Source organism: Caulobacter sp. GW821-FHT11A05, from assembly GCF_058809015.1.
In genome coordinates, this window is sequence record NZ_JBXASF010000007.1 from 112191 (window position 1) to 166143 (window position 53953).

At 69.1% G+C, this 53953-nt stretch carries 54 protein-coding genes and 1 riboswitch (2 of these 55 only partly in view); of the genes, 36 read left to right on the top strand and 18 right to left on the bottom strand.

Annotation, left to right across the window (positions count from 1 at the left end; all coding sequences use genetic code 11):
* Together AC1RSK_RS11880 and AC1RSK_RS11885 are read right to left on the bottom strand one after the other, a co-directional pair.
* A protein-coding gene (locus AC1RSK_RS11880; RefSeq protein ID WP_492907749.1) for a methylmalonyl-CoA mutase family protein crosses the window boundary here: on the bottom strand, window positions 1-22 show its 5' portion. 1967 nt of this gene lie to the left of the window's left edge; only the first 22 of its 1989 coding nucleotides appear in the window; it begins with the start codon at window positions 20-22; its stop codon lies off the left edge, out of view.
* Window positions 23-363: 341 nt separating this feature from the next.
* Window positions 364-1089, bottom strand: a complete 726-nt coding sequence (locus AC1RSK_RS11885) for an enoyl-CoA hydratase/isomerase family protein (protein ID WP_492907750.1) — start codon at window positions 1087-1089, stop codon at window positions 364-366.
* Window positions 1090-1376: 287 nt separating this feature from the next.
* On the opposite strand from AC1RSK_RS11885, the gene ccrA reads away from it, so the two are divergent.
* The gene (gene ccrA, locus AC1RSK_RS11890) at window positions 1377-2651 is read left to right on the top strand and encodes a crotonyl-CoA carboxylase/reductase (RefSeq protein WP_492907751.1); all 1275 of its coding nucleotides are present in this window, start codon (window positions 1377-1379) and stop codon (window positions 2649-2651) included.
* Window positions 2652-2829: 178 nt separating this feature from the next.
* On the opposite strand, the gene AC1RSK_RS11895 is transcribed toward ccrA, so the two are convergent.
* Window positions 2830-4011, bottom strand: coding sequence for an MFS transporter (locus AC1RSK_RS11895; RefSeq protein WP_492907752.1), 1182 nt, complete (start codon window positions 4009-4011; stop codon window positions 2830-2832).
* A 153-nt stretch (window positions 4012-4164) separates the two neighbouring features.
* On the opposite strand from AC1RSK_RS11895, the gene lepB reads away from it, so the two are divergent.
* On the top strand, window positions 4165-4923 hold the full coding sequence (lepB, locus tag AC1RSK_RS11900) for a signal peptidase I (RefSeq protein WP_492907753.1): 759 nt from the start codon (window positions 4165-4167) through the stop codon (window positions 4921-4923).
* A 472-nt stretch (window positions 4924-5395) separates the two neighbouring features.
* Here the strand turns inward: lepB and AC1RSK_RS11905 are convergent, their stop codons facing one another.
* Together AC1RSK_RS11905 and AC1RSK_RS11910 are read right to left on the bottom strand one after the other, a co-directional pair.
* Complete coding sequence (locus AC1RSK_RS11905) at window positions 5396-5857, bottom strand: EF-hand domain-containing protein (RefSeq protein WP_492907754.1); 462 nt, start codon at window positions 5855-5857, stop codon at window positions 5396-5398.
* Between the two features lie 67 nt (window positions 5858-5924).
* A complete protein-coding gene (locus AC1RSK_RS11910) occupies window positions 5925-6887 on the bottom strand; it encodes an NAD-dependent epimerase/dehydratase family protein (protein ID WP_492907755.1) in 963 nt (320 codons plus the stop codon).
* A gap of 122 nt (window positions 6888-7009) precedes the next feature.
* Here AC1RSK_RS11910 and obgE point away from each other — a divergent pair, with 122 nt between their 5' ends.
* From obgE to AC1RSK_RS11930, 4 genes are read left to right on the top strand one after another with little or no spacing between them, the layout of a single operon-like run.
* Complete coding sequence (obgE, locus tag AC1RSK_RS11915) at window positions 7010-8068, top strand: GTPase ObgE (RefSeq protein WP_492907756.1); 1059 nt, start codon at window positions 7010-7012, stop codon at window positions 8066-8068.
* Window positions 8069-8100: 32 nt separating this feature from the next.
* Entirely contained in the window at window positions 8101-8583 is a 483-nt protein-coding gene (locus AC1RSK_RS11920) for a hypothetical protein (protein WP_492907757.1), read from the top strand.
* 6 nt (window positions 8584-8589) lie between these two features.
* Entirely contained in the window at window positions 8590-9699 is a 1110-nt protein-coding gene (gene proB, locus AC1RSK_RS11925) for a glutamate 5-kinase (protein ID WP_492907758.1), read from the top strand.
* A 56-nt stretch (window positions 9700-9755) separates the two neighbouring features.
* Window positions 9756-10025 carry a hypothetical protein gene (locus AC1RSK_RS11930; RefSeq protein ID WP_492907759.1) on the top strand — a complete coding sequence of 90 codons (270 nt, stop codon included), beginning with the start codon at window positions 9756-9758 and terminating at the stop codon, window positions 10023-10025.
* A 7-nt stretch (window positions 10026-10032) separates the two neighbouring features.
* Here the strand turns inward: AC1RSK_RS11930 and AC1RSK_RS11935 are convergent, their stop codons facing one another.
* Window positions 10033-11961 carry a monovalent cation:proton antiporter-2 (CPA2) family protein gene (locus tag AC1RSK_RS11935; RefSeq protein WP_492907760.1) on the bottom strand — a complete coding sequence of 643 codons (1929 nt, stop codon included), beginning with the start codon at window positions 11959-11961 and terminating at the stop codon, window positions 10033-10035.
* Complete coding sequence (locus AC1RSK_RS11940) at window positions 11958-12524, bottom strand: NAD(P)H-dependent oxidoreductase (protein WP_492907761.1); 567 nt, start codon at window positions 12522-12524, stop codon at window positions 11958-11960. The genes AC1RSK_RS11935 and AC1RSK_RS11940 overlap by 4 nt, the downstream gene beginning before the upstream one ends.
* A gap of 99 nt (window positions 12525-12623) precedes the next feature.
* Between AC1RSK_RS11940 and AC1RSK_RS11945 the strand changes: the two genes are divergently transcribed.
* The 3 genes from AC1RSK_RS11945 to AC1RSK_RS11955 all read left to right on the top strand — a co-directional run bounded on the left by AC1RSK_RS11945 (window position 12624) and on the right by AC1RSK_RS11955 (window position 14858).
* Window positions 12624-13334, top strand: coding sequence for a CoA transferase subunit A (locus AC1RSK_RS11945; protein WP_492907762.1), 711 nt, complete (start codon window positions 12624-12626; stop codon window positions 13332-13334).
* Window positions 13334-13969 carry a 3-oxoacid CoA-transferase subunit B gene (locus AC1RSK_RS11950; RefSeq protein WP_492907763.1) on the top strand — a complete coding sequence of 212 codons (636 nt, stop codon included), beginning with the start codon at window positions 13334-13336 and terminating at the stop codon, window positions 13967-13969. Before AC1RSK_RS11945 ends, AC1RSK_RS11950 begins: the two co-directional genes overlap by 1 nt.
* Before the next feature lie 106 nt (window positions 13970-14075).
* Window positions 14076-14858, top strand: a complete 783-nt coding sequence (locus tag AC1RSK_RS11955) for an SDR family NAD(P)-dependent oxidoreductase (protein WP_492907764.1) — start codon at window positions 14076-14078, stop codon at window positions 14856-14858.
* A gap of 4 nt (window positions 14859-14862) precedes the next feature.
* Here the strand turns inward: AC1RSK_RS11955 and AC1RSK_RS11960 are convergent, their stop codons facing one another.
* The gene (locus tag AC1RSK_RS11960; protein WP_492907765.1) at window positions 14863-15477 is read right to left on the bottom strand and encodes a hypothetical protein; all 615 of its coding nucleotides are present in this window, start codon (window positions 15475-15477) and stop codon (window positions 14863-14865) included.
* Window positions 15474-16421: an XdhC family protein gene (locus tag AC1RSK_RS11965; RefSeq protein WP_492907766.1), complete on the bottom strand. Its 948-nt coding sequence runs from the start codon at window positions 16419-16421 to the stop codon at window positions 15474-15476. The genes AC1RSK_RS11960 and AC1RSK_RS11965 overlap by 4 nt, the downstream gene beginning before the upstream one ends.
* 87 nt (window positions 16422-16508) lie before the next feature.
* On the opposite strand from AC1RSK_RS11965, the gene AC1RSK_RS11970 reads away from it, so the two are divergent.
* Genes AC1RSK_RS11970 through AC1RSK_RS11980 form a run of 3 tightly spaced genes read left to right on the top strand, consistent with a single transcriptional unit; the run spans window position 16509 to window position 19189 of the window.
* A complete protein-coding gene (locus tag AC1RSK_RS11970) occupies window positions 16509-17561 on the top strand; it encodes a PLP-dependent aminotransferase family protein (protein WP_492907767.1) in 1053 nt (350 codons plus the stop codon).
* Window positions 17558-18436 (top strand): bifunctional regulator KidO, encoded by an 879-nt coding sequence (locus AC1RSK_RS11975; protein WP_492907768.1) that lies wholly within the window; start codon window positions 17558-17560, stop codon window positions 18434-18436. Before AC1RSK_RS11970 ends, AC1RSK_RS11975 begins: the two co-directional genes overlap by 4 nt.
* Before the next feature lie 48 nt (window positions 18437-18484).
* Window positions 18485-19189, top strand: coding sequence for a glycosyltransferase family protein (locus AC1RSK_RS11980; RefSeq protein ID WP_492907769.1), 705 nt, complete (start codon window positions 18485-18487; stop codon window positions 19187-19189).
* A gap of 218 nt (window positions 19190-19407) precedes the next feature.
* Here AC1RSK_RS11980 and AC1RSK_RS11985 read toward each other — a convergent pair whose 3' ends face one another.
* On the bottom strand, window positions 19408-21231 hold the full coding sequence (locus AC1RSK_RS11985) for a TonB-dependent receptor plug domain-containing protein (RefSeq protein WP_492907770.1): 1824 nt from the start codon (window positions 21229-21231) through the stop codon (window positions 19408-19410).
* 130 nt (window positions 21232-21361) lie between these two features.
* Window positions 21362-21564, bottom strand: a riboswitch (cobalamin riboswitch).
* A 118-nt stretch (window positions 21565-21682) separates the two neighbouring features.
* A complete protein-coding gene (locus tag AC1RSK_RS11990) occupies window positions 21683-22441 on the bottom strand; it encodes a LytTR family DNA-binding domain-containing protein (RefSeq protein ID WP_492907771.1) in 759 nt (252 codons plus the stop codon).
* Window positions 22442-22570: 129 nt separating this feature from the next.
* On the opposite strand from AC1RSK_RS11990, the gene AC1RSK_RS11995 reads away from it, so the two are divergent.
* The 3 genes from AC1RSK_RS11995 to AC1RSK_RS12005 all read left to right on the top strand — a co-directional run bounded on the left by AC1RSK_RS11995 (window position 22571) and on the right by AC1RSK_RS12005 (window position 25397).
* Window positions 22571-23020, top strand: coding sequence for a DUF2141 domain-containing protein (locus AC1RSK_RS11995; RefSeq protein WP_492907772.1), 450 nt, complete (start codon window positions 22571-22573; stop codon window positions 23018-23020).
* Window positions 23021-23204: 184 nt separating this feature from the next.
* Window positions 23205-24656, top strand: a complete 1452-nt coding sequence (locus tag AC1RSK_RS12000; RefSeq protein ID WP_492907773.1) for a carotenoid oxygenase family protein — start codon at window positions 23205-23207, stop codon at window positions 24654-24656.
* A 57-nt stretch (window positions 24657-24713) separates the two neighbouring features.
* A complete protein-coding gene (locus tag AC1RSK_RS12005) occupies window positions 24714-25397 on the top strand; it encodes a TetR/AcrR family transcriptional regulator (protein WP_492907774.1) in 684 nt (227 codons plus the stop codon).
* On the opposite strand, the gene AC1RSK_RS12010 is transcribed toward AC1RSK_RS12005, so the two are convergent.
* Window positions 25398-25778 (bottom strand): hypothetical protein, encoded by a 381-nt coding sequence (locus tag AC1RSK_RS12010; protein ID WP_492907775.1) that lies wholly within the window; start codon window positions 25776-25778, stop codon window positions 25398-25400.
* Between the two features lie 309 nt (window positions 25779-26087).
* On the opposite strand from AC1RSK_RS12010, the gene AC1RSK_RS12015 reads away from it, so the two are divergent.
* From AC1RSK_RS12015 to AC1RSK_RS12050, 8 genes are all read left to right on the top strand, one after another.
* Window positions 26088-28358, top strand: coding sequence for a TonB-dependent receptor (locus tag AC1RSK_RS12015; protein WP_492907777.1), 2271 nt, complete (start codon window positions 26088-26090; stop codon window positions 28356-28358).
* Between the two features lie 90 nt (window positions 28359-28448).
* The gene (locus AC1RSK_RS12020) at window positions 28449-29750 is read left to right on the top strand and encodes a spinster family MFS transporter (protein ID WP_492907778.1); all 1302 of its coding nucleotides are present in this window, start codon (window positions 28449-28451) and stop codon (window positions 29748-29750) included.
* A 204-nt stretch (window positions 29751-29954) separates the two neighbouring features.
* Window positions 29955-31148 carry an ADP-forming succinate--CoA ligase subunit beta gene (gene sucC / locus AC1RSK_RS12025; RefSeq protein ID WP_492907779.1) on the top strand — a complete coding sequence of 398 codons (1194 nt, stop codon included), beginning with the start codon at window positions 29955-29957 and terminating at the stop codon, window positions 31146-31148.
* Window positions 31149-31196: 48 nt separating this feature from the next.
* Complete coding sequence (sucD, locus tag AC1RSK_RS12030; protein WP_492907780.1) at window positions 31197-32081, top strand: succinate--CoA ligase subunit alpha; 885 nt, start codon at window positions 31197-31199, stop codon at window positions 32079-32081.
* A gap of 255 nt (window positions 32082-32336) precedes the next feature.
* Entirely contained in the window at window positions 32337-35300 is a 2964-nt protein-coding gene (locus AC1RSK_RS12035; protein WP_492907781.1) for a 2-oxoglutarate dehydrogenase E1 component, read from the top strand.
* Between the two features lie 51 nt (window positions 35301-35351).
* Window positions 35352-36578 (top strand): 2-oxoglutarate dehydrogenase complex dihydrolipoyllysine-residue succinyltransferase, encoded by a 1227-nt coding sequence (gene odhB, locus AC1RSK_RS12040; RefSeq protein WP_492907782.1) that lies wholly within the window; start codon window positions 35352-35354, stop codon window positions 36576-36578.
* Window positions 36579-36603: 25 nt separating this feature from the next.
* Complete coding sequence (locus tag AC1RSK_RS12045) at window positions 36604-37248, top strand: hypothetical protein (protein ID WP_492907783.1); 645 nt, start codon at window positions 36604-36606, stop codon at window positions 37246-37248.
* 117 nt (window positions 37249-37365) lie between these two features.
* Window positions 37366-38004, top strand: coding sequence for a sigma-70 family RNA polymerase sigma factor (locus tag AC1RSK_RS12050; RefSeq protein WP_492907784.1), 639 nt, complete (start codon window positions 37366-37368; stop codon window positions 38002-38004).
* Here the strand turns inward: AC1RSK_RS12050 and AC1RSK_RS12055 are convergent.
* Window positions 37979-38629, bottom strand: coding sequence for a Crp/Fnr family transcriptional regulator (locus AC1RSK_RS12055; protein ID WP_492907785.1), 651 nt, complete (start codon window positions 38627-38629; stop codon window positions 37979-37981). The two genes, AC1RSK_RS12050 and AC1RSK_RS12055, sit on opposite strands and share 26 nt — an antisense overlap.
* A gap of 231 nt (window positions 38630-38860) precedes the next feature.
* Between AC1RSK_RS12055 and AC1RSK_RS12060 the strand changes: the two genes are divergently transcribed.
* The 7 genes from AC1RSK_RS12060 (at window position 38861) to AC1RSK_RS12090 (ending at window position 43654) form a co-directional block, all read left to right on the top strand.
* Entirely contained in the window at window positions 38861-39049 is a 189-nt protein-coding gene (locus AC1RSK_RS12060) for a hypothetical protein (RefSeq protein ID WP_492907786.1), read from the top strand.
* 69 nt (window positions 39050-39118) lie between these two features.
* The gene (locus tag AC1RSK_RS12065) at window positions 39119-39787 is read left to right on the top strand and encodes a hypothetical protein (RefSeq protein ID WP_492907787.1); all 669 of its coding nucleotides are present in this window, start codon (window positions 39119-39121) and stop codon (window positions 39785-39787) included.
* Window position 39788: 1 nt separating this feature from the next.
* Window positions 39789-40328, top strand: a complete 540-nt coding sequence (locus AC1RSK_RS12070) for a hypothetical protein (protein WP_492907788.1) — start codon at window positions 39789-39791, stop codon at window positions 40326-40328.
* Between the two features lie 13 nt (window positions 40329-40341).
* Window positions 40342-40794, top strand: a complete 453-nt coding sequence (locus AC1RSK_RS12075; protein WP_492907789.1) for a hypothetical protein — start codon at window positions 40342-40344, stop codon at window positions 40792-40794.
* Window positions 40791-41219 (top strand): hypothetical protein, encoded by a 429-nt coding sequence (locus AC1RSK_RS12080; protein ID WP_492907790.1) that lies wholly within the window; start codon window positions 40791-40793, stop codon window positions 41217-41219. Before AC1RSK_RS12075 ends, AC1RSK_RS12080 begins: the two co-directional genes overlap by 4 nt.
* 81 nt (window positions 41220-41300) lie before the next feature.
* Window positions 41301-42698 (top strand): dihydrolipoyl dehydrogenase, encoded by a 1398-nt coding sequence (gene lpdA, locus AC1RSK_RS12085; protein WP_492907791.1) that lies wholly within the window; start codon window positions 41301-41303, stop codon window positions 42696-42698.
* Between the two features lie 35 nt (window positions 42699-42733).
* Window positions 42734-43654 carry an alpha/beta hydrolase gene (locus tag AC1RSK_RS12090; RefSeq protein WP_492907792.1) on the top strand — a complete coding sequence of 307 codons (921 nt, stop codon included), beginning with the start codon at window positions 42734-42736 and terminating at the stop codon, window positions 43652-43654.
* A 134-nt stretch (window positions 43655-43788) separates the two neighbouring features.
* Here the strand turns inward: AC1RSK_RS12090 and AC1RSK_RS12095 are convergent, their stop codons facing one another.
* The 4 genes from AC1RSK_RS12095 to phnC all read right to left on the bottom strand — a co-directional run bounded on the left by AC1RSK_RS12095 (window position 43789) and on the right by phnC (window position 47509).
* Complete coding sequence (locus AC1RSK_RS12095; RefSeq protein ID WP_492907793.1) at window positions 43789-44826, bottom strand: substrate-binding domain-containing protein; 1038 nt, start codon at window positions 44824-44826, stop codon at window positions 43789-43791.
* Window positions 44827-44906: 80 nt separating this feature from the next.
* Window positions 44907-45707: a phosphonate ABC transporter, permease protein PhnE gene (gene phnE / locus AC1RSK_RS12100; RefSeq protein ID WP_492907794.1), complete on the bottom strand. Its 801-nt coding sequence runs from the start codon at window positions 45705-45707 to the stop codon at window positions 44907-44909.
* Window positions 45708-45716: 9 nt separating this feature from the next.
* On the bottom strand, window positions 45717-46718 hold the full coding sequence (gene phnD / locus AC1RSK_RS12105) for a phosphate/phosphite/phosphonate ABC transporter substrate-binding protein (protein ID WP_492907795.1): 1002 nt from the start codon (window positions 46716-46718) through the stop codon (window positions 45717-45719).
* Window positions 46715-47509 carry a phosphonate ABC transporter ATP-binding protein gene (gene phnC, locus AC1RSK_RS12110; RefSeq protein WP_492907796.1) on the bottom strand — a complete coding sequence of 265 codons (795 nt, stop codon included), beginning with the start codon at window positions 47507-47509 and terminating at the stop codon, window positions 46715-46717. Before phnC ends, phnD begins: the two co-directional genes overlap by 4 nt.
* 271 nt (window positions 47510-47780) lie before the next feature.
* On the opposite strand from phnC, the gene AC1RSK_RS12115 reads away from it, so the two are divergent.
* The 5 genes from AC1RSK_RS12115 (at window position 47781) to AC1RSK_RS12135 (ending at window position 52337) form a co-directional block, all read left to right on the top strand.
* Complete coding sequence (locus AC1RSK_RS12115) at window positions 47781-49031, top strand: type III PLP-dependent enzyme (protein ID WP_492907797.1); 1251 nt, start codon at window positions 47781-47783, stop codon at window positions 49029-49031.
* 102 nt (window positions 49032-49133) lie between these two features.
* Window positions 49134-50180, top strand: coding sequence for a 1,9-bis(guanidino)-5-aza-nonane synthase (locus AC1RSK_RS12120; RefSeq protein WP_492907798.1), 1047 nt, complete (start codon window positions 49134-49136; stop codon window positions 50178-50180).
* 102 nt (window positions 50181-50282) lie between these two features.
* Complete coding sequence (locus tag AC1RSK_RS12125; RefSeq protein ID WP_492907799.1) at window positions 50283-50873, top strand: hypothetical protein; 591 nt, start codon at window positions 50283-50285, stop codon at window positions 50871-50873.
* Window positions 50874-50919: 46 nt separating this feature from the next.
* Complete coding sequence (locus AC1RSK_RS12130; protein ID WP_492907800.1) at window positions 50920-51402, top strand: transcriptional repressor; 483 nt, start codon at window positions 50920-50922, stop codon at window positions 51400-51402.
* Window positions 51402-52337, top strand: coding sequence for a thioesterase family protein (locus AC1RSK_RS12135; protein ID WP_492907801.1), 936 nt, complete (start codon window positions 51402-51404; stop codon window positions 52335-52337). Before AC1RSK_RS12130 ends, AC1RSK_RS12135 begins: the two co-directional genes overlap by 1 nt.
* 156 nt (window positions 52338-52493) lie before the next feature.
* Here the strand turns inward: AC1RSK_RS12135 and AC1RSK_RS12140 are convergent, their stop codons facing one another.
* Window positions 52494-53402: an alpha/beta fold hydrolase gene (locus AC1RSK_RS12140; protein ID WP_492907802.1), complete on the bottom strand. Its 909-nt coding sequence runs from the start codon at window positions 53400-53402 to the stop codon at window positions 52494-52496.
* 97 nt (window positions 53403-53499) lie between these two features.
* Here AC1RSK_RS12140 and AC1RSK_RS12145 point away from each other — a divergent pair, with 97 nt between their 5' ends.
* A protein-coding gene (locus tag AC1RSK_RS12145; RefSeq protein WP_492907803.1) for a crotonase/enoyl-CoA hydratase family protein crosses the window boundary here: on the top strand, window positions 53500-53953 show its 5' portion. Its footprint extends 422 nt past the window's final position; 454 of the gene's 876 nt are visible here — the first part of the coding sequence; it begins with the start codon at window positions 53500-53502; its stop codon lies off the right edge, out of view.

Consider the following 53953-nt stretch of genomic DNA (forward strand, 5'->3'; position numbering starts at 1 on the left):
GCTGGAAGGGGGTGTCGGTCATCGGCGGCAATGATGGGCCTCTCCGTGTTGCAGCGCAATATTGGCGCCGTCTGTGGGGACTGGTTGTCCGCGTCCCTCGCCTTCCCAGGCCCAGACGCCAGCCTGTCCCGGACAACCTGTCCCCGACGGGCCACCGGCGTGAGCGCTTGACACCCACGGCCACGGCCAACCAATGTTCTCTGATTGTTCCAACGTGGAACCTAGCCATGCCCCGCGTCGCTCGAAAGGGCCGGGAGGATCTGGGGTGAGGCTGGGCCGGTGGCCTGTCGGGGACAGGTTGTCCGGGACGAGGCGGCGCCTGGGTCTTTGAGGGCGGGGATGCGGACAACCAGTCCCCGGCGTCTAGCGCCTCGTGAAGGTCGGCGTTTGTTTGCGCGAGAAGGCCGCCAGGGCCGACTGGTGGTCCTCGCTGTGGAACAGGGCGGCCAGTTCGGCCCGTTCGTCGAAGGGGCGGCCGACGACGCGTTTGACGGCTTCGACCGACAGGGGCGCGCGGGAGGCGATGCGGTCGGCCAGAGTCAGGGCGTCCTTGACCACCGCCCGGTGCAGGCCGGTGACCAGGCCTCGGATCAGGGCGGTCTCGGCGTCGACCGGCGCGCCGCTCAGCAGCATGGCCTTGGCCGGGCCTTCGCCGATCAGGCGCGGCAGGCGCTTGACCGACGCCATCAGGCCGACGTTGACGCCGGAGGCGGTGAACAGGGCGTCGGGACTGGCGAGGCGGATGTCGCAGCTGAGGGCCAGTTCGAGGCCGCCGCCCAGGCAGAAGCCGTTGATGGCGGCGATGACCGGGACCCGGGCCGCCTCGACGCGGGCCATCAGGCCGTTGAAATGGTGCACCGCCTCCAGGCCGGCGGGACCGCGCCCGGCCGCCTCGATCAGGTCGTCGCCGGCGCAGAAGGCCTGGCCCCGGCCGGTCAGGACGATGCAGCGCACCGCAAGGTCGGCGTCGGCCCCGTCCAGCGCCGCCGCCAGCTCGGCCCGGGCCGCCATGCTGAGCGCATTGACCGGTGGCTGGTCCATCTCCAGCAGGACGACGGCGGGCGAGGGGCGGGAGATGTGCAGGACCATGGGCGCCATCCATGCGGCCCCATCGCGGGTCTGTAAATCCGGCCTCGCCCCACCCGCGATGCTGCGCCGCACAAGAATCTGCTTGCCAGTGCCGTGGACCTGTCACACGATCCTGCCCCGGTGATGCCGCAAACGACGCCCGCGTGGGCAAATCCTTGCGCGCAGACGCCGGTCTGACGGGACGAGCGGCCCTCCCGCAAGGGGAGGCGCCACAACGTCCCGCGGGCGCGCCTGGAACGGGCGTGGGGACTGCCGCATTGCAACACTGAACGCCGCGAGAGCCGCCGATGACCACCGAGACCCTCGAGAAGACCGCGCTCAAGGACCTGTACGAGATCGGCGAGATCCCGCCGCTCGGCCATGTGCCCGCGAAGATGTATGCCTGGACCGTCCGCAAGGAGCGGCACGGCCGCCCGGCCACGGCCATGCAGGTCGAGGTGGTCGACACCTGGGAGGTCGGCGAGGACGAGGTGCTGGTCCTGGTGATGGCCGCCGGGGTCAATTACAACGGCGTCTGGGCGGCGCTGGGCGAGCCGATGAGCGTGCTCGACGTCCACAAGCTGGCCTATCACGTCGCCGGGTCGGACGCCTCGGGCGTGGTCTGGAAGGTCGGCGCCAAGGTGCGGCGCTGGAAGGTCGGCGACGAGGTCGTCATCCACTGTAACCAGGACGACGGCGACGACGAGGAATGCAACGGCGGCGACCCGATGTTCTCGGCCAGCCAGCGCATCTGGGGCTATGAGACGCCGGACGGCAGCTTCGCCCAGTTCTGCCGGGTGCAGTCGCGCCAGCTGATGCCGCGGCCCAAGCACCTGACCTGGGAAGAGGCCGCCTGCTACACCCTGACCCTGGCCACCGCCTACCGCATGCTGTTCGGCCACAAGCCGCATGAGCTGAAGCCCGGCCAGAACGTGCTGGTCTGGGGCGCGTCGGGGGGCCTGGGCGTCTTCGCCGTGCAGCTGGCCGCGGTGACCGGGGCCAACGCCATCGGCGTCGTCTCCAGCGAGGACAAGGTCGACTACGTCCTGAGCCAGGGCGCCAAGGCGGTGCTGAACCGCAACGACTTCAACTGCTGGGGCCAGCTGCCGACGGTCAACGGGCCGGAGTTCGGCGACTACATGAAGGAGTGCCGCAAGTTCGGCAAAGCCATTTGGCAGATCACCGGCAATCGCGACGTCGACATGGTCTTCGAACACCCCGGCGAGGCGACTTTCCCGGTCTCGGTCTTCCTGGTGAAGCGCGGCGGCATGGTGGCCATCTGCGCCGGCACCAGCGGCTACAACCTGACCATGGACGCCCGCTTCCTGTGGATGCGCCAGAAGCGGGTGCAGGGCAGCCACTTCGCCAACCTGATGCAGGCCGCGGCGGCCAACCAGCTGGTCATCGACCGGCGCATCGACCCCTGCCTGTCGGAGGTCTTCCCCTGGGACGACATCCCGGCGGCGCACGAGAAGATGCTCGACAACAAGCACCTGCCCGGGAACATGGGCGTGCTGGTCTGCGCCCAGAAGCCGGGGTTGCGGACGTTTGAAGAGGTGCAGGAGCTGAGCGGGACGCTTTAGGGCGAGCGCCCTCCCTCCCCTTTATGGGGAGGGACAGCGAGGCTTTAGCCTCGCAGGGTGGGGTGCGAAAATCATAGGGCGCCAACCTTCAAGGATTGGCGCGCTGCCTCCGACTTCCCCACCCGTCACGCTACGCGTGACACCCTCCCCATAAAGGGGAGGGAGCGCGCGACAGCGGTCAAGCCTTCTTCCCCCACACCGTCAGCGCCAATGCCGCCAAGCCGCCGACGGCGACGATGGGTACGGTCGACATCACCACGTCGCCGCTGGTCGCGCCCAGGCTGAGCAGGGTTCCGCCGACCAGCGGTCCGAACACCGAGCCGAGGCGGCCGGCCGAGACCGCCGCGCCGACTCCAACGCCGCGCACCTTCTCGCCATAGTGCTGCGGGGCCAGGGCGTAGAGGCCGAACTGGCCGGCCATGATCAGGAAGCCGGCCCCGAAGCCGAACAGCGCCAGTCCCGACACCCCCGTCAGGCCGGCCATGGCGAACAGCGTCACCATCAGCAGGGTGAAGATGCCCAGGAACGGCCGCCTGGCCCCCATCCGGTCGATGGCCCAGCCGGCGAACAGGCCGCCCAGCGCCCCGCCGACGTTGAACAGGATCATGACGCCGCCGATGTCCGGCCCCGCCACGCCGCGATGGCTGAGCAGGCTCGGCAGCCAGTTGAGGAGCAGGTGCAGCACCAGGCCGATGGCCGCGAAGCTGATCCACAGGCTGGCCGTGGTCGCCAGCCGCTCACGGCCGAACAGGGCATGCAGGGAATCGCCGGTCAGCACGTCGTCGGCCGACTTGGCCTTGGTTTCCGGCAGGAACAGGGCCAGCAGCACCGCCAGGGCGAGCGGCGCGCCGCCACCGACCAGGAAGATCAGCCGCCAGTCGGCCTGGGCGGCGTCGCTCCGCGCCAGCAGGCTGACCAGCGCGCCGCCCAGCGGCATGCCGGCGGTGACCAGGCCGACGGTCAGGGCCTTGCGGCGCTCCCCGGCCAGTTCCGAAGACATGGCCAGCAGCATCGGCATGGCGCCGCCGAGGCCGAGGCCGCACAGGAAGCGGATGACCAGCAGCACGTCCAGGTTCGGGACCCAGGCGGTGGCCAGGCTGAACAGGCCGTAGATGACCACCGAGGCCAGCAGCACCGGCTTTCGCCCCAGCCGGTCGGCGAACGGCCCGGCCATCAGGGCGCCGACGAACAGGCCCAGCGGACTGGCGCTGAACGCCGCCCCGGCCTCGCCGGGCGACAGGCCGAGGTCGGGAAGCATCTTCGGCGCCGCCACCCCCATGGAGGCGATATCGAAGCCCTCCAGCATGGCGGCCAGCAGGCACAGGCCGATGGCGATCCAGGGCGCGGGTGATTTGGTCATGAAGGTCTCCCCGCCGGAGACTGGCACAATCGCGGGCAGGAACAAGGTGGGCCGCGACGGTGTCCGGACAGGATTTGACGGCCGTCCGGACGCCTCTCCGCTCGCCTTCGATCGGCGCGGCGGCTCTGCTGGCCGCCTCATCCCGGAGCCCCCATGACCGACGCCGCCGAAGACCCCAAGCCCACCCTGCTGGCCGAAGCCCTCGACATCCTGCGCACCGTCGCCATCGCCCTCGGCCTGGCGCTGGTGTTCCGCATTGTCGCCTGGCAGCCCTACACCATCCCCTCCTCGTCGATGGAGCCGGGGCTGGTGACCGGCGACTACATCGTGGTGTCGAAGTTCGCCTACGGCTGGAGCCGGGCCTCCATCCCCTTCGCGCCGCCGCTGTTCGAGGGGCGGGTGCTGGGCAGCGGGCCGAAGCGCGGCGAGGTGGTGGTGTTCCGCGACAGCCGGGACGCCGGCAAGACGCTGATCAAGCGGGTCGTCGGCCTGCCCGGCGACCGGGTGCGGGTCACCGGCGGGGTGGTGTCGGTGAACGGCGTGGCCATCCCGCGTGAGGGAAAAGGGCCGGCGGTCGACAAGGACGATCCGGACGTCCATCCGCTGCGCTTCGACGAGCGGCTGCCGGACGGGCGGACCTACGCCACCTTCGATCGCGGCGACGGGCCGGGGGACCACACCGAGGTCTATGTCGTGCCGGCCGGGAGCTATTTCATGATGGGCGACAACCGCGACAACTCGCTGGACAGCCGCTGGCCGACGCAGGCGGGCGGGGTCGGCTTCGTGGCGGCGCAGGACATCGTCGGGCGGGCGGACCGGGTGCTGATCTCGTGGAATCCGGGCGCCGGGCTGTTGAAGCCCTGGACCTGGCTGGACCTGCAATGGGACCGGTTCTTCAAGCCGATCCGCTGATCGCCCAACCCTAGACTGTCATCCTCCGGCGCCCGCAGGGCGACCGGGGGACCCAACTGTCCGCGTGAAAATTGCCGGGAGTCTTTCAAGAGCCGGCATGGGTCCCCCGGTCCGCTGCGCGGCCGGAGGATGACATATTGGGTGGGGTCAGACCTGAGCCTCAAACAATATGTCTAGACATATTCATCTTGGAGGAAGCGGGGACACTTTGAATTGCCGCAAGCGCCGGCGGCAACGCCCGCTTCGACGGTGAACGGCAATTCAATGTGTCCCCTCTGCCCGGCGGCGTAGGCATCCAGACCTCACCAACCTGTCAACATTCCCCGCCCCGGCGCCGACGCCCTGTCAACGCCGGCGCCAACCTTCACAGCGCCGACCGCAACCGAATTATCACACTAAATCAGCGACTTGCCGCTATCGACCATCTTCCCAGGCGTGGAGCGTGGTATAGTCGTTGACCGCTTCGACAACGTCAGGCCTCAGCCCCCCGGTGAAACTCCGCTGGGCTCAGCACGCCGTCGTGGTTGGCGTCGCAACTGTCGAAGGCCCGGCGTTGCAGCTGGCGGCGCAGGGCCGGGTCGGCGGTGAACTTCAGGCCGCCGGCCTCGATGCGCACCGGGGCGGCGGCGAACTCGCGGAAGGCCAGGGCGCCGTCGCGGTCCTTGTCGAGGCTGGCGAAGCTGGGGCCGGCGACGGCGGCGGCGAGTGACGGCAGCGCGCTGGCCCCGACACCGAGGATCACCGCCGCGCCGACGAGGGCGCGAAGGCGTTTCCAGGGGGCCGTGGCCTTGCGGCTCAGGCGGGCCTCGATGTCGGCGCGCAGGGCCTGGCTGGCGGTGACGCCGTCCTGGCGGCAGCGATCCATGAAGGCGGTCTTGGTCTCATAGGGGAGACGGATCTCCAGGCTTTCGCTCTTTTTCGGGGGCCGGGTCATGGGCGTCTCTTCGGGTTCAACCCCGCCAGAAACACCGGTTCTGGCCGCGACGCCAATGTCTAATTGGTCATGAAACCCCGCCCCGCTGGTGGGGCGAGACATAGGCCGGGTCGTGGGCGAAGGGCAGCTCGGTCCCCTCGCGCAGGGCGGTCAGCACGGCGGCGAAGTCGGTCTCGTAGTCCAGGCCGAGCACCGCCTGCGAGCGGGCGGAGTCGTAGACGCGGCCGATGCTGGCCGGCAGGGCCCAGCCGTGGCGGGCGTAGAGCGCGGCGGCCCCCGGGAAATAGCGGGCGACGACGGCGGCGGCGTCGCGCTTCAGCTCGGCGGCGTCCCCGCGGGCGAACGGGGTCGGGGCCGAGACGATGAAGCTGTCGAAGCCGAGGGCCGGGGCCCGTTCCAGGGCCTGGAGGTGGGCGCGGGCGGCGTCCTGGACCGTCAGGCGGCGGTGCAGCAGTTCGTTGGCCTTGAGGTTGGGGCCGGAGGGGTGGGCGTGGGTGTCGTCGTCCTCCGGGAAGAAACGGCTGGTGCGCAGGACCACGCACGGCAGGCCGTGCTCGGCGGCCTGGATGCGGCAGAGGCCCTCCGCCGCCAGCTTGGTGACGCCGTAGATGTTGCGCGGGGCCAGCGGGCCGGTGGCCTCATCGAGCCAGACGGCGGCCTCGCCGGCCTCGTCGCGGATGGCCTGGGAGATCATCAGCGAGGTGGTCGAGGTGAAGACGAAGCGGTCGGCCCCGGCCGCCGTCGCCGCCTGCAGGAGGTTGAGCGTGCCGGTGACGTTGACGTCGATGAAGGCCTCAGGCCGAAAGCGGACGATGTCGGGCTTGTGCAGGGCGCCGCCGTGGATGACGGCGGTGATGGCCTGCTCGGCGAAGACCCGCTCGACCAGGGCCCGGTCGGCGACGCTGCCGACCACGTCGGTGTCGGGGCCGGGCGCCACGTCGAGGCCGACGACCGTATGGCCGGCCTGTCGCAGCAGCGGGGCCAGGAAGCGGCCGAGCCAGCCGGAGGAGCCTGTCAGGAGGACGCGCATCGGCGGACGGTAGAAGGCCGGCGGGCGAGGCGAAAGACCAACCCGCGCGTTTCCGGCAAACTTGTGCTAAGGGCTCGCCCCCACCACCGATCACCCCCCCCTTTGATTACATAAGCCGACCCATGAAGTTTCTCGACCAGTGCAAGATCTATATCCGCTCCGGCAACGGCGGCGGCGGCGCTGTGTCGTTCCGGCGCGAGAAGTACATCGAATACGGCGGCCCCGACGGCGGTGACGGCGGGCGCGGCGGCGATGTCTGGGTCGAGGCGGTGGAGGGTCTGAACACCCTGATCGATTACCGCTACCAGCAGCATTTCAAGGCCGGCACCGGCATCCACGGCATGGGCCGCAACCGTCACGGCCACGCCGGCGACGACGTGGTGCTGAAGGTGCCGGTCGGCACCCAGATCCTCGAAGAGGACAAGGAAACCCTGATCGCCGACATGGACGAGGCGGGGATGCGCGTCCTGCTGGCCAAGGGCGGCAACGGCGGCTGGGGCAACGACCGCTTCAAGGGTCCGATCAACCAGGCCCCCAAGCACGCCAACCCCGGCCAGGAGGGCGAGGAAAAGACCATCTGGCTGCGGCTGAAGCTGATCGCCGACGCGGGCCTGGTGGGATTGCCAAATGCCGGCAAGTCGACCTTCCTGGCCGCCGCCAGCGCCGCCAAGCCGAAGATCGCCGACTATCCCTTCACCACCCTGGCCCCCAACCTCGGCATGGTCGACCTGAGCGTCGGCGAGCGGTTCGTGCTGGCCGACATTCCCGGGCTGATCGAGGGCGCCTCGGAGGGCCAGGGGCTGGGCACCCGCTTCCTCGGCCACGTGGAGCGCACCGCCGTGCTGATCCATCTGGTCGACATCACCCAGGACGACATCGTCGGGGCCTGGAAGACGGTGCGGGCCGAGCTGGCGGCCTATGGCGAAGGCCTGGCCGAGCGCAACGAGATCGTGGCGCTGAGCAAGATCGACGCGGTCGACGCCGAGACCGCCGGCTGGCGGGTCGAGGAGTTCCGCGAGGCGACGGGGATCACCCCGCGCACGGTGTCGGGCGTCTCGGGCCAGAACGTGCGGGAGATCCTGCGCGAGTGCTGGCGGATGGTGCGGCGCGAGCGCGGCGAGATCTTCGAAGACGACGATGACGATTCCGCCGCCATCGATGCGCCCTGGTCGCCGGTCTAGGGTCGCGGCTCAAGAGTTTCGGGATTGTTCAGATGATCGCTTTCGCCCTCACCCTGATGCTGTTCGCCGGCCAGGCCGCGCCGCCAGCGACGCCTGCGCCCGCGCCGGCGGGTCCGGTGGCGACGGCGCCGCCGGCTCCGGCGGCCGAGAAACCGGGCCCGCCTTCGCAGCGGCTGGAAGAGACCCTGGCCGGTCTGAAGGGCAAGCCGAAGGCGGCCTTCACCGCCAAGCTCGGCCCCGCCGCCGCCGTGCGCCCGGCGCTCGACGGCGAGGTGCTGATCTGGTCGGTCAAGCTGCAGGGGGCGACGGTGTGCGGGCCCAACGCGGCCGGGTCGCTGATCTGTGGCCGCCAGGGTGACGGCGAATGCCAGGTGGTGGCCGCCTTCAGCAAGGCCGACGCCATGACCATCTGGCGCGTCACCGGCCTGCCGGCGGCTTGCGACCGGGCGGCCGACCTGTTCGCCGCCCCGGCGGTGACCCTGCCCAAGCTCAAAAAACCCAAGCCCGGCGAGTGAGCTGACATGCTGGCGGGGGCCAAACGCATTGTCGTCAAGGTCGGCTCGGCCCTGGTGGCCGACGCCGCCAGCGGCGACGCCGATCGCGCCTGGCTGACGGCCTTCGCGGCCGACGCGGCGCGTCTGATGCTGGACGGGGCCCAGCTGCTGGTCGTCTCGTCGGGGGCCGTGGCGCTGGGCCGCCGGCGGCTGGGGCTGACCCGCAAGGCCCTGACTCTCCCTGAGAAGCAGGCGGCGGCCGCCGCCGGCCAGTCACTGCTGATGCGGGCCTGGGAAGAGGCCTTCGAGCCGCATGGCCGGATCGTCGCCCAGGTGCTGATGACCCGTGACGACACCGAGGTGCGGCGGCGCTGGCTGAACGCCCGGGCGACGACCGAGACCCTGCTGGGCCTGGGCGCCGTGCCGGTGGTCAACGAGAACGACACCGTCGTCACCGAGGAGATCCGCTACGGCGACAACGACCGGCTGGCCGCCAGGGTGGCGCAGATGATCGGGGCCGATCGGCTGGTGCTGCTGAGCGACATCGACGGCCTGTACACCGCCGATCCGAGGCGCGATCCAGCGGCCAGGCGGCTGGAGCGGATCGAGACCCTGACGCCTGAGATCGTCGCCATGGCTGGCGGGGCTAATGCCGGGGCCGGCGTCGGGACGGGCGGCATGGCCACCAAGCTGGCGGCGGCGAGGATCGCGCAGGGGGCCGGCTGCGCGACGATCATCACACTCGGACGCCGGGAGCGGCCGCTGGGGGCGCTGGCCGAGGGCGCGGCGGCGACCATCATCGAGGCCGGGACGACGCCCGCGGCCGCCTACAAGAGCTGGATCGCCGGGACCCTCAGCCCCGCTGGGACGCTGGTGGTGGACGCCGGGGCGGCGAAGGCGCTGGCCGGCGGCAAGAGCCTGCTGGCGGCCGGGGTGCGGCGGGTCGAGGGCCGGTTCGGCAAGGGCGACGCGGTGCGGATCGTCGGCGAGGACGGCGCGGAAATCGGCCGGGGGCTGTCGCGGTATGACGCGGTCGACGCCGAGCAGATCGCCGGACTGCGGTCCGACGCCATCGAGGCGGTGATCGGCTACACGGCCGGGCCGATGGTGCATGCGGACGATCTGGTGAAAGGCTAGGTCGGAGAAACAGTATCTTCAGCGTCGATTGATAGGGCCTCTAACGAGGGGACCTGATGGACAAGTACGAAACCGATTTCTTCCTCGCCATCGCGCTGTTTTTCCTGTGGCCGGTCGTTCTTGTCGTTGCGGTCGTTGTGACTGTATTCGTGGCCTATGCCTTGTTCGGCCTGGTGCTGACCGTTCATTCTGTGGCGAGAAAGCGGCTCGGCGTACGCGCCGCCACCATCCTTGCAGGGGCCGTCTTCCTGGCTGTCGCCTTACCAATCGCCATCTTCGTGGCGGACATCGTTCACCGGTTCCAGAACGGGACGCTGAATCCCTGACGACGACCTAGTCCCCTTCCTTCGCCGCCTCCATCTCGTCCTCGGCCCGGCCGCTGACATCCCAGCTCTCCTCGCCGCCCGGCTTCATGCGCGCTAGGTCGGCGGCCAGCAGGCGTTCGGTGGTCTGGGCGGCGTCGCGGCTGGCCAGCATGTAGGCCTCCTCCTGGCCCCACATCGGCCGCAGCTCCTCGAAGGCGCGGCGGTCGTGGCCGCGGAAATAGTCGGCGGCGCGGTGGGCGCGGTGGGCGCGGAAGCCCAGGGAGCGCAGGGCGGTGACGCCCATGGCCAGCGCCCCCTCGAAGGTCTCGCGCTCGACCGCGTCGGCGCCGTTGGCCAACAGGTCGTAGGCGTGGCGGCGGTCGTAGGCCCTGGCGAGGATGGTCAGGTTGGGGAAGGCCTGGCGGGCCTTCTCGACCAGTTCGGAGGTCTTTTCCTTCTCGTCGAGGGCGACGACCAGCATCTTGGCCCGCTCGGCGCCGGCGGCGCGTAAGAGGTCCAGGCGGGTGGCGTCGCCATAGTGCACCCGGCGGCCGAAGCGGCGCAGGACCTCGATCTGCTCGATGTCGCTGTCCAGCACCACCGACTTGAAGCCGTTGGCCTGCAGCAGGCGGCCGGTGATCTGACCAAAGCGGCCAAAGCCGGCGATGATGATGTCGGGCTCGGCCTCGTCGAAGTCGGGGTCGTCGGGTTTCACGTCGGGGATGGCGGCGTCCATCATCGCCGACACCTTTTCGTAGACGATCATGGCCAGGGGGGTCAGGGCCATGGAGACGGCGACGGCGGCGGTCAACAGGGCGGCCAGATCGGCCCCGATGACGCCGGCCCCGACGGTGAAGGTCAGGAGCACGAAGGCGAACTCGCCGCCCTGGGCCAGGGCGGTGGCGACGGCGGCGGCGGCCCGGCCGGTGGCTCCGCCGATCAGGGCCAGGCCGAACATCACCGCGAACTTCAGCACCATCAGCCCGAGCACGATGCCGACCAGCACCAGCGGCTGGGCGAGGATGATGTCGAAGTTGATGCCGGCCCCGACGGTGATGAAGAACAGGCCGAGCAGCAGGCCGCGGAACGGCTCGATGTCGGTCTCCAGCTCGCGGCGGTATTCGCTTTCGGCCAGGACGACGCCGGCCAGGAAAGCGCCCAGGGCCGGCGACAGGCCGACCATCTGCATCAGCACGGCGACGGCGACGACGATGAGCAGGGCGGTGGCGGTGAAAATCTCGCGCAGGCGGGTCTGGGCGATGAAGCGGAAGATGGGCTGCACCACATAGCGGCCGCCGCCGACCACGGCGGCGACGGCGGCGAGGACGGCGATGGTCTGCAGCCAGCCGGGGAAGTCGCTGATCAGGCTGCCGCCACCGTGGCCGCCGCCCCCTCCTGCAGCTTCGGCGGCGTGGGCGGTCTGGGCGATCAGCTGGGCGGGGGCCTCAGCCAGCAGGGGCAGCAGGGCGAACAGCGGGATGATGGCAAGGTCCTGCAGCAGCAGCACCCCGAAGGCGGCGCGGCCGACCGGCCCCTGACGCAGGCCCTTCTCGTCGAGGGTCTGCAGGACGATGGCGGTCGAGGACATGGCCAGCACCAGGCCGACGGCCAGGGCGGTCTTCCAGTTGAGCCCGAAGGCCAGGGAGAAGCCGGCGATGGCCAGGGCGGTGACCAGCACCTGGGCCCCACCGAGGCCGAAGATGGTCTTGCGCATCGACCACAACAGGGCCGGGCGGACCTCCAGCCCGATCATGAACAGCAGGATGACGACGCCGAACTCGGCGAACTTCATGACGTCGGCCTGCTCGCCGACCAGCTTGAAGACGAAGGGGCCAACGATGATGCCGGCGATCAGGTAGCCGAGCACCGAGCCGAGGCCGAGCCGCTTGGCGATCGGGGCGGCGAGGACCCCGGCGCTCAGGTAGATCAGGGCCTGAAAGAGGAGGTTTTCGGTCATTCAGCAGCCACCTTCTCGGACACCAGCCCGGCGAGGCGCGCCCGATAGCGCTGCGCCTCGGCTTCCAGCGCGCCGGCTTCCTTGATCCGCGCGCCGTGCACGACGAACGGCGTCTCCCATTCCATCTGGCAGAGGTCGGCGGTCTGTTCGAGCGGGCGCAGGAACTCCTCCATGGTGAAGTGGTTGTAGCCGAGCTTGTGATAGGCCGAGGTCGGGCCGCCGGTGGTGGTGCAGACGAACAGCTTCTTGCCCTTCAGCCTGTCGCCGCCCTTGCCGTAGGCGAAGCCGTGCAGCCAGACCAGATCGAACCACTCCTTCATCAGCGCCGGCATGGCGTACCAGTAGAAGGGGAATTGCAGGGCGATGACGTCGTGCTCCTTGAGCTTCCGCTTCTCGCCCGGCACGTCGATGACGAAGTCGGGGAAGGTCTCGTAGAGGTCGTGACGGGTGACGCCCTCGATGCCCTCCGAGGCCGTCCACAGCAGGCTGTTGGCCCGGCTCTTCTCGAGGGCCGGATGGGCCATGACGAGGAGGACCCGGCTGTCGCGTTTGGGGTGGCTCATGCTAGGTATCCCAACGTCATCCGCATTTAATTCACCAACGGTTGAATTTCGAGCCGTCCTGCGCCAAAGGACGCCGATACACCAGATTCCGGAGCGATCATGGCCGACAAGGTCCGCAAGGACGCCGCCGCAGCCCTCGAAGGGGTATTGTTCGACGGCATGACCATCATGGCGGGGGGCTTTGGCCTCTGCGGCATTCCTGAGAACCTCATCGCGGCGATCCGCGAGACGGGGGTGAAGGACCTGACCGTCGTCTCCAACAACTGCGGGATCGACGGCTTCGGCCTGGGCATCCTGCTGGAGAACCGGCAGATCAAGAAGATGGTGAGCAGCTACGTCGGTGAGAACAAGCTGTTCGAACAACTTTATCTCAGCGGCGAGCTGGAGCTCGAATTCAATCCGCAGGGCACGCTGGCCGAACGCATCCGTGCCGGTGGCGCGGGCATTCCCGCCTTCTTCACCAAGACGGGTGTGGGCACCCTGGTGGCCGACGGCAAGGAGGTCCGTGAGTTCGACGGCGAGGAATACGTCATGGAGCGGGGGCTTACCGCCGACCTCTCCATCGTCAAGGCCTGGAAGGCCGACGCCGAGGGCAACCTGATCTACCGGAAGACGGCGCGGAACTTCAATCCGATGATGGCCACGGCGGGCAAGGTCTGTCTCGTCGAGGTCGAGGAGATCGTGCCGATCGGCAGCCTCGACAAGGACAACATCCACACCCCGGGCATCTACGTCGATCGCGTCTTCAAGGGCGCGGTGTTCGAGAAGCGGATCGAGCGGGTGACCACGCGCGCCAAGGAGACTGTCTGATGCCCTGGACCCGCGACGAGACCGCCGCCCGCGCCGCCCGCGAGCTGCAGGACGGCTTCTATGTGAACCTCGGCATCGGCATTCCCACCCTGGTGGCCAACTACATCCCCGAGGGGATGCATGTGACGCTGCAGAGCGAGAACGGCATGCTGGGCATGGGACCCTTCCCCTATGAGGGTGAGGCCGACGCCGACCTGATCAACGCCGGCAAGCAGACGATCACCGAGCTGGCGTCCAGCAGCTATTTCTCCAGCGCCGACAGCTTCGCCATGATCCGCGGCGGCCACATCGACCTCTCCATCCTCGGGGCCATGCAGGTGGCGGCCAACGGCGACCTGGCCAACTGGATGGTGCCTGGCAAGATGGTCAAGGGCATGGGCGGGGCCATGGATCTGGTGGCCGGGGTCAAGCGGGTGGTGGTGGTCATGGACCATTGCGAGAAGACCGGCGCGCCGAAGCTCTTGAAGAACTGCACCCTGCCGCTGACCGGCAAGGCGGTGGTCGACACCCTGATCACCGACCTGGGGGTCTTCTCCATCGGCCGCGGGGCCGGGGTGAAGCTGCTGGAACTGGCGCCGGGCGTGACCCTGGACGAGGTCAAGGCCAAGACCGAGGCGCCGTTCGAGGTGGCGTAGGGGACCGGTTGGCCGCTTGCGGCCTACCTGTCCCCTTTACGCCACGTGAATCTTTCCAAACTTGCCCGACCGTGATGGCCTTCCTGCAAAAGACAGGGAGGACATCATGGATCTCAGCAACGCCTCGGCGCTCGTCACCGGCGGGGCCGGCGGGTTCGGCAGCGCCACCGTGCGACGGCTGGCCCAGCGTGGGGCGCGGGTGGTCATCGCCGACGTCCATGCCGAGCGCGGCGAGGCGCTGGCCAACGAGGTCGGCAATGGCGCGGTCTTCGTCCACACCGACATCATGAGCGAGGACAGCATCGCCGACGCGGTGGCCAAGGCGGTGTCGCTGGCCCCGCTGCGAGCAGCGGTGGTGGTGCACGGCGGGCCGCCGGCGCCGGGCTCGACCGGGCCGGCGCGGACGGTCAATCGCGAGGGCAAGCGGCTGCCGCTGTTCCAGTTCGCCCACACCGTGAACGTCTACCTCAACAGCGCCTTCGCCGTGACCAGCCAGGCGGCGGAGGCCATGGCCGCCAACGAGCCGCTGGAGTCCAACCAGCGCGGGGTAGTGATCAACACCGCCTCCATCGCCGGCTACGAGGGCCAACCCGGCCAGGCGGCCTATTCGGCGGCCAAGGGCGGCATCATCGGCATGACCCTGACGGTGGCGCGGGACCTCGCCCCGCTGGGCATTCGGGCGGTGGCCATCGCCCCGGGGACCTTCCTGACCCTGGCCTACAGCTCGCGGATGACCGACGAGCAGGCCCAGGCCCACTGGGGCCCGATGGTGCCCAACCCCAAGCGGATGGGCGATCCGGACGAGTACGGCATCCTGGCCGCCCACATCGTGGAGAACGACTTCCTGAACGGCACGACGATCCGGCTGGACGGGGCACAGCGGTTCTAACGGCTCAGATCACCGCCCAGACATCGACCTCTTCCTCGACACAGCCCTCTCCGGTCTTGAGCCCGTCCTTGGCGCGGGCCAAGGCGCCGGCGGCGGCCTCGGCCAGTTCGGAGCCGCCGGGCGTAGCCAGGTCCAGCGACAGCAGCGGCCGCGGCTGTCGGCCGGGCAGCAAGGTCAGGCGGAGCGGGCCACCGGCCGCAGGCGGCGCTTCGGCCGACCGGACATCGGCGGACATGGTCCAGTAGGGATCGGCCCAGCGACGCCGGTCCTTCCAGTAAGACCGCCACTGCTGTCCGCCAATCTCCGCCCTCAGGTCGCCCTCGCCGACGCGGTGCAACCTTTTGGCAGCCGCCCGGGCCCCGGACTTGTCGACGGTGACGGAAATCCGCGCCACCCGAAGGTCCGCCGGTTCACCCTCATAGGATAGGGTGACCTTCCCCGTCTCCTGGTCGCCTTTGAACCAGCTGAGCATTGGTTTGATGCCCTGGTTCTCCGGAATGACCCGCGCCGAGAGCCAGCCGCCGGCAAGCGGAGCCCAGGCCTCGCAGTAGATCGGCGCGGCCAAGGCCGGTGAGGCCGACAGCAGGCCCACGAGAAATGCCGCCAGGCGGAGACTCATCGCAACATTCCCTCTGAGGCCCGCATCGCCGTTCGCCCCTGAAGCGCCGTGAACCGGGTCGCCTGGATTTCCCCCAGGATGGCCATGGCCACTTCCCACGGCGCCTTGCCGCCGAGGTCGAGGCCGATTGGGGCCCGCAGCCGTTGCAACTGGCCTTCGGTAATCCCGGCGGCGCGCAGACGGTCCAACCGTTCGGCCAGCCGGCGGCGGGCGCCGAGCAGGCCGACGTAGGGCGCCTGGGACGGCAGGCACAGGCGCAGCGCTTCGTGGTCGATCTCCAAGTCGTGGCCGCAGACAGCCACCGCCGTCCAAGCGTCCAGACCGACGGCCGCCAAGGCGTCCGCAGGCTCGCCCCGGCTGTAGGCGACGCCGGCCAGGGGGCAGGCGATGGGGCCGCGCGGGCGGATCAGCGTAGTCTCGAAGCCGGATTGGGCGCCCAGGGTGGCGGTGGCCAGGGCGGTGGGGTCGGCGCCGAGGACGATCAGTTTCCACACCGGCTCGAAGGTCAGGGTCAGGCCGCCAGGCGTCGTGAAGTCGGCGGGGCGGCGGGCGTCCATGGCGGCCAGCAGGGCGGCGACCTGAGCGTCATCGGGGGCCAGCCGCTGCAGTTCGATCTCGATGCGGGCCCCGCAGAGCAGGCGGATGTCGGGCCAGGGGCTGCCCTCGCCGTAGACCAGCCGGCGCGGCTCGCCGTCGGCCAGGCAGGCGGCGGCGTGCAGGGCGACGTCGCCCTCGACGCAGCCGCCGCTCAAGAAGCCGCTGACGAAATCGCGGCCGAAGACCATCTGGGCGCCGACCGGGCGCGGGCCGCCGCCGCCCAGGGCGACAATGGTGGCCAGGACGGCCGGCTCGCCGGCCTCCCGCAGGGCCCTCAGGGCGGGCCGTTGGTCGTCGGCGAGGCCATAGGTCGGCCAGTCGGGCAGGGTCTGGGTCACGCGCCACATTAACCCGAGCGAAACGCTTCAGGCACCCTCCCTTAAGGTGTTGGCGCGCATGGTTGCCGACGAGTTCACCATGCGAGGGCAGGGCCCATGCCCAACGCCGCTTTCATCGCCGATCACTTCGTCCGCCGCGCCCCCAGCCGGCCGGTCGCCAGCGGCTGCCGCCTGGTCGACGACAGCGGGACGGCCCGCATCGATTTCGACATGGCCGGCGGCGCGGTGCTGCTGGGCCACGCCCATCCACGCATCGAGGCCGCCGTCGCGGCCGGGCTCGCCTCCCTCGCTGACGCCTCGTCCGCCCTCTCGGCCCTGCTGCCACGCGGCCCAGCCGTCGCCCTCTGCGCCGAGGAAAGCCAGGCCCTGCCGGCCGCCGTCACCGCCGCCCGCAAGATCACCGGCTGCCGCCGGGTGGCCGTCTGGGACCTCAAGGACGGCGTCTGCAACGGCGAGACCGATCTGGCCGCCGTGCTGGTCGACCCGCTCGGCATGACCGCCGGCCAGCTTAGGCTGGCCCGCAAGGCGGCGACCGCCGCCGGCGCCCTGTTGATCTTCGATGAAGGGGCCAGCGGTTTCCGGGTCCACGCCCAGGGCGCCCAGGGGCTCAGCGGCGTGCGGCCCGACTTCGCGGTGTTCGGGGCCGGCATCGCCAACGGCCGGCCAATCGGCGCCGTCGCCGGCTCGCAAGACCTGATCGCCGCCCTCGACCCCGAGGACCTGCCCGCCCCGCGCGCCGACAGCCTGGCCGCCGCCACCGCCACCCTGGAGATCTTGGCCATCGCCCCGGTGGCGCCGCACCTGCAGGTGCTGGGGGCCGAGATCCAGACCGAGGTCGAGGCCCTGACCAAGCGGGCCGGGGCCGGCCGCGTCTTCACCCTGGCCGGCGATCCGACCCTGCCCACCCCGCTGTTCGCCGCCCCGATCCTCGAAGGGCTGTGGATGCGCGAGATGACCAGCCGCGGGCTGATCGTCGTCGGGGCTCACGCCCTGAGCGCCGCCCATGGCCAGGCCGAGGCCGGGGCTCTGATCGGCGCCTACGCCGCCGTGCTGCCGGCCATGATGGCCCGCAACCTGGCCGAAATTTTCGCCCGGCCCCGGCCGGCCTACGACTCCCTCTATTCGGTCGCTCCAGAAGGACGCGCATGAGTTTCCCCCTCTCCAAGCTCGGCCTCAGCGCCGCCCAGTTCGGGCTCGGCGGCCAGTCGGGCCCCCGTTCGCGTCCGCCCGAAGTGGAGGCGCGCGACATCCTCAGCATCGCCGCGCGCGGCCAGCTGTCGGTGCTCGACGCCTCGGGCGTCTATGGCCGCGCCGAGCAGATCCTCGGCGACCTGATCCCGCGTCCGTCCTCGTTCCGGCTGACCCTCAACACCATGCGGGCCGACCGCGGCCCCGACTTCGTCGAGGCCGAGGCCCGCGCGTCCTTGCGCCGTCTCGCCGTCGAGCGGGCCGACGCCATCGTCGTGCCGTCGGTCGGCGAGCTGTTCGGTCCGCACGGCATGGCCATGTGGGACCGGCTGCAGCAGCTGAAGGCCGAGGGACTGTTTGCCCGCATCGGCATCTCGGTGCACGCCTCGGACGACCCGTTCGGCGTGGCCAAACGCTTCAAGCCCGACCTGGTGCAGGCCCCGGCATCCTTGCTCGACCAGCGGCTGCTGGCCGATGGCTCGCTGGCCAGGATCGCCGGCCTCGGCATTGAGGTGCAGCTGCGCTCGGTCTTCCTCAACGGCCTGCTGTTCCTGCCTCCGGACCGGGTGCCCGCCACCCTCAAGGGGGCCGCCGGGCGCCTCAGCCGCGTGCGCCGGATGATCGCCGAGGGCCGCAGCGATCCGCTGCAGGCCGCCCTCGGCTTCGCCCTTTCGAGACCCGAGGCGACCGCCGTGCTGGTCAGCCCCACCACCGCCGCGGAGCTGTCGGCCATCATCGCCGCCGCCGCCAGCCCACCCCCCGACCTCGACTGGGACGAGATGGCGCTCGACGACCCGGTCGCCCTGGATTCCGGGAGCAACTGGGCCGCCGCGTAGAGCGCGGAAGAAGCCCCGGCATCCCGCTCAGAAGGAGCGAAACGTCCGATGATCCTCGCCATTCTCCAGTCCCGGATGGTCAGCCAGCGCATGCCCGGCAAGGCCCTGGCCGCCCTGGCCGGCCAGCCGATGATCCAGCGCCAGATCGAGCGGCTGCGCGCCGCCCGCACCCTGTCGCGCATCGTCGTCGCCACCAGCGTCGAGGCCGCCGACGACCCCCTGGCCGCCTTTCTGGTCTCCCGGGGGCAGGCGGTGTTCCGGGGCGCGCCGGTCGATCTGCTGAGCCGTTTCGCCCGTTGTGCTGAAAGCATCGGCGGCAGCAGCCATGTGGTGCGGATCAAGGGCGACGCGCCCTTCGTCGATCCGGCCCTGGTCGACAAGGCCGTCCGCATCGCCATCGACAGCGGGGCCGACTACGTCGCCAACCGCGGCTGGTTCGGTTACCCGAAGGGGATGGAGGTGGAGGTGATCCGCACGGCGCTGCTGATCGCCGCCGCCAGCGCCGACCGCGACCCCCTGGCCCGCACCTCGCCGACCGCCTTCCTGCGCGCCGATCCCGAGCGTTACCGGGCGGCCAACTTCGCCGCCCCGCGCGATCTGTCGGCCCTCGACTGGCGGGTGAAGACCCATGCCGACCTGACCTTCGCGCGGGGGGTCTACGCCGCCCTGCACGGGGCCGATCCGGCCTTTGCCATGCGCGACGTGCTGGACCTGACCGGCGGCGGGCAGGACGTGGCGAAGTACGCGGCCTAGCGGTTCCAGTTCCTCCTCCGGCGCGAAGCGACGGGGGAGGAACTCCGTCCCAAAACGTAGTGAGCCCGCCAACGGGGGGAGTTGGCGGGCTCTTGGAAACCGCCCTGGGTTTCGGGGGGCGTAATCGGGCGGCTTCATGTGAGTAAACACCGGTCCGCGAGATGCGTTCCGGCGGCCGGACTCTTTTTCGGCGAAAAGGCCCGGCCCCGTTTCCCCGGTTAGTTGCGGAACCGGATGCCGATGTAGGCCGCCCGTCCGGTTTCGCCGTAGCCGAGGCTTTCCTGGTAGTCCTCGTCGGCCAGGTTCTCGATGCGGGCGGTGAAGGTGATCCGGTCGTTCAGCTTCCAGCCGCCGGTCAGGTCGGCGGTGAGGAAGCCGTCACGGGTCTCGGTGGAGAAGGTCGAGGGGTTGCTGTCGACCTGCTCGCCTTCGGCCCGGACCGTCAGCTGGGTGTCGAAGCGATCGTTGCTCCAGCCGAGGCTGACCGAGCCGGAATGTTCCGGAACCCGCAGCAGCCGCGCGCCGGTCACGGCGTTGATCGCGTCGGTGTAGGCATAGCCGGCCTTGAGGATCAGCGGACCGAACTCGGCGTCGAAGGCGGCGGTGACGCCGGTCGTCGTCGTGCGGTCGATGTTCACATAGCGGCCGATGCCGTAGGAAATCTGGTCCTCGACCTCCAGGCGGTAGCCGGTGACCTGGGCGAAGAGCCGATCATCAGGCGAGCGCCAGCTGGCCCCCAGGTCCCAGCCGTCGGCCTTTTCGGGCTTGAGCCCCACGGAGGGGCCGGCCGGGAAGCAGAAGTCGCAGACCACCTGGCTGATGGTCGGAACCTTGTAGCCCTGGCCCCAGCTGGCCTGCAGGGTGAAGCCGGCGCCGACCTCGTAGGAGGCCGACAGGCGGGCCGTGGTCTCGCTGTCGAAATCGTCCGGGTCGTCGTAGCGCAGGGCGCCGGTCAGGGTCAGCGGGTCGATCGGGCGCCAGCGCAGGACGCCAAACAGCGAGGTGGCGCCAAGGTCGGCGGTGTCGCCGGTGCTGACGCTGGCCTCGGTCTCGTCGCGCTCCAGGCCGGCCACGAAGGCCAGGGCGTCTTGCGCCCCGCCCCGGCCGACCGTGTAGCGGAGGGCGGTGCGGTCGGCCTCGTAGGAGGAGGAGAAGGCCGAGATGTTGTCGCGCCGCAGGTCGTAGCCGCTGATCGTCAGGCTGTGGTCGAGGCCGCCGATATTGTCGGCGCGCAGGCGGGCGAAACCGCTCCAGCTTTCCGATTCCGACCGGTCGCTGGTGTCGCCGAACGCGAAGAAGGCGTTGTAGCCGTCGATGTCGGTGTCGAACGCGCTGTAGCGGACGCGGCCGTCGAGGGTGACCTTGTCGCCGATGGCGACACGGCCGCCGACACTGGCGCTCCAGCTTTCGAAGCCATCGTCTTCCGTGCCGTTGGCGGCCTTGGAGACGCCGTCGCTGCGGTAGCCGGAGAGCGAACCGTTGACCGCGAAGCGATCATTGGCGACGCCCGCCGCCGCCGTGCCGCGCACGGTGGCGTAGGAGCCGCCCTCGAGGCCGAGGCGCAGGCCGTTGAGCTCGCGTGAGGTCAGGCTGATCACGCCGCCGATGGCGTCGCTGCCCCAGAGGGATCCTTGCGGCCCCTGCAGGATCTCGACGCGCTCGATGTCGGCCAGGTCGAGGCCGGCGAAGTCGTAGCCGCCGTTGGGGCTGGAGGCGTCGTTCTGGACGACGCCGTCGATCAGCACGAGGGTCTTGTCGCCGGCCGCGCCGCGGATGCGGACGGTGGTGACGCCGCCGAAGGCGCCGTTGCGGCTGAGCGACAGGCCGGGGACGTCGCCGAGGATGTCGGCGGCGAAGATGGCTTGGCGGCGGTCGATGTCCTCGTCGGTGAGGACGGTCAGGCCGAGCACGGTCTGCGGCTCGGTCGGCAGGCGGGTGACGATGACGGCGTCGACGTCGCCCTCAGACGTGTCGGCGGCGTAAGCGGCGGAGGACAGCAGGGCCAGCGAACTGGCGGCGAGGAGCAGGCGGGTGAAACGCATGGTGCGCTCTCCTTGATCAGGAGCCCGCGCGGCGCCGCGAGGCGGGTCAAGGGACGCGACCACGTCGGCGCGCCGGCCGACGGTCGCTTCAACGGGAGACCCCGCGCCGACAGCCTGGACCCGGGCCACGGACGAACGACGACGGCGGCAGGTCTCCTGGCTTGCGGGTCGACAGGCATCGCATCGTCGCCTTCCCGGTTTCCCAGTGGCGCCCTCCCCGATGATGAGGAGAGACCGATACGGCCCTCGCCGCTGACAGTTGCGGGCACAGCGGGGGATTTACACCCCCTTCCCTCTTGGCCCCCGTGGGGGACCGCCTGGGGGCGCTAATGCTGCAATGCGGCGAGGATGGCAAGTCCGGGAAGCTCCGGTGACTGTCTCGCGCAGCGTGACTGTCACCGTGTGGCGCGGACGGTGACAGTCATCCGGCTGCGCCGGAGGACAGTCACCGCTAGTACCAGCCTGCCGTCCGCAGAGCCCCGGCGTAGGCGCGGGAGACCGGCGCCTCGACGCCGCCCTTGAGCGACAGGGTGGCGCGGCCGTCGCCGCGTTTGGCGCCGGTGACGGCGGTCTTCGACACCCACCAGGAGCGGTGGGTGCGGGCCCCCTCGATGCCCTCCAGCTCGGCGACGGCGTCGGACAGCCGCATGAGGATCAGGTCCTGGCCCTTGCTGGTGTGGAGCCGCAGGTAGTGGTCCTCGGCCTCGACGGCGTAGAGCTCGGCCCCGCGCAGTTTCGGCGGCAGGCGATCGAGGAACCGCGGCGGCGCGGCGCCTGTCGGGGCGGCGTGGGTCTCGTCGGGCTTGCGCTGGACCAGGTAGTTGAGCGCCGTCATGGCCACCGTGACGATCAGGACCGGGGCGACGAACTGGGGCAGCCGCGAGACCGGCAGGCCGCAATCGCAGAACACCAGGGTGGTCACGGCCCAGACCATCAGGGTCAGCGGCGGGGTCAGCAGCAGCACGATCAGGCCGCCTTGCAGCCAGGGCTTCTCCTCGATCCAGCCGACGCGATCGATGAAGACGGAGATGCCGACCCCGGTCAGGGACCCGAACAGCATCATCAGGCTCCAGTATCCCAGACGAACGGGCAGGCTGCCGTAGTTGGTGTCGAAGGCCCCGGTCAGCGCCAGGAAGACGCCAGCGAGCAGGGCCAGGCCGACGCCGCGCACATGGCGGTTGGCGGCAAGACTCCTGAGCCCGGTGGTCATCCACGAAGCGCCAATGGCGGGGCCTGTCCGTTCGCGAAGGGGCGGCGTCGGCCCACGGCTTTGCGGCTGCGGGCTCATCGGGCAGCCGGCAGGGTCAGGGTCATCGACAACCCCGCAAAGGAACCTCTCATGCTTACCCGCTCCAACTCAGCCGCCCTCGCCGCCTGTCTCCTGACCGCCCTTGCGGTTGTGAACGCCAGCCCCACCGCCGCGCAAGAGGCCGGCGAGGTCAGCGTCACCTTTTCCGGCATCCGCAACCCGACGGGCGCCCTGTTCGTAGGCCTCTACGACAACGAGGCGGCCTTCGGCGGCGGCCAGCCCGTTGGCGGCTACCGGCTGGCGGTCGACGGCGCGACCGTCGCCCAGTCGATCAAGGGCCTCAAGCCCGGCCGCTACGCCCTCAAGGTCTATCACGACATCGACGGCGACGGCCGGATGAACACCAACGCCTTCGGCCTGCCGACCGAGCCCTACGCCGCCTCCAACAACGCCCCCGCCACCATGGGCCCGCCGGCCTGGGCCGACGCCGTGTTCGAGGTCACCGCCCAGGGCGCGACCCAGACCATCGTCATCGATTGAGCGCCTGCTTCGACACGCGCCCGCGGCGCTGCTCAGCATGACTGACTTTGGTGGATTTCCCCCAAGCCAAGTCATCCTGAGCAGCCTGCGCGGCAGGCGTGTCGAAGCCTGCCCTTGGGCGGGCCGGGCAGGCCTGACCCGAGGGGACGCAATCCCGCCCGCTCCGACACCCGAGAGACACCCCATGGACCGCCGCGCCTTTCTCACCACCCTGGCTGGAACCAGCCTCGCCGCCCTGACCCCGGAGGCGGTGCTGGCCGCCTCGGCCGCCGCCAATCCCGCCTGGGCCCTGGCGGTCGGCGATATCGAGGCCGATCTGGCGCCCCGGAGCCTGCGCCTGATCCACGGCCGGGCCCCAAAGGCCCTGGCCGGGACCCTCTACCGCAACGGCCCGGCCAAGTTCCGCCGCGGGACCAGCCCCGCCGGCCACTGGTTCGACGGCGACGGCCTGGTGCGGGCCTTCCGCATCCGCGAGGGCAAGGCCAGCCTGGCCGGCAAGTTCGTCGACACCTTCAAGCGGCGCCAGGACGAGAAGTTCGGGGCCATGGTCGGTCCGGGCTTCGGCGCCGTTGTGGCCAAGGGCGCGGTCGTGCGCCACACCGACGACAGCAACGCCGCCAACACCGCCCTCTTGCCGATCGGCGGCGAACTGCTGGCCCTGTGGGAACAGGGCTCGCCCATCGCCCTCGATCCGGAGACCCTGGAGACCAGGGGGATCAAGACCTACGCCCCTGACCTGGCCCACATGCCCTTCCTGGCTCATCCGCGCATCGAGCCGAACGGCCGGGTGTGGAACCTCGGCCTCGCCGGCAAGCGGGCGCTGGTCTGGACGCTGAAGGCCGATGGGACGCTGGAGAAGACCGGCATGCTGGAGCTGCCGCGCGCCAGCTACATCCACGACTTCACGGCCACGAGCCGGTCACTGGTCATCGTGCTGCAGCCCTGGATCCAGGACAAGCGCGTCTATCCCTTCGCGGCCAGCATGAGCTGGCGGCCGGAGCTGGGCACCCAGGTGCTGGTGGTCGACAAGGACGATTTTTCCAAGCGCCGCCTCTACGACCTGCCGGCCTTCTTCACCTTTCACCTGGGCGACGCCTGGGAGGAGGCCGACGGGACCATCCGTTTCGACGCCTGCGTCGACGCCGACGCCAGCTTCGCGGCCGAGGGCGGATCGCAGCTCCTGCAATACCGCATGCCCAAGACCCAGGAGACGCGGCTCAGCTTCATCACCCTGGGACCGGACGGCAAGGGGCGGATCGAGGTCAGCCCGCTGCCGGCCGAGTTTCCCAAGACCGACCCGCGCTTCGCCGGCCACGGACGGATGAAGACGGTGGTCAACACCGTCGGCGGCGGGCCGGCCAAGCCCTTCCTGCAGGGGGTGGCGGTCAGCGACTGGCATACGGGCAAGGCGGACGTCTTCGACTTTGGGGGCGGCCAGTGCGCCGAGGAGTTCGTCTTCGTCCCGCGCGGTTCAAGCCGCGAGCTGGACGGCTGGCTGGTTGGGACAACACTGAATCTGAAGGCCCGGGCGACCGAGCTGCATGTGTTCGATGCGTCGCGGGTATCGGCGGGCCCCCTTTGCAGCTGGCGGGCGGATGTGCCGTTGCCGGTCGGATTCCACGGCTGCTGGGTTTGACGGTCGCTCGCGCCCTCCCTTGCGCAATCCTCCCGGTGCGGCCTATCGGTGTTTTCCATGACCGCGACACGGGGCAGGCCACGCAAGGACGGGCGGGGGCGGCCGGCGAAATCCACCGGCAGCGACATGCGCCAGGCCATCCTGGACGCCGCCGAAGGCCTGTTCGCGCGGCACGGCTTCTACGGGGTGACCACCCGCCAGGTGGCGGCCGAGGCCGGCGTCGACACCGCCCTGATCCACTACTATTTCGGGGCCAAGCGCGAGCTGTTCGACGCCGTCTTCCTGCGCCGGGCCGAGATCCTCAACAGCGACCGCAAGGCCTCCATGGACGCCTATGAGGCGGCTAACCCCGGCCGAATGACGCCGCTGGGGGTGATCACCGCCTTCATCGATCCCCTGATCGAGCGGTCGCTGACCGGCGGCTCGGGCTGGAAAAACTATTTCGCCCTGGTGGCCCAGGTGAACAACACCCCGGCCTGGGGCGGCGAGACCATGCACCGCTTCTTCGATCCGGTGGTGCACCAGCTGGTCGACACCCTCAAGCGGGCCAAGCCCGAGGCCGAGCTGGCCGATCTCTACTGGGGCTACCAGTTCCTCACCGGCTCGATGATGCTGGCCCTGTCGGAGACCGGCCGCATCGACCAGCTGTCGGAGGGCCTGTGCCACTCCAGCGACCTGGAGGCGATCCGGGCGCGGCTGTACCGCTACTGCGCGGCCGGCTTCGAGGCGCTGGTCCGCTAGCTATCCCGGGATGACGAAGGTCGGCGCGTAGCCGAAGGCGGCGTCGCAGCGCATCGACAGCTCGATGACCACGCCGGTGCCCTGGGCCACGTTGTCGATGCGGTCCTTGCGCAGCATCTGGCGGAAATTGTCCTCATAGACCTTGGCGGCCGCCTCGGTGGCGACGCCGCCGTTCAGCAACTTCACCCGCCGCGCGCCCCAGTCGATGGTCGTGAGGTTTGTCGCCCCGCCGAGCTGTGGACGCCAGGCGGCGATCGAGGCGGCCTCATGGGTCAGGGCGCCATAGGCCCCGACGCAGGTGACCTTGTCCGCCGTCCATTCCTGGGCGAAGGCGGGGGCGGCGAGCAGGCTGGCGGCGAGGCCGAGCGCGAGGATACGCATTGACGAGCTTTCCTTGTTCATGCGGTCAGTCTGCAGGTCGCCGGATCGACCCACATCCTCGCTTTGGGGGGTGTTTTCGACCGCCCTGCCCAAATCCGACCGTCCGGTGTGGCGCCAATTCATCATGTGGTGAAAAAAGGGTCGGCAACGCCCCTTCCAGCGGCAGGCCGCCGTTGCGCGCGAGGCCGTCCTGACTGATGGTCGGCGATAATTCGCGTTTCGGTGAATTTCTCGTAATCAACAGCGTCCGCCAACGGACCACTGGACCTCCCGAAAGGTCCGAAGCCGACGCTCCCAGGGAGGGCGACTATGAAGACCATGTGGAAAGCCATGTTGCTGGCCGGTGCGGCCTGGGGCGCGGCAAGCGCCGGCGCCTATGCGCAAGACGTTCCCGCCGAAGGCGCCAGCGTCGACGAAGTCGTCATCACCGCCCGCCGGCGGGAAGAAAACCTGAAGGACGTGCCCGTCGCCGTCTCGGCGGTCGGCGAAGCGGCCCTGGAGCGCCAGGGCGGCACGGACATCACCATCATCCAGCAGATCACCCCCAACGCCACCGTGCAGGTCGCCCGGGGCTCCAACTCGACCCTGATCAGCTTCATCCGCGGCATCGGCCAGCAGGACCCGCTGTGGGGCTTCGAGCCCGGCGTCGGCCTCTATGTCGACGACGTCTATGTCGCCCGTCCGCAGGCCGCCGTGCTCGATGTCTTCGACGTCCAGCGCGTCGAAGTGCTGCGGGGGCCGCAGGGCACCCTGTACGGCCGCAACACCATCGGCGGCGCCATCAAGTACGTCACCAAGCGCCTGTCGGACGAGCCGGAGCTGAGCCTGAAGGGCGCCTACGGCAGCTTCAACCAGGTCGACCTGATCGCCTCCGGCTCGCTGCCGATCGGCGAGACCTTCGCCATCGGCGCGGCCGTCGCCAAGTACGACCGCGACGGCTTCGGCGAGAACCTGACCACCGGCGCTGATCACTACAACAAGGACGTCACCGCGGCCCGCGTGTCGGCCGAATGGCGGCCGTCCGAGGCCCTGTCGTTCCGCGTCGCCGGCGACTGGGTGAAGGACGATTCCAACCCGCGTCACGGCTACCGCGAAGTGCAGGCGCTCAACAGCGGCGGCGTCCCGATCGCCGGCGGTGCCCCCCTGGGCAGCGTCTACGACACCAAGGCCGGCATCGGCGACAGCAACAGCGTCGAGACCAAGGGCCTGTCGCTGACCGCCCAATGGGACATCAGCGACACCCTGACCTTCAAGTCGATCACCGCCTACCGTGAGGGCGAGACCACCACGGTCATCGACTTCGACGGCCTGCCCGCCGCCATCCTGGACATTCCGGGCCGCTACGCCGACGACCAGCTCAGCCAGGAATTCCAGCTGACCTACACCGGCGACCGCGTGCAGGGCGTCGCCGGCATCTACTACTTCGACGGTCACGCCGAAGGCGCCTTCGACACCATCCTCAGCCAGGCCGGCATCGTCATCGGCACCGCCGGCGCCGTCGACACCAAGTCGATCGCCGTGTTCGCCGATGTCAGCATCGACTTCACCGACAGCCTGAAGGCGTCGATCGGCGGCCGCTGGACCCGCGACGAAAAGGAAGGCACCGTCTTCCGCGCCAACTACCTGGGCGCCGTCCGCAGTCCGCTGCTGGGCGGCACGGTGCGCGCGCCGCTGCTGGTCCGCTCGAACTACACCAACGAGAACACCTTCGAGGAGTTCACCCCGCGGGTCAGCCTGAGCTACGACCTGACCGAGGACCTGACGACCTACATCTCCTACAGCAAGGGCTTCAAGTCGGGCGGCTTCGACATGCGCGGCGACGTCATCCTGACGCCGACGACGGTCGATGGCTATGACCCCGAAACGGTCGACAGCTACGAAATCGGCCTGAAGGGCAGCCTCTACGACGGCCGCATCACCTTCGCGACCGACCTGTTCAAGGCCGACTACAAGAACCAGCAGGTGCCCACCCAGGCCCCGGGTCCCGGCGCCAGCATCGCCAGCGTCGTCGCCAACGTCGGCAGCTCGGAAATGTGGGGCTGGGAGTTCGAGAGCCGCCTGCGGTTCACCGACAACTTCTCCGTCGGCACGGCGATCGGCTACCTCGATGCTGAGTTCAAGGAGTTCAACCGCTTCTTCGCGGGCGGCACGATCAACCCCATCGACGGGACCGTGGTGCCCGTCGGCGGCGCGAACGTGAACGTCGCCTCCATCGCGGATCTGCAGAACGCGCCCGAATGGACGATGAACTACAACGCCACCTGGACCTTGGACGACGTGGCCGGCGGCACGCTGTCGCTGACCCCGTCGGCTTCGTTCCGCGGCAGCTCGCAGATGTTCGAGTTCGCCGCCCCGGCCATCGATCAGGAGAGCTACTGGCTGTACGACTTCAACGCCAACTGGGTCGCTCCGGGCGGCAACTGGAAGGTCAGCCTGACCGGCAAGAACATCACCGACGAGCGCTACCGCATCGGCGGCTATAACTTCCCGCAGACGGCCGGCGTGCTGTTCGGCAACTCGGTGGTCGGCTTCTACGGCAACCCGGCGACCTGGACGCTCGGGATCGAGTGGAAGCTCTGATATTCCTGTAGACCAACCTTGAAGGGGGCGGCCTGGAAACGGGCCGCCCCTTTTTCTTTTTGTAGAGACAGTAAAAATCCGGAGACGCCGATGACCGCCGCCGCTGCCCCCGCCAAGAGCGGGTCCGGGTATCGCATCTACGTCCTGGCGATCCTGATTGTCGTCTACACCTTCAACTTCCTGGACCGGCAGATCCTCGGCATCCTGGCCGGGTCGATCAAGAAGGACCTGGGGCTGACCGACAGCCAGCTGGGCCTGATGGGCGGGCTGGCCTTCGCCCTGTTCTACACCGCGCTCGGCATCCCGGTGGCCTGGCTGGCCGATCGCAAGAGCCGCAGCTGGATCATGACCGCGGCGCTGACCGTGTGGAGCGGCTTCACCGCCGCCTGCGGCCTGGCGACCGGGTTCTGGAGCCTGTTCCTCTGCCGCATGGGCGTCGGGGTCGGCGAGGCCGGCGGCACCGCCCCGGCCTACAGCCTGATCGCCGACTACTTTCCACCCAACCAGCGGGCCCGGGCCCTGGCCGCCTACAGCTTCGGCATCCCGATCGGCACGGCGGCCGGCATCCTGTTCGGCGGGCTGATCGCGGCGGCCATCGACTGGCGCACCGCCTTCATCGCCGTCGGCCTGGCCGGCGTCATCATCGCCCCGATCTTCAAGCTGACGGTGAAGGACCCCAAGCGCGGCGGCGCCTTCGACGCCGAGGGCCATGCGGTCGACGAGCCGCTGAAGGCGCCGGAGGCCGCGCCCCGCATGAGCGAGGTGCTGAGCACCCTGCTGGCCAAGCCCAGCTTCTGGCTGCTGTCGCTCGGCGCGGCGGCCTCCAGCGTCTGCGGCTACGGCATCGCCTTCTGGCTGCCCAGCTTCTTCGAGCGCAGCCTGGGCCTCAGCCTGGTCGACCGCTCGCTGTTCCTCGGGGCCCTGGCCCTGATCGGCGGCACGGCGGGGGTCTGGCTCGGCGGCTGGCTGGGCGACCGGCTGGGCGGCAAGAACAAGGGCGCCTATCCCCTGGTGGCGGCCATCGCCTTCCTGGTCGCCTTCCCCTGCTTCTTCCTGGCCATCAACGCCTCCAACCTCTGGCTGGCCTTCTTCCTGTTCCTCATTCCCCAGGGGCTGAACCTGGTCTGGCTGGGGCCGATCATCACCTCGATCCAACACCTGGTCCCCGGCCGCATGCGCTCGACCGCCTCGGCCTGCTTCCTGTTCATCAACAACCTGATCGGCCTGGGCCTGGGCACCTACTATTTCGGGGCCGTCTCCGACCTCCTGACGCCGCACTTCGGGGCCGAGGCGCTACGCTGGTCGATCTACAGCGGCCTCTGCTTCTACCTGGTCAGCGCCGCCCTGTTCTTCGCCGCTAGCCGGCGTCTACAGCGCGACTGGGTCGACTGAACGCAGCGCACCATCGCTCGTACGGGGCGAAACCGCCCCCACTTTCCGCGAACGTCAAGCATCGAAAACCCCGCGAGGCCGCCTCGCGGGGTTTGTCTTTTCGTTCTTTTCCGGCGGCTTGCCTGCCGTTAGGTGCGGCGCCTATAAGGCCCCGTCCGTGATCAAGGCGGGCGCCCCACCGCACAAGGCGAGCTCCTTCCAGCGATGAACATTCACGAATACCAGGCCAAGGCCGTCCTCGCCGAGTTCGGCGCTCCCGTCTCCAAGGGCTTCCCCGCCCTGACCCCCGACGAAGCCGCCTCCGCCGCCGAGCGGCTGGGTGGCAAGATCTTCGTCGTCAAAAGCCAGATCCACGCCGGCGGCCGCGGCAAGGGCCGCTTCGAAGGCCTGGGCCCCGACAGCAAGGGCGGCGTCCGCGTCGTCAAGACGGTCGAAGAGGTCCGCAAGAACGCCGAGGAGATGCTCGGCCGGGTGCTGGTCACCCATCAGACCGGCCCCAAGGGCAAGCAGGTCAACCGCCTCTACATCGAGGACGGCTCGGACATCGACAAGGAATTCTACCTGTCGCTGCTGGTCGATCGCGAGACCAGCCGGGTGTCGGTCGTCGCCTCCACCGAGGGCGGCATGGACATCGAGGAAGTGGCCCACAACCGGCCGCACATGATCCACACCTTCAGCATCGACCCGGCCACCGGCGTCATGCCGCACCACGGCCGCACCCTGGCCAAGTCGCTGGAACTGACCGGCGGCCTGGCCAAGGAAGCCGGCGTCATCCTCGGCCAGCTCTATGCCGCCTTTGTTGGCAAGGACATGGAGATGCTGGAGATCAACCCGCTGATCATCACCGAGGACCAGCACCTGCGCGTCCTCGACGCCAAGATCAGCTTCGACGGCAACGCCCTGTTCCGGCATCCCGACATCGTCGCCCTGCGCGACGAGACCGAGGAGGACGAGAAGGAGATCGAGGCCAGCAAGTACGACCTCAGCTACATCGCCCTCGACGGCGAGATCGGCTGCATGGTCAACGGCGCGGGCCTGGCCATGGCGACCATGGACATCATCAAGCTGTACGGCGCCGAGCCGGCCAACTTCCTCGATGTCGGCGGCGGCGCCAGCAAGGAGAAGGTCACCGCGGCCTTCAAGATCATCACCGCCGACCCGAACGTCAAAGGCATCCTGGTCAACATCTTCGGCGGCATCATGCGCTGCGACATCATCGCCGAGGGCGTCATCGCCGCGGTCAAGGAAGTCGGGCTGCAGGTTCCGCTGGTGGTCCGCCTGGAAGGCACCAACGTCGAACTCGGCAAGCAGATCATCCGGGAAAGCGGCCTCAACGTCATCGCCGCCAACGACCTCAGCGATGGGGCCGAGAAGATCGTCAAGGCGGTGCGCGGGTAGGACCCGCGCGCTTCGCCCGTCACTGAAATTCAAGGCTAGAGAGCCCGTATGTCCATTCTCATCGACAAGAACACCAAGGTCATCTGCCAGGGCATCACCGGCAGCCAGGGGACCTTCCACACCGAACAGGCCATCGCCTACGGCACCCAAATGGTCGGCGGCGTCACCCCCGGCAAGGGCGGCACCACCCACGTCGGCCTGCCGGTGTTCGACACCGTCGCCGAGGCCGTCGAGCGCACCGGGGCCGACGCCAGCGTCATCTATGTGCCGCCGCCCTTCGCCGCCGACTCCATCTGCGAGGCCATCGACGCCGAGGTGCCGCTGATCGTCTGCATCACCGAGGGCATCCCGGTCTCGGACATGATCAAGGTCAAGCGCGCCCTGGCCGGGTCCAAATCGCGGCTGATCGGGCCCAACTGCCCGGGCGTCCTGACCCCCAACCAGTGCAAGATCGGCATCATGCCGGGCTCGATCTTCTCGGCCGGCAGCGTCGGCGTCGTCTCGCGGTCGGGCACCCTGACCTATGAGGCGGTGTTCCAGACCACCAACGTCGGCCTCGGCCAGACCTCGGCCGTCGGCATCGGCGGCGACCCCGTCAAGGGCACCGAGTTCATCGACATCCTCGAGATGTACCTGGCCGACGAGGCGACCAAGTCGATCATCATGATCGGCGAAATCGGCGGCAGCGCCGAAGAGGACGCCGCCCAGTTCATCGCCGATGAGCGCAAGAAGGGTCGCTGGAAGCCGATGGTCGGCTTCATCGCCGGCGTCACCGCCCCTCCCGGCCGCCGCATGGGCCACGCCGGCGCGATCATCTCCGGCGGCAAGGGCGGCGCGGGCGACAAGACCGCCGCCATGGAAGCGGCCGGCATCCGCGTCTCGCCCTCGCCGGCGCGGCTGGGTGAGACCCTGATGGAAGTGCTCAAGGGTTAGGCGCCTTTCGCCTCAGCGACTTTTGACGCCGGCGGTCAGAGATGACCGCCGGCGTTGTCGTTTGGGGGGCGGTTCTGCCCCCATCCGCCCCCCTGCGAGGGCCACCTTCTCCCCGAAGGCCGGAGAAGGACTCATATCGCGAAAAAACCCAACAAAATCGCTTGGTTTATCTCCCCATTCATGGGCGACCGGCCTATATGAGGCCCCATTCCAAGGCCGCCCCTTCAGCGGGCGGCGCAAACTGGCGCGAGTGCAATGGCGGACGACGCAGGTCACATCAATCAGATCCTGACCGAAACTTCCTTCCTCTACGGCGGCAACGCCGATTACGTCGAAGACCTGCACGCCCGCTGGGCCGAGAATCCGGCCTCCGTCGACACCTCCTGGCAGGCCTTCTTCGCCAGTCTCACCGACCAGGCCCAGACCATCAAGGCCAATGCCGCCAAACCGGCCTGGACCCCCAACCGTCCGGCTGGCGTCCGCCCCGACTGGTTGCCGGCCCTGGATGGCCAATGGCCGGCCGCCCCCGCCATCGAGGCCAAGCTGGGCAAGGCCATCGAGACCAAGAGCCCGACGGCCAGCGTCGAGGCCATCCGCGCCGCCACCACCGACAGTCTGCGCGCCATCATGATGATCCGCGCCTACCGGATGCGGGGCCACCTGAAGGCCAACCTCGACCCGCTGGGCATCGCCATCACCCCCGGCGACGCCAGCGAGTTGGAGCCGTCGAGCTACGGCTTCACCGAGGCCGACCTCGACCGGCCGATCTTCCTCGACTTCGTGCTCGGCCTGGAAACCTCGACCCTGCGCGAGATCCTCGAGATCGTCCGCCGGACCTACTGCGGCAACGTCGGCGTGCAGTACATGCACATCTCCAACCCGCAGGAGAAGGGCTGGATCCAGGAGCGGATCGAGGGTCGCGACAAGGAGATCACCTTCAGCAAGGAGGGCAAGATCGCCATCCTCAAGAAGCTGATCGAGGCCGAGGGCTTCGAACGCTTCCTGCACAAGCGTTTCCCCGGCACCAAGCGTTTCGGCCTGGACGGGGCTGAGGCCTGCATCCCGGCGCTGGAACAGATCATCAAGCGCGGCGGCGCGCTTGGCGTGAAGGACATCGTGCTGGGCATGCCGCACCGCGGCCGCCTGAACGTCCTGGCCGCCGTGATGGGCAAGCCCTACCACGTCATCTTCCACGAGTTCCAAGGCGGCACCAGCCTGCCGTCGGACGTCGAGGGTTCGGGCGACGTGAAGTACCACATGGGCGCCTCGTCGGACCGGTCGTTCGACGGCAACAACGTCCACCTGTCGCTGACCGCCAACCCGTCGCACCTGGAAATCGTCAACCCGGTGGTGCTGGGCAAGGCCCGCGCCAAGCAGGCCTTCACCCTGCGCGAAACGCCGGACGCCGGCCGCACCCATGTGCTGCCGCTGCTGCTGCACGGCGACGCCGCCTTCGCCGGCCAGGGCGTGGTGGCCGAGTGCTTCGCCCTGTCGGGCCTGAAGGGCTACCGCACCGGCGGCACCATCCACTTCATCGTCAACAACCAGATCGGCTTCACGACGGCGCCGCACTACAGCCGCACCAGCCCCTATCCGTCGGACGTGGCGCTGATGGTCGAGGCGCCGATCCTGCACGTCAACGGCGATGACCCCGAAGCGGTCGTCTACGCCGCCAAGGTGGCCACCGAGTACCGCCAGCAGTTCGGCAAGGACGTGGTCATCGACATGTTCTGCTACCGCCGGTTCGGTCACAACGAGGGCGACGACCCGACGATGACCCAGCCGCTGATGTACGCACGCATCAAGGGCCATCCCTCGACCCGCGAACTCTATTCGAGCCGCCTGATCGAGGAGGGCGTCGCCACCCAGGCCGACGTCGACACCTGGATCAAGGAATTCGACGACTTCCTCGACGCCGAGTTCGAGGGCGGCAAAGCCTACAAGGCCGACAAGGCCGACTGGCTGGACGGCAAATGGGCCGGCCTGACCCTGCCGGGCGACGAAGAGCGCCGGGGCAAGACCGGCGTGCCGCTGCAGAAGCTGCTCGACCTGGGCCGCAAGATCACCGCCGTGCCGGGCGGCGTCGACGTCCACAAGACCGTCAAGCGCATGGTCGAGAACCGCCGCGCCGCCATCGACGCCGGCGAGGGCATCGACTGGGCCCTGGCCGAACACCTGGCCTTCGCCACCCTGCTGGACGAGGGTTATCCGGTCCGCCTCAGCGGCCAGGACAGCGTGCGCGGCACCTTCACCCAGCGCCACTCCGACCTGATCGATCAGACCACGGAGGAACACTACACGGCGCTGAACAACCTGCGCCCCGGCCAGGCGCCGTACGAGGTCATCGACAGCCTGCTGTCGGAGGAGGCGGTGCTCGGCTTCGAGTACGGCTTCTCCCTGGCCGATCCCAACACCCTGACCCTGTGGGAGGCCCAGTTCGGCGACTTCGTGAACGGGGCCCAGGTGGTCATCGACCAGTTCATCGCCTCGGGCGAGCGCAAATGGCTGCGGATGAGCGGCCTCGTCATGCTTCTCCCCCACGGCTACGAGGGCCAGGGCCCCGAGCACAGCTCGGCCCGGCTGGAGCGCTTCCTGCAGTCCTGCGCCGAGGACAACATGCAGGTGGTCAACTGCTCGACCCCGGCCAACTACTTCCACGCCCTGCGCCGGCAGATGCACCGTGAGTTCCGCAAGCCCCTGATCGTCATGACGCCCAAGAGCCTGCTGCGCCACAAGAAGGCGGTGTCCAACCTCGAGGACATGGCCGAATCGGGCAGCTTCCATCGGGTGATGGTCGACGGGGCCGAGGCCGGCTGCGACGTCGGCGGCGTCACCCTGCAGAGCGACGACAAGATCACCCGCGTCATCGCCTGCTCGGGTAAGGTCTACTTCGACCTGGTCGAGGCGCGGGCCAAGGCCGGCCGCGACGACGTCTACATCATGCGCATCGAGCAGTTTTACCCCTGGCCGCTGAAGTCGGTCATGCAGGTGCTGGGCCGCTTCAAGAACGCCGAGCTGGTCTGGGTGCAGGAAGAGCCGAAGAACATGGGCGGCTGGACCTTCGTCGACCCCTGGCTGGAACTGACCCTGGAGCGCATGAAGCTGAAGGCCAAGCGGGCCCGCTACATCGGCCGCCCGGCCAGCGCCTCCACCGCCGCCGGCATGATGAGCCGGCACATGAGAGAACTCGAAGCGTTCCTCAACGACGCCTTCGCCTAAAACCATGCCGGCGTCGTCCGGCGACCGAACAGACAAGACGAGTAAGGATCTATGGCCGACATCATGACCCCCGCCCTGGGCGAATCCGTCACCGAAGCGACGGTCGCCAGCTGGAAGAAGAAGCCGGGCGATGCGGTGAAGCGGGACGAAATCCTCGTCGAACTGGAAACCGACAAGGTCAGCCTGGAAGTCGCCAGCCCGGCCGACGGGGTGCTGGAAAGCATCGCCGCCAACGACGGCGACACCGTCGTCCCCGGCGCCGTGCTGGGCGTGGTGACCGCCGGCGGCGCGGCCGCGGCGCCTAAGGCGGAAGCGCCCAAGGCTGAAGCGGCACCGGCCCCGAAGGTGGAGGCCCCGAAGCCGGCTCCTGCCCCTGCCCCCGCGGCGGCCAAGGCTGACGACAAGCCGCTGGCCCCGTCGGTGCAGCGCATCGTCAGTGAGACCGGCCTCGACCCGGCCGGCGTCGCCGGAACCGGCAAGGACGGCCGCATCACCAAGGGCGACGCCCTGGCCGCCCTCGACGCTCGCGCCGCCGCCCCGGCCCCCGCGCCGGCCCCGGCCGCCGCCCGGGCCATCCACGAGCGCGAGGAGCGGGTCCGCATGACCCGCCTGCGCCAGACCATCGCCCGCCGGCTGAAGGAGGCGCAGAACAACGCCGCCATGCTGACCACCTTCAACGAGGTGGACATGAGCGCGGTCATGGCCCTGCGCAATCAGTACAAGGACACCTTCGAGAAGACCCACGGCGTCAAGCTGGGCTTCATGAGCTTTTTCGTCCGCGCCTGCGTCGCGGCCCTGAAGGCCATCCCGGACGTCAACGCCGAGATCGACGGCCAGGACCTGATCTACAAGAACCACTACGACATCGGCGTCGCCGTCGGCACCGAGAAGGGCCTGGTGGTTCCGGTCGTCCGTGACGCCGACACGATGTCGCTCGCCGGCATCGAGAAGGCGATCGGCGCCCTCGGCAAGAAGGCTCGCGACGGCCAGCTGGCCATCGAGGACATGCAGGGCGGCACCTTCACCATCTCCAACGGCGGGGTCTACGGCTCGCTGATGTCGACGCCGATCCTCAACGCCCCGCAGTCGGGCATCCTGGGCATGCACAAGATCCAGGAGCGGCCGATGGTGGTGAACGGCCAGATCGTCATCCGCCCGATGATGTACTTGGCGCTCTCTTACGATCACCGCGTCGTCGACGGCCAGGGCGCCGTGACCTTCCTGGTCAAGGTCAAGGAAGCCATCGAGGACCCGCAGCGACTGCTGCTGGACGTCTAGCCCTGTACCCGGCATGCTGAGCGGCATGTCGGGCCCTCTCAAGATCACCGATCATCGCCGCCCGATCGTCGAGCCGGGCGGGTTCACCTGGCCGTGGTCGCAGGGCGGGACGGATCTGAACATCGGCCAGTCGGCAATGACGCCCGGCGTCAGCTTCCGCGCGCCCACCGTCGAGATCGGGCCAGAGAAGAAGGAACGGCGGCCGCGCCTGAAACGCGCGCCGGCCAACGTGGCGACCGCGCAGCCCGGCATCCTCAACGGCCTGGCCCCGCCGGTCATCGGCCTGCTGGCCATCTTTCACGCCTCGCCGCACCTCAGTGGCTTCATGGGCCTCGACGACCTGATCTTCGACCTGGCCGGCAGCCTGCCATTTGGCGACCTCCTGGCCCCCGCGGCCCGCGCCTGGGGCTTCGAGCCCTTCTGGGTCTGGGCCATCGCCCTGGGCCTGCGCTTCCTGGCCGTGAACGCCGCCAAGAAGTCGGCCATGGGCGCCCTCAGCCTGGCCCTGGCCGCCTTCCTGCTCGACGCCGGGGCCTGGATCGTCATGGGGGCGGGCGGCGAGGGTCAGGGGCCGCTGGCCACCCTGCTGCTGGTCGAGGGGGCGGTGCTGCTGGTCCCGCTTCTGCTTCTCTGGCTGTTCGACCGCCAGCGCCGGCGGCAGGAGGTCTAGACCCGTCGCGCGTTAACTTATGTCGTTGATTAGACATAAGAGTTTCATGGAACCGACCGGCCGCCCGGCCATTCTGGAAAAGGCCGCGTGCGAGCGGCCAAAAGTCGGGACCGCGTCATGTCGACCATCGAACCTCCGCCTCCCGGGCCGCCGAAGGCTGGCCAGGAAATCGACTTCCGGGAACAGCTGCTCGACCTGATCCCGGCCATGCGGGCCTTCGCCCGCTCGCTTTGCCGCGACCGCGACGAGGCCGACGACCTGGCCCAGGACGCCCTCTACCGCGCCCTGCAGAGCTGGCGCACCTTCAAGCCCGACACCAACCTCAAGGCCTGGGTGTTCACCATCCTGCGCAATCGCTTCTACAGCACCCGCCGCGCCGCCGGCCGCGAGACGGCGCTCGATCCAGAGGTCGCCGAACGCAACCTGACCTTCACCGACAGTCCCGAAGCCCGCTTCGAGCTGGACGTCGTGCGGCGCGGCCTGGTCCGCCTGCCCGATGAGCAGCGCGAGGCGATCATGCTGATCTGCGCCGCCGGCCTGACCTATGACGCGGCCGCCGAGGTGGCCGGCGTGCCCATCGGCACCATCAAGAGCCGCCTCAGCCGGGGACGCGCCAGCCTGCTGGCCCTGGTCGAGAGCGGCAAGGTGGCCGCCGACGGCCAGGCCCCTTCGCGGGCCTTCGCGGCCATCATCGGCGAGGCGGCCCGGCTGGCCGACGGCGAGGGCTCGGTCAGTCGCCGTCCCGGCGAAGCATGAACAACGCGTGGGCGACCCCGGCGCATTCGCAGGCCACCTTGCGCAGGCCCGGCAGGTCGAGGATTTCCATATTGCCCCGGCTGTAGCGGATCAGGCCGCGGTCCTTGAGGGCCGAGGCCATGGCGCTGATCGTCGTGCGCTGCACCCCGGTCATCACCGCCAGATAGTCCTGGGTCAGCGAGAAGGCCCGCGTGCCGGTGCGGTCGGCGGTCATCAGCAGCCAGCGGGCCAGCCGCTGCTCGGCGCTGTGCAGAACGTTGCAGGCGACGAATTGCTGGGTCTGGGCGGCGTCGGCGAGGGCGTGGCGGAACAGCAGGCGGGCGAAGCCGGGGCTCTGCTCCAGCCGGGTCCGGAAGGCGGCGGCCGGCAGGCGGAAGGCGCTGCCCGGAATCTGGGCGAACACCCGGTGGTAGGAGGCCGCGTCGCTGGCCGCGTCCAGCAGGCCGGCCCCGCCCTCGCGGCCGATGGTGTTGCTCTCGATGAAGCGGCCATCTTGCATGACGGTGACCACCGACAGCACGGCCGAACTGGGGAAGTAGACGTGAGAGACCGCGCCGCCGTCGGGAAACACCACCTCGCCACGCTGCAACGACACTTCACTGAGCATCGGCGCAAGGGTTTCCATGTCGGCATTTGCGATGGCCGACAAAAGAAAGTTTCGAAATTCCAACTGTGACCCCGCCGATGCAGGGCTTTTTCTAAACTCGCCTTGACGGCGCGTCCCGCAAATTCTGCTCTATGTTTTGAAAACTACATATGATTACTTCAAACGACACAAATTGTCAAATTGTAATATCCTATGTCGGAAAGACGAATTATGATGACCCCGTCGGGATTACTGAGCGGAGGTCCAGGCATGAATACCAAACCCTCGGCCACGGCCCTGCCGGCCTTCGACACCCCGCCGCACGTCGAACTGATCGCCGGCGAGGTGGTGGTGCTCGGGCCCGGCTCGACCGGCTTTTCGATGACGCCGGCCGCGGCCCGCGAATTCCACGACGCCCTGGGCGCCTCCCTGTCCGGCCTGCCTGACCCTCGCGGGTGAACTCCGTTCCGGGTGACCTGGGCCTCCAGCTGGTGCATGCTGACCTGACAGGGGCGCTGTGGGGGCGGCATGGACGAGCGACACAACGATCCGATCATCAGCGGGCCGGAGCCGTCGGGCCCGGCCGTCTGGTGGCGAAACCTGGTCTCGGCCTTCAGGGCCATGCGGGCCAGGCCCAACCCGCCCGCCGCGGGGAAGCCGCGCGCGCCGAAGGCCAGGACGGCGTCCCCGGCCGATGCGGCCGCCTCGGCCGCCGAGACCAAGGCCTGGCGGGCCGTGCATGGCCCGCCCTTCGTCTGGCTGGCGCCGGTGTTCCTGGCCTTCGCCGCCCTCTACGCCTTTCCTCAGCTGGCCGAGGCGCTGCAGCCCCAGAACCCGCGCAGCCTGATCAAGGCGCTCGTCGTCCTGGGGCCGGGCTTCGCCGCGCCGGTCGAGCCGATGCTGGCCGGGTGGCTGTGGGCGCCCCTGTGGGTGACGCTGCTGGCCCTGGCGCTGCGCCTGCGGGCGGTCTGGGTGAGCCACCTGGCCATTCTCGACGCGGTCGGCTGGTCGATGGCGGCCCTGGTCGTCGAGGGCGGCGCCTGGCTGCTGGTCGGCCGCAAGGCGCTGTCCGCCTGGAGCCCGGCCGAACGCGATGGCGTCTGGCAGCTGATGGTCGGGGAGATCATCTTCCTGTTCCTGACCGCCGTCCTGTTCGCTCCGGCCAGCCGCCAGCGCATCCGCTTCGAGCAGTCGTGAGATGAGCAGGGACGCCCCGGACGATCCCGACCTCGCCGACCACGATCCGCAGCCGGCCGAGGCGCCTCCCCACCGATCGACCTGGAGGCTCTGGATCATCGGGCCGGTGGTGCTGGCCTTCGCCCTGTTCCATGTCGCGCCGCACCTGGCCGACCTGGCCGGCGAGCCCCGCGCCGTGCTGGCCAGGCTGACCGCGCCCCTGCCCTGGGGCGCGACCCTGCGCGACGCCGCCGGAGGCTGGCTGTGGGAGCCGGCCTGGGTGTGGCTGGGGGCGATGGCGCTGCGCCTGCGCACCCTGCAGCGGATGTTCCGCGACCCGCCCGGCGCGGCGGCGATGGCCCTGATCGCCGTCGTCTTCGAGGCCGGCTTCTGGATCTTCATGGGCCTGAAGAAGACCAGTGCCTACAGCCCGGCCGAGGCCTCGGCCCTGATCCTGATGCTGAAGATCGAAGGCGCGGCCATGCTGGCCCTGCTCTGTCTGTTCCTGCCCCTGCGCCGCTGGAAGCTCGGCGAGGCCGACGCCCACCGGAACCGAGGCTGACCCAGGCGCATCCATGACCCTGTCCATCCTCGCCCGCTTTCACACCCAATCGGACGCCCAGGTCGCCGCCTCGGCCCTGCGCTCGGCCGGCTTGTCGCCGGTGGTGTTCGACGAGCACTACGGCGGCATCGACTGGGTCGCCCAGTCGGCGCTTGGCGGTTACCGCGTCATGCTCCCGACCGGTGAACTGGCTGACGGCCGGGCCATCCTGGCCATCGCCGCGGAGGCCGGGCCCGACCCCGAAGCCGAGCCGCCGGTGACCGGATCGATCCCGGCCGCCGCCATGACCCTGGCCGTCGGTCTGGTCACGGGGTTCGAGGGTGGCTGGCTGGTCACCGGCATCCGCAAGCGCCAGTGGCCCGACCCCGCCGCCTGGTTCGCCGGCGTGGTGCTGGCGGTAAGCCTTTTCCTGATCCTCGGCCTGATCTGGGCCATGGTCTGGAATCTGTTTATCAACCCGCCATGACACCCCAGGATCAGCTGGCCATCCTGGCCGTCGTCGCCCGGCTGCTCGGCGGCTGGTACGTCTTCGCCGGGGCGGTGGCGCTCAACGCCTGGCGGATGAACGTCTTCGTCGACAAGGCGCTCGAAACCCTGACGCAAAAGCCGACCGACCGCGTCGAGCAGCTGCGCGGCTGGACCATCTTCGGGGTCGGGGCCCTGACCCTGATGTCCGGGATATTCCTGATCCTGCTCAGCCCCCTGGCGCCGCCCGCCTTCATGGCCTGCTGCGCGCTGCAGGGGGCCTATTTCGCCTGGGCCCGCAAGGCGCTGCCGCCCAAGGACGAGGCCGGCCGGCGTGGCCGGCGCGCCTCGACCAATGCCTTCCTCTTCTACATGGCGGCCAGCGCATTCGTGCTGGGTTGCAATCTGGTCGGTTTGTTCCGCTGAATTCGGTGGTTGGGCCTCGCAACCGGGGCCGCGATTTGCCATATGCAGCGCACAATTTTCCACGCGAAGGATTTGCGGCCCATGGCCCAGTACGACGTCGTCATCATCGGGGGCGGCCCCGGCGGCTACAACGCGGCGATCCGCGCCGGACAGCTGGGCCTCAAGGTCGCCTGCGTCGAAGGCCGTGGCAAGCTGGGCGGCACCTGCCTGAACGTCGGCTGCATGCCGTCCAAGGCCCTGCTGCACGCCTCCGAGATGTACGAGCTGGCCGGCAAGGACTTCGCCAAGCTGGGCATCGACGTGACGCCCAAGCTGAACCTGACCCAGATGATGGCCCAGAAGGCCGAGAGCGTCGAAGCCCTGACCAAGGGCATCGAGTTCCTCTTCAAGAAGAACAAGGCCGACTATGTGAAGGGCTGGGGCCGTATCGCCGGTCCGGGCAAGGTGGCGGTCAAGGCCGAGGACGGGACCGAGACCATCCTCGAAACCAAACACATCGTCATCGCCACGGGCTCGGAGCCGACCCCGCTGAACGGCGTCGAGATCGACCAGACGCGGATCGTCGATTCGACCGGCGCCCTGTCGCTGCCGGAGGTGCCGAAGTCCCTGGTGGTCATCGGGGCCGGCATCATCGGCCTGGAGCTGGGCTCGGTCTGGCGCCGCCTGGGGGCCGAGGTCACCGTCGTCGAGTATCTGCCGCGCATCACCCCCGGCGTCGACGAAGAGACGGCCAAGACCTTCCAGCGCTCGCTGACCAAGCAGGGCATGACCTTCAAGCTGTCGACCAAGGTCACCGCCGCCAAGGTCGGCAAGAAGGACGTCGAGCTGACCCTCGAGCCGGCGGCCGGCGGCGACGCCGAAACCATCAAGGCCGACTACGTGCTGCTGGCCATCGGCCGCCGTCCGTACACGGAGGGCCTGGGGCTGGAGACCGTCGGCATCACCCCCGACAAGCGCGGCGTCATCGAGACCGACCATTTCAAGACCTCGGCGCCCGGCGTCTGGGCCATCGGCGACTGCATCCACGGCCCGATGCTGGCCCACAAGGCCGAGGAGGACGCCGTCGCCTGTATCGAGCTGATCGCCGGCAAGGCGGGGCATGTCGACTACAACCTGGTGCCGGGCGTCATCTACACCTATCCGGAGGTGGCCTGGGTCGGGAAGACCGAGGATGCGCTGAAGGCCGAGGGCGTCGCCTACAAGGTCGGCAAGTTCCCCTTCACGGCCAACAGCCGGGCCAAGATCAACCACGAGACCGAAGGCTTCGCCAAGGTCCTGGCCGATGCCAAGACCGACCGGATTCTGGGGGTGCACATCATCGGCCCGGCGGCCGGCGAGATGATCGGCGAATACTGCGTGGCCATGGCTTTCGCCGCCGCATCCGAAGACGTCGCCCGCACCTGCCACCCCCACCCCACCCGCTCCGAAGCCGGCCGTCAGGCGGCGATGGGCGTCGAGGGCTGGACGATGCAGGCCTGATCTTCCACCTTCCCTGGAAAGCAGGGAGGACGGACATGGCCGACGAGATCAAATGGCGCGATCCGGAGATCGGCGCGGTGCGGGCCTTCTACGCCTCGCTGCAGCCGCCGGAGGGCGCGCCCAAGCCGACCTGGGCCGAGCGCCGCATCGCCATGGACGGCTTCGGCGACCTGGGAACCCTGCCTGAGGGGACCCTGGTCGTGCCCGTCGACATCGGCGGCATGGCGGCCGAGGGCCTGGTGCCCCAGGGCTATGACGAGAGCCGCCAGATCCTCTACCTGCACGGCGGCGGCTATTGCGTCGGCAGCCCGACGAGCCATCGTCCGACCGCCGCCCGACTGGCCGCCGAGGCCGGTTGCCCGATTCTCGTGCCCGACTACCGCATGGGGCCGGAGAACCCGTTTCCCGCCGCCGTCGAGGACGGGGTCAAGGCCTGGCGCCACCTGCTCGACGCCGGCCTCGATCCGGGCCGCATGGTCATCGCCGGCGACAGCGCCGGTGGCGGTCTGACCCTGGCCACGGCCCTGGCCCTGCGCGACGCCGGCCTGCCGCAGCCGGCCGGGCTGTTCTGCATCAGCCCCTGGGCCAACCTGGCCCAGGTCGGCGCCGCCTACGACCGGGTGCAACACCTCGACCCGATGATCAGCATTCCCCGCCTCGACGAGTTCGCCGCCGCCTACCTGAACGGGGCCGACCCGGCCCATCCTCACGCCTCGCCGGCGCTGGGCGATTTCGCCGGCATCGCGCCGATCCTGATCCATGTCAGCGGCGCCGAGGTCCTGCTGAGCGACAGCATCGCCGTCGCCGAGGCCGCCGGCATGGCCGGGGTTCCGGTGCGGCTGGAGATCTGGCCGGAGATGCTGCACGTCTGGCACGCCTGGTCCGGCCAACTGACGGCCGCCCGCAAGGCGCTGGAGGGCGCGGGAGCGTGGATCCGGGAAGTGACCTCTCCATAAGCTGTCATCCCCCGGCGGCCGCAGGCCGACCGGGGGACCCAAGACGGCTCCGGAAAGACTCCTGGCAATTTTCACGTGGACAGCTGGGTCCCCCGGTCCGCTTCGCGGCCGGAGGATGACAGAAGAGGGTGGAATTACTTGCTCGGCGCCGCCATCGGCGTCCCCGCCTTGAAGCTCGCCTTCACCCCCTCATGCAGGGCCGGCGGCAGGGGGATCATGCCGCGTTCCTGCAGGTAGCCGCCGCGCCCCGAGGCGGCATCGGAGGTGTATTCCTTGACGAAGGCCCGCAGGCCCGGGGTCAGGTCGAGGCGCGATTTCTTGACGTAGATGTAGAGCGAGCGGCTGAGCGGATACTTGCCCGAGGCGATGGTCTCGAAGCTGGGCCGCACGCCGTCGATCGAGGCCACCTTCACCTTGTCCATGTTCTCTTCGTAGAAGAAATAGCCGAACACCCCGGCCGAGCCGGGGGTGCGGGTCAGGGTCTGGACGATGGCGTTGTCGTTCTCGCCGGCGTCGATCCAGCGGTCGGCGCGCAGGGGATCGACCTTGGCCTTGAAGGCCTTCTCGTCGTCCTTCTTCATGCCCTTCAAAAGCTCGAAGCGCTGGGCCCCGTGCTCGATGCCCAGTTCCAGGAAGGCGTCGCGGGTGCCGCTGGTCGGCGGCGGGCCGTAGACCAGGATCTTGCTGGGCGGCAGGCCGGCCCCGATCTGGCTCCAGTTCAGGTAGGGGTTCTTCTCGAACCGCCCCTGGCGCAACACGTCCGCCGACAGGGCCAGGAACAGGTGCTCCAGCTTGAGATTGAAGTCGGGGGCCCGCTTGTCCATGGCCAGGACGATGCCGTCGTAGCCGACCTTGATCTCCAGGATGTCGGTCACCCCATTCTTCTGACAGGCCTCGTATTCCGACTTCTTCATCGGCCGGCTGGCATTGGCGATGTCGGGGAAGGCGTCCCCGGCCCCGCCGCAGAACAGCTTGATGCCGCCGCCGGTGCCCAGGCTCTCGACCTTGGGGGTGCGCGAGCCGGTCTTGCGGGCATAGGTCTCGGCCACCCGCGTCGTATAGGGGAAGACCGTCGAGGAACCCGCGGCCCAGACATAGTCGCGGGCCGCCCAGGCGGTCCCCGCCGAAGCGACGGCGATCAGGGCAATGGCGGAGGCGAGCAGGCGCTTCATCAGGACGGTCCCCTTGGTCGGAACCGTCCTTACGAAGCTTGTGCGACAGTCCGACGACAGACGGCGAAATTCATCCGTGGTCAGAGCAGGCGGCCGCGGATCGCCTGGCTGATCAGGTCGATGGTCGACACCGCCACGATGATGATGATGACGATGGCCGAGGTCTTGCCGAACTCGAAGCCGTTGATGCTGTCGAACAGCACCTGGCCGATGCCGCCGGCCCCGATCAGGCTGAGCACCGTGGCCGCCCGTGAGTTGGATTCGAAACGGTACAGCGCATAGCTGGTCCACAGCGGCGCGACCTGCGGGATGACCCCCCACATGATCTCGTGCAGCGGCAGGGCGCCGGTGGCGCGGACACCCTCGACCGGACCGCGCTCGATCGATTCCACCGCCTCGGAGAACAGCTTGCCCAGCACGCCGCCGGTGTTGACCGCCAGGGCCATGACGCCGGCGAACGGGCCGAGGCTGACGGCGACGACGAACAGGGCGCCGACGACCAGGTCGGGGATCGAGCGTTGGATGTCGAGGATGCGGCGGACCGGCTGCTGGATCCACACCGGGGTGATGTTCTTGGCCCCGGCCAGGCCAAGCGGCACGGCGATGATGATGGCGATGAAGGTGCCCCACAGGGCCATCTGAATGGTCAGCCACATCGCCTCGACGTAGCTCTGCCACTTGGTGAAGTCGGGCTGCAGGAACTGGCCGCCGTACTGGGCCATCCGGTTGTTCGACGAGAACAGGTCGGCGAAGCGGAAGATCTCAGCCTGCTTGAAGCTGTAGATCAACAGCACGGCCAGGCCGCCCCAGATCAGCAGGTCGAGCAGGGTGTTGACGAGGCTGCGACGCGGCGGCGGCGGAATGACGTCAGGCGTGGACATGAGCGATCCCTAGCGCGCCGGCGGGGCTTTGGCCGCCACGGCGGCCTCTTCGGCCGTCAGCTTGTCGAAATTGGCCTGGGCGGCGTCGATCTTGGCCTTGTCGCCGGTCTTCTTGGCTTCATAGAGCTGCTCGTTGGCCTCCATCACCTGCACCTTCAGGAGGTGGGTGTTGTCGGCCGGCTTGAAGCCGCCCATCGACAGCGGCTTCATCAGCTCGCGCTGGCGCGCGGCTTCCGGCGTGTCGCCCTGGCCGTAGGTCAGGAAGAACTGGCGCAGCTTCTCCTTGACCGCCGGGTCGAGGTCCTTGCGCCAGACGATCGGGTCTTCCGGCAGGCGCGGCGAATTCCACAGGACGCGGATCTGCTCCCACTGATGCTGGCCCTTGGTCTTGTTCAGGGCGATCGAGGTGGAGTTGTTGGTCGCCGCGTCGAGGGTGCCGTTGGCCACGGCGATCAGGTTGGTCGCATGGTTGGCGGACTTCACCGTCTTGAAGCAGGTGTCCGGATCAACGCCGCGCGGCGAGAACAGATAGGTCTTGGGCGCCAGGGTGCCGGAGGTCGACTTCACGTCGCCCATGCCGAAGTTCAGCGTCTTGTCGCACTTCAGCAGCTGGTCGACCGTCTTGATCGGGCTGTCCTTGGGCACGATGATCACCGAGGTGTAGCCGTCGGTGTCACTGTCGTCGAAGGTGCGGGCGAAGACCTCGCCGTTCGAGCGGCGCACCGCCTCCAGGCCCGACTGATTGGAGAACCAGCCGAAGTCGGTCTTCTTGGCGCCCATGGCCTCGACCAGCAGCGAGTAGTTGTTCAGGAAGTAGGGTTTCACCTTCAGGCCGGTGGATTTCTCCATGTCGGCGAGGATCGGCTTCCAGTCGTCCTGCATGTTCTGCGCGGAATCGGTCGACAGGATGGAGAAGATCACCTCCTGGCGGGTGTCCTTGGGCTTGCTGTCGCAGGCGGTCAGGGCGAGAGCGGCGAGAAGGGTCCCGGCAAGCAGGCGGCGGCTGATCATTGGGGCGCTCCTTCCCAGAAGACGTCTTCGAATTCCGGGCCGTAGATGTCGATGAGTTTGGCGCGGTCCAGCCCGGAGGAGGGACCGTCGTAGACCTTGTTGCCGGCCTTGAGGGCGACGACGCGGTCGCAGTAGCGCAGGGCGTAATCGACCTGGTGCAGGGTGACGACGACCGTCAGCCCGTCCTTCTGGTTCAGCTCGCGCAGGATTTCCATGACCCGACGGGCCGAAACCGGGTCCAGCGAGGCGACCGGCTCGTCGGCGAGAATGATCTTGGCCTTCTGGACCACGGCGCGGGCGATGGCCCCGCGCTGCTGCTGGCCGCCCGACAGGGTGTTGGCCCGCTGGGCGGCGTAGTCGGAAACCCCCACCCGGTGCAGGGCCTGCATGGCCGCCGTCTTGGTCTCGGCCGGCCAGCGGCCGAGCATGCCGCGCCAGAAGCCGATCCGGCCCAGCGAGCCCAGCGCCACGTTGGTGAACAGGCTGAGGCGGCCGACCAGGTTGAAGCTCTGGGCGATGAAGCCGATGCGGATGCGGGCCTTGCGGATCTTGTCGGTCAGCCGGCCCTTGGCCTGGACGGCGTCGCCGAAGGCGCTGATCACGCCCGGGCCGTCGTCGATGGTCTGCAGCCCGCTGATCGAGCGCAGCAGGGTGGACTTGCCAGACCCCGAGGGCCCGATCAGGGCGACCATCTCGCCCTTGTTCACGTCCAGCGACACGCCGTCGAGGGCGCGGCGCTTACCGAAGGTCTTGGAGACTCCCCGGACCTGGAGAACGGCGTCTTGCGTCATGTGTCTCTTCTGGGCGCGGCCGGGCCGAGCGGGGGAAAATTACCCCAGAGGGTTACGCTATCTGGCAGGCTTTCCGCAACCGTGTGGGCTCTCAGGGGCGAACTGCGTCATTCCGCGCGGGCCTCTGCCCGATCCGCTGGCGGCGGGGGGTATAAAAACCACTTTACAGGGGGGTCCGATTGCCCCATATGCCCCCGCTCCGGCGGACCCCGTTGTCCTCATCGCTGCTAACGCCGGCCTGGGTTTAACTGCTAACAGGGGTCTACGTGAATTGCACACGTACCATACTCCCCTGGACCTGGTCCGCGAGCGGTCTCCGGAACATCCTGTCGCACTCGTGCGACGCGATGCCGTAGCTGCAGCAGCGCGCTGGTTCCAGACGAAGTTCAAGGGTGACGTCCTCTACGCTGTGAAGGCAAACCCTTCGCCGTGGGTGATCGAGACCCTCGTCCAGAATGGTGTGACCCGGTTCGACGTCGCGTCGCTGCCGGAGATCGCGCTCGTCGCCGAGTACGCTCCCGGCGCCCAGATGGCCTTCATGCATCCCGTGAAGAGCCGCCGGGCGATCAGCCAGGCCTACTTCGACTACGGCGTCCGCACCTTCGCGCTCGACACCCATGAAGAGCTGGCCAAGATCATCGACGCCACCGGCGGGGCGCGCGACCTGAACCTCATCGTCCGCATGGCGGTCGACGCGGAAGGCGCCAACTTCAGCCTGTCGGGCAAGTTCGGGGTCAACAGCTTCGAAGCCCCCGGCCTGCTGCTGGCCGCCCGCCAGGCGACCACCGAGCTGATGGGCGTGTCGTTCCACGTCGGCAGCCAGTGCATGCGTCCGACCGCCTACCAGGCGGCCATGGCCCAGATCAGCCGCAGCCTGATCCGCGCCGGCGTCTTCGCCGATGTGGTCGATGTCGGCGGCGGCTTCCCCTCGATCTACCCGGGCATGATCCCGCCGGACATGGACGACTATTTCGCGGCCATCGAACGCGGCTTCAACGAGATGCCGGTGTCGGAGACGACCGAGCTGTGGTGCGAACCCGGCCGGGCCCTGGTCGCCGAATCGACCTCGCTGCTGACCCGCGTCGAGCTCCGCAAGGGCGAGGCGCTGTACCTCAACGACGGCAGCTACGGCTCGCTGTTCGACGCGGCGCACGTCAAATGGCCCTTTCCGGTCAAGCTGTACCGGGGCGAGGGCGAGAACGCCCGTGAAGTGGAAGGCGACCTCAAGCCCTTTCGTTTCTACGGCCCGACCTGCGACTCCCTGGACCATATGCCCGGCCCCTTCTACCTGCCGGCCGACATCCAGGAAGGCGACTTCATCGAGATCGGCATGCTCGGCGCCTATGGCGTCGCCATGACCACCCGCTTCAACGGTTTCGGCGAGACCGAGATGGTTGAAGTGACCGACGCCCCGATGGCTTCGATGTTCGGTCTGGCCCGTCGCTCGATCCCGGCCCCCAAGCCGGCCAGCAACGTCGTCAGGCTGTCACGCCCCAAGGGCAGGAAACGTCGGCGCAAGTAGGCCGTTCAGTACCCAATCAATCTGCCGCAGGCCCGTCGCTCCGTCCGGGCCTGCGGATGCTTTTGTCGACGGGCGCTCAAAACCAAAGGGAAACCTGAAGCGATGAACGCTCCTGTTCCGAACACCAAGGCCCAGCTGCTGGGCTCCACCGTCGAACACGTCGACATGACCAGCTTCGACGCCCGGCCGATCATCGACGCCATGCGCAAGATGAGCTTCTCGAGCCGCGACACCGCCCGCGCCGCCGACATCTTCTCGATGGCCATCGAGGACCCCGAGTGCAGCCCGTGGCTGATCCTGGCCGGCTCGACCTCGGCCGGCGGCTGCATGCATGTCTACCGCGACATGGTGAAGTTCGGCATGGTCGACGCCATCGTCGCCACCGGCGCCTCGATCATCGACATGGATTTCTTCGAGGCCCTCGGCTTCAAGCACTACCAGGCCGCCGGCCCGGTCGACGACAACGTGCTGCGCGAGAACTACATCGACCGCATCTACGACACCTACATCGACGAGGAAGAGCTCCAGGCCTGCGACCACACCATCCTGGAGATCGCCAACCGCCTGGAGCCGCGCGGCTATTCCAGCCGTGAGTTCATCTGGGAAATCGGCAAGTGGCTGAGCGAAGGCAACGCCAAGAAGCCCGGCAGCCTGATCCAGACGGCCTACGAAGAGGGCGTGCCGATCTTCTGTCCGGCCTTCGTCGACAGCTCGGCCGGGTTCGGCCTGGTCAAGCACCAGAAGGAGCGGATGGCCGCCAAGCAGCCCTACCTGATGCTCGACGCCATCGCCGACTTCCGCGAACTGACCGACATCAAGATCGCCGCCGGCACCACCGGCCTGTTCATGGTCGGCGGCGGCGTGCCCAAGAACTTCGCCCAGGACACCGTGGTCTGCGCCGAAATCCTCGGCGTCGAGGCGGACATGCACAAGTATGCGGTGCAGATCACCGTCGCCGATGTGCGGGACGGCGCCTGCTCGTCCTCGACCCTGAAAGAGGCCGCCAGCTGGGGCAAGGTGGACACCACCTTCGAACAGATGGTCTTCGCCGAGGCCACCACGGTGGTGCCGCTGATCGGTTCGGACGCCTACCACCGGGGCGCCTGGAAGAGCCGGGTCAAGCGCCGCTGGGCCAAGCTGTTCCAATAGCCACACCAATCGCCGCCGCTTCGGGAACCCCCGGAGCGGCGGTTGCTTATGGCATCGGGGGACGTTTAAGTCGGCCCTGATTGCCGCCGGAGCCATTTATCCATGATCCGCTTCTCGCTCGTCGCCGCCTCGGCGGTGCTTCTGCTGGCCGCCTGCGGCAAGGCCGAAGAGTCCGAGACGCCGACCCCGGCCGAACCCGCGGCCAAGGCGGAAGCCTCCGCCACCCCGACCGGCCCGCTGGGCCCAGACCAGACCGTCACCGCCGATGGCGCCACCGTCTCGGTCGGCGAGGCCGCCTCCAAGGTCGCCACCCCGACCTATGCGCCGCTCTATCCAGGCGCGGTGGTGTCGACCAGCGTGGTCGGTGAGAGCGGCGTCGGCAAGGGCGGCAGCGTCGTCTACCGGGTGGACGCCAGTCCGGCGGCAGTGATCGGCTTCTACGAGGACAAGGTGAAGGCCGCCGGCAAGCCGGTGACCATGAACGCCGAGATGGGCGCCAACGTCCGCATGCTGACCGCCGGCGACAGCGGCGACGGCCAGGGCGCGGTGCAGGTCATCGCCAGCCCGGCCGGCGAGGGGACCGAGGTGCAGCTGACCTGGTCCGATGACGACGAGGCGACCCCGTCCGCGCCGGCGCTGCCGCCCACGCCGCGGGTCGGCGACAATCTGGGCAAGAAGCGCGGCGGCGGCTGATCCCCCTTCGCTTGCCCTTTGGCCATGGCATGGCTACCTGAAGGCCATGTCCTGCGGCCACGACCACCACAGCCACGGCCTGAGCGGCGGCGCCCTGGGCGCTGAGCTGAGCGCCGCTGACGCCCGCTGCGCCCAGGCCGGCCAGAAGCTCACCCCCCCGCGCCGCCGGGTGCTGGAGCTGCTGCTGGAGGCCGGCCAGCCGGTGAAGGCCTATGACCTGATCGCCGGCTTCGCCGAGGGCGCCCCGGCCAAACCGCCGACCGTCTACCGGGCCCTGGAGTTCCTGTCGAAACAGGGCTTCGCCCACCGCATCGAGAGCCTCAACGCCTATGTCGCCTGCCGTCACTCGGCCAGCGAGGGGGCCGACAACCACGCCGCCGCCTTCCTGATCTGCGACTGCTGCGGCGCCACCCGCGAGATCGACCCGGCCGTGCTGGACAGCATCCAGGCCGCCGCTGGCGCCCGCGACTTCACCGTCCAGGCCGTGACCATCGAGGCCCACGGCCTCTGCGGCGACTGCAGGGTCTGATGGCGGCGGAGGGGGTCGAGATCTGGCGCGGCGGCGTCAACACCTGGGAATGCGACGAGATGGGGCACATGAATGTGCGCTTCTACGTCGCCAAGGCCGTCGAGGGCCTGACCGCCCTGGCAGCCCTGATCGGCATGGAAGGCGCCTTCCGGGCCGAGGCTGCGTCGACCCTGCTGGTCCGCGAGCAGCACATCCGCTTCCTTAAGGAAGCCCATGCCGGCGCCGCCCTGCACATGGTCGGCGGGGTGGTGGAGATGGGCGACAGCGAGGCCCGCCTCCTGCAGCTCCTGATCCATTCGAACAGCGGCGAGATCGCCGCCAGCTTCCAGACCGTCGTCACCCACGCCACCGCCCGCGACGGCGCGGCCTTCCCCTGGTCCGACCGCAGCCGCGCCCTGGCCGCCGCCCTGACGGTGGCCGTGCCAGAGAAGGCGCGGGCCCGCAGCCTGCCGCTGGACCCTGTGGAGACCATCGCCAGCCTGGCCAAGGCCGACGAACTGGACCTGCTGCGCATCGGGCTTGGGGCCATCTCGCCGCAGGACTGCGACGTCTTCGGCCGCATGCGGCCCGAGCTGTTCATCGGCCGGGTCTCCGACGGCATCGGCGGCCTGGTCGGGCCCCTGCGGGCCATCGTCGCCGGCCATGCGCCAAGCACGCCGGCCCGCACCGGCGGCGCCGTGCTGGAGTACCGCCTGGTCCAGCTCGACTGGCCCCGGGCCGGTGAGCGCTTCGAACTGCGCTCCGGCCTGGTCGGCGCCGACGCCCGCACCATGCGCGTTGTCCACTGGATGCTCGACCCGGAGACCGGCAAGGTCTGGGGCACCAGCGAGGCGGTGGCCATCACCTTCGACCTCGACGCCCGCAAGGCGGTGCCGATCGAGGACGCGGCGCGGGACGAGCTGCTGAAATCGGCGAAGATTGGGCTGGGGCTGTAGCAGGGGTCTGGTTGCCCGCCGCGCGGCTTCGGCGGAACAGTCCTCCACGCCACCCGGGCAACCTGTCCCCGACAGGCCGCCATGTCGGGGACAGGCACGCCGGGAAAGGTCCGCGCATGATCGTCGCCACCGGCGCGGCGGCGAGCCAGTCCCCGGCTAGCGCGCCAGCGCCTCCAGCAGCGCCGCCCGGGCCAGGTCGGGGACCTCCATCGGCAGGAAATGGCTGGTTCCCGGGATGGTCTCGACCGTGATCCGGCCCGTCGCCGTCAGCTCGCCGACCCGATCCATGATGTTGCAGGTCGAGCCCTCCTGCGCCCGCAGGATGCGGATCCCGCAGCGCGAGCCGAAGAAGGCCTCCCAGGGATTGTGGTGGTGGGCCGCGAAGTTGGCCGACTCCCAGTCCGGGGCGCAGGACAGCTTGAAGCCCCCCTCCCCGTTCGCAACCAGGCCGTCGGCCAGATAGTCGGCCAGCACCTCCGCCGGCCAGGTCTTGAACGCCCCGCGCCCGAGATAGGCGTCCATGGCCGTCTGGCGGCTGTCGAACTGGTTGCGCCGCCGGCGCGCGCCGGCCGCCAGCGGCGAGTTCCTGAACGCTTCCGGCGCCATCGATTGCGCCAGCCCCTCGGGCATCACCACCGGGTCGAGCAGCACCAGCCGCTGGACGAGATCAGGCCTCAGCCCCGCCGCCAGCAGCCCCGACGTGCCGCCCATCGAATGGCCGGCGACCAGGCGCGGCGGGGCGTCCAAGGCCTCGAGCAGGCCGATCAGGTCGTCGCGGTAGCCCAGCCACGAGCCGTGCCCGTCGCCGGGATCGGCTTCCAGTTCGCTTAAGCCATGGCCGCGCATGTCGATGGCCAGGACGCGGTGGCCGGCGTCGGCGACGGGGCTGAGCAGTTGGCGGTAGGTCAGGGCGTTGAAGCCGTTGGCGTGGCAGAAGACCAGGTCGACCGGGCGGTCCTGCGGCCCCATCTCGATGCCGGTCATGACCCCGTCGCCGGCCGGGCTGTGGATGGCGATCCGCCGGCGGCGGAAGTCGGGACCGGCGGGGGCGGGATCGGTGCTCATCCTTTCCCCATGACGGATGACCGCCGGGGAAAGCAAGAGAGGCTTGGTTTTCGCCGCGTCAGGGCGCCATGCTGGCGGCCAAACGGGAGACCCTGCCATGAACGCCCACGCCGCCGTCGATGTGACCACCACCGACTGGACCTGCTTCGCCGTCTCCCTCGAGGATGGGGTAGCCCACATCCAGCTGAAGCGGCCGGACGCCTACAACACCATGGTCCGGGAGTTCTGGAACGAGCTGCCGGTGATCGTGAAGGACATCAGCGACAACGCCCGGGCCCGCTGCATCGTGCTGAGCTCGACCGGCAAGCATTTCTGCGCCGGCATGGACCTGGCGGTGTTCGGCGGCGGCGGCAGCACGACGGGCGCCCGGCCGGCCGACAAGGAGAATGCCGGCGAGAGCTTCCGCTACCATGTGCACCACCTGCAGGACGTCATCTCCTGCCTGGACGAAGCGCGGATGCCGGTGATCGCGGCGATCCAGGGCGGCTGCGTCGGCGGGGCGGTCGACCTGACCTCGTCGGCGGATATTCGTTATTGCACGGCCGACGCCT

What these genes read in the sequence shown, in the direction of transcription:
- AC1RSK_RS12095 (WP_492907793.1), bottom strand. Translation starts at nt 44,826, where the DNA reads ATGAAGCGCCTGCTCGCCTCCGCCATTGCCCTGATCGCCGTCGCTTCG.
- phnC (WP_492907796.1), bottom strand. Translation starts at nt 47,509, where the DNA reads ATGACGCAAGACGCCGTTCTCCAGGTCCGGGGAGTCTCCAAGACCTTC.
- lepB (WP_492907753.1), top strand. Translation starts at nt 4,165, where the DNA reads ATGACCGACGCCGCCGAAGACCCCAAGCCCACCCTGCTGGCCGAAGCC.
- AC1RSK_RS11945 (WP_492907762.1), top strand. Translation starts at nt 12,624, where the DNA reads ATGGCCGACAAGGTCCGCAAGGACGCCGCCGCAGCCCTCGAAGGGGTA.
- AC1RSK_RS11905 (WP_492907754.1), bottom strand. Translation starts at nt 5,857, where the DNA reads ATGACCCGGCCCCCGAAAAAGAGCGAAAGCCTGGAGATCCGTCTCCCC.
- AC1RSK_RS11930 (WP_492907759.1), top strand. Translation starts at nt 9,756, where the DNA reads ATGGACAAGTACGAAACCGATTTCTTCCTCGCCATCGCGCTGTTTTTC.
- proB (WP_492907758.1), top strand. Translation starts at nt 8,590, where the DNA reads ATGCTGGCGGGGGCCAAACGCATTGTCGTCAAGGTCGGCTCGGCCCTG.
- AC1RSK_RS11940 (WP_492907761.1), bottom strand. Translation starts at nt 12,524, where the DNA reads ATGAGCCACCCCAAACGCGACAGCCGGGTCCTCCTCGTCATGGCCCAT.
- AC1RSK_RS12125 (WP_492907799.1), top strand. Translation starts at nt 50,283, where the DNA reads ATGATCCGCTTCTCGCTCGTCGCCGCCTCGGCGGTGCTTCTGCTGGCC.
- phnD (WP_492907795.1), bottom strand. Translation starts at nt 46,718, where the DNA reads ATGATCAGCCGCCGCCTGCTTGCCGGGACCCTTCTCGCCGCTCTCGCC.
- AC1RSK_RS11995 (WP_492907772.1), top strand. Translation starts at nt 22,571, where the DNA reads ATGCTTACCCGCTCCAACTCAGCCGCCCTCGCCGCCTGTCTCCTGACC.
- AC1RSK_RS11950 (WP_492907763.1), top strand. Translation starts at nt 13,334, where the DNA reads ATGCCCTGGACCCGCGACGAGACCGCCGCCCGCGCCGCCCGCGAGCTG.
- AC1RSK_RS12050 (WP_492907784.1), top strand. Translation starts at nt 37,366, where the DNA reads ATGTCGACCATCGAACCTCCGCCTCCCGGGCCGCCGAAGGCTGGCCAG.
- AC1RSK_RS12130 (WP_492907800.1), top strand. Translation starts at nt 50,920, where the DNA reads ATGTCCTGCGGCCACGACCACCACAGCCACGGCCTGAGCGGCGGCGCC.
- AC1RSK_RS12000 (WP_492907773.1), top strand. Translation starts at nt 23,205, where the DNA reads ATGGACCGCCGCGCCTTTCTCACCACCCTGGCTGGAACCAGCCTCGCC.
- phnE (WP_492907794.1), bottom strand. Translation starts at nt 45,707, where the DNA reads ATGTCCACGCCTGACGTCATTCCGCCGCCGCCGCGTCGCAGCCTCGTC.
- AC1RSK_RS12090 (WP_492907792.1), top strand. Translation starts at nt 42,734, where the DNA reads ATGGCCGACGAGATCAAATGGCGCGATCCGGAGATCGGCGCGGTGCGG.
- AC1RSK_RS11955 (WP_492907764.1), top strand. Translation starts at nt 14,076, where the DNA reads ATGGATCTCAGCAACGCCTCGGCGCTCGTCACCGGCGGGGCCGGCGGG.
- AC1RSK_RS11975 (WP_492907768.1), top strand. Translation starts at nt 17,558, where the DNA reads ATGAGTTTCCCCCTCTCCAAGCTCGGCCTCAGCGCCGCCCAGTTCGGG.
- sucD (WP_492907780.1), top strand. Translation starts at nt 31,197, where the DNA reads ATGTCCATTCTCATCGACAAGAACACCAAGGTCATCTGCCAGGGCATC.
- AC1RSK_RS12045 (WP_492907783.1), top strand. Translation starts at nt 36,604, where the DNA reads ATGTCGGGCCCTCTCAAGATCACCGATCATCGCCGCCCGATCGTCGAG.
- AC1RSK_RS11960 (WP_492907765.1), bottom strand. Translation starts at nt 15,477, where the DNA reads ATGAGTCTCCGCCTGGCGGCATTTCTCGTGGGCCTGCTGTCGGCCTCA.
- sucC (WP_492907779.1), top strand. Translation starts at nt 29,955, where the DNA reads ATGAACATTCACGAATACCAGGCCAAGGCCGTCCTCGCCGAGTTCGGC.
- AC1RSK_RS12005 (WP_492907774.1), top strand. Translation starts at nt 24,714, where the DNA reads ATGACCGCGACACGGGGCAGGCCACGCAAGGACGGGCGGGGGCGGCCG.
- ccrA (WP_492907751.1), top strand. Translation starts at nt 1,377, where the DNA reads ATGACCACCGAGACCCTCGAGAAGACCGCGCTCAAGGACCTGTACGAG.
- obgE (WP_492907756.1), top strand. Translation starts at nt 7,010, where the DNA reads ATGAAGTTTCTCGACCAGTGCAAGATCTATATCCGCTCCGGCAACGGC.
- AC1RSK_RS12020 (WP_492907778.1), top strand. Translation starts at nt 28,449, where the DNA reads ATGACCGCCGCCGCTGCCCCCGCCAAGAGCGGGTCCGGGTATCGCATC.
- AC1RSK_RS12075 (WP_492907789.1), top strand. Translation starts at nt 40,342, where the DNA reads ATGACCCTGTCCATCCTCGCCCGCTTTCACACCCAATCGGACGCCCAG.
- AC1RSK_RS11910 (WP_492907755.1), bottom strand. Translation starts at nt 6,887, where the DNA reads ATGCGCGTCCTCCTGACAGGCTCCTCCGGCTGGCTCGGCCGCTTCCTG.
- AC1RSK_RS12065 (WP_492907787.1), top strand. Translation starts at nt 39,119, where the DNA reads ATGGACGAGCGACACAACGATCCGATCATCAGCGGGCCGGAGCCGTCG.
- AC1RSK_RS12015 (WP_492907777.1), top strand. Translation starts at nt 26,088, where the DNA reads ATGAAGACCATGTGGAAAGCCATGTTGCTGGCCGGTGCGGCCTGGGGC.
- AC1RSK_RS12120 (WP_492907798.1), top strand. Translation starts at nt 49,134, where the DNA reads ATGAACGCTCCTGTTCCGAACACCAAGGCCCAGCTGCTGGGCTCCACC.
- AC1RSK_RS11990 (WP_492907771.1), bottom strand. Translation starts at nt 22,441, where the DNA reads ATGACCACCGGGCTCAGGAGTCTTGCCGCCAACCGCCATGTGCGCGGC.
- AC1RSK_RS12135 (WP_492907801.1), top strand. Translation starts at nt 51,402, where the DNA reads ATGGCGGCGGAGGGGGTCGAGATCTGGCGCGGCGGCGTCAACACCTGG.
- lpdA (WP_492907791.1), top strand. Translation starts at nt 41,301, where the DNA reads ATGGCCCAGTACGACGTCGTCATCATCGGGGGCGGCCCCGGCGGCTAC.
- AC1RSK_RS12070 (WP_492907788.1), top strand. Translation starts at nt 39,789, where the DNA reads ATGAGCAGGGACGCCCCGGACGATCCCGACCTCGCCGACCACGATCCG.
- AC1RSK_RS12055 (WP_492907785.1), bottom strand. Translation starts at nt 38,629, where the DNA reads ATGGAAACCCTTGCGCCGATGCTCAGTGAAGTGTCGTTGCAGCGTGGC.
- AC1RSK_RS11895 (WP_492907752.1), bottom strand. Translation starts at nt 4,011, where the DNA reads ATGACCAAATCACCCGCGCCCTGGATCGCCATCGGCCTGTGCCTGCTG.
- AC1RSK_RS11920 (WP_492907757.1), top strand. Translation starts at nt 8,101, where the DNA reads ATGATCGCTTTCGCCCTCACCCTGATGCTGTTCGCCGGCCAGGCCGCG.
- AC1RSK_RS11965 (WP_492907766.1), bottom strand. Translation starts at nt 16,421, where the DNA reads ATGTGGCGCGTGACCCAGACCCTGCCCGACTGGCCGACCTATGGCCTC.
- AC1RSK_RS11985 (WP_492907770.1), bottom strand. Translation starts at nt 21,231, where the DNA reads ATGCGTTTCACCCGCCTGCTCCTCGCCGCCAGTTCGCTGGCCCTGCTG.
- AC1RSK_RS11885 (WP_492907750.1), bottom strand. Translation starts at nt 1,089, where the DNA reads ATGGTCCTGCACATCTCCCGCCCCTCGCCCGCCGTCGTCCTGCTGGAG.
- odhB (WP_492907782.1), top strand. Translation starts at nt 35,352, where the DNA reads ATGGCCGACATCATGACCCCCGCCCTGGGCGAATCCGTCACCGAAGCG.
- AC1RSK_RS12010 (WP_492907775.1), bottom strand. Translation starts at nt 25,778, where the DNA reads ATGCGTATCCTCGCGCTCGGCCTCGCCGCCAGCCTGCTCGCCGCCCCC.
- AC1RSK_RS11980 (WP_492907769.1), top strand. Translation starts at nt 18,485, where the DNA reads ATGATCCTCGCCATTCTCCAGTCCCGGATGGTCAGCCAGCGCATGCCC.
- AC1RSK_RS11970 (WP_492907767.1), top strand. Translation starts at nt 16,509, where the DNA reads ATGCCCAACGCCGCTTTCATCGCCGATCACTTCGTCCGCCGCGCCCCC.
- AC1RSK_RS12080 (WP_492907790.1), top strand. Translation starts at nt 40,791, where the DNA reads ATGACACCCCAGGATCAGCTGGCCATCCTGGCCGTCGTCGCCCGGCTG.
- AC1RSK_RS12060 (WP_492907786.1), top strand. Translation starts at nt 38,861, where the DNA reads ATGAATACCAAACCCTCGGCCACGGCCCTGCCGGCCTTCGACACCCCG.
- AC1RSK_RS12035 (WP_492907781.1), top strand. Translation starts at nt 32,337, where the DNA reads ATGGCGGACGACGCAGGTCACATCAATCAGATCCTGACCGAAACTTCC.
- AC1RSK_RS12140 (WP_492907802.1), bottom strand. Translation starts at nt 53,402, where the DNA reads ATGAGCACCGATCCCGCCCCCGCCGGTCCCGACTTCCGCCGCCGGCGG.
- AC1RSK_RS11935 (WP_492907760.1), bottom strand. Translation starts at nt 11,961, where the DNA reads ATGACCGAAAACCTCCTCTTTCAGGCCCTGATCTACCTGAGCGCCGGG.